Raw genomic sequence first — 57,671 nt, 5'->3', positions numbered from 1 at the left:
TCGGCACCGTCGCCCAGGGCGACCGGCCCAGCAGCAGCGCCCAGACCAACTCCACCACGGCGACGACCGCGGTCACGACCGCGACCGCCTGCGTTGCCCGTTACGAGGTGACCAACTCGTGGCCGGGCGGCTACCAGGTCGAGGTGACCGTGCGCAACACCAGCCCAGACGGCCTGACCGGCTGGACCATCACGTGGCAGCCCGCTGCGGGACACACCATCGGCAACCTCTGGAACGGCACCCTGACCCAGAACGCGACCGAGGTGACCGTCACCAACGCCGGCCACAACGCCGTGCTCGCTGCCGGGGGAGACACCTCGTTCGGGTTCGTCGCCGCCGGTCCCGAACCCGCTCGCCCAGCCGTGACCTGCTCCACCGCCACCTGAAACGCCGGCTCACCGGTCAACGGAGGCGAGGCGGCGGGGCTCCGGGAACGCGGCCACCAGGTAGGCGGGGTGATGAACGAGTACCGATATGCGGCTCGAGCTGCGGCTACGACTTTTCGAGCGGTACAGGACGCGGCTCGTGAAGAAATGGCACGTCGCGATAGCCCTGAAATCGGCATGTGAAAGCGCCGACTGAAAAGGGGGTGAAGCCGCTACCGACTTGAACCCCCACGTGTCCGAGCGGGGACTTGACTTCAGCGGTGATCGATCACATCGAGGTGGCCCCGCACGTCACGCGGGATCTGATCACGGGGTTCGCAGACAGGCTGCTCATCATCGACGAGCGACACCACACCCCACCGCGGCCCGATCACCCAATCGCAGAGCCATGTTGTGGTCCGTGAGTCGTCGGCGAGCACTAGGTGGACTGATCAACGAGTACGAACATGCAGCGGCGTGGCGTGACGCGCAGGTCAGGCTGCCGGGCCGGGTTCTGGGACCTCGCAGGCTGCCCCTGACCTGGGCGAATCACGTCCACGACCGGTTTGACGAACGAGATTCGCAACGAATAGCGTTTGTGCATGGCATCGGCGCGCGATCCGTTCCGCTCCTCCCATGTGGAGAACCGTCGCAACAGATCGGCGAAGCCGCGACGCGATTGTCGCGCAGGCGATCAACCGGGCTCCGGCGAGGAGAGGTTCGCCTGGTCAGTCGACGTCCTCGTCCGCGGTGTCGTTTCGCGTAGCACCACCGGCGGCTGAGCGGTGCAGGATGACGAGCGGCAGTGGCAGTTCCCGAGTGGGTGGCGCTGTCCGGATCGCAGATGTGATCGCGTGCTGAGGGACCGCTGTCGCTGACCGGACACGCGGTGGCGGTGCCGACTTCGTCCTAACGGAACTCGACTCAGAAATCGCTGGGTGCGCAAGGAAAATAGGCACTATCGCGCGTGAACGAACCAGGAGTGGCTGGGCCCACCGCGCCCGTTCCTGCACGTTCCGGTCACAGGGGAGGGACCGTGGTTGTCGAGTACCGGGTGCTCGGTCCGCTGGAGGTGGTGTTCGACGGCGCCGTCGTGCCGCTTCCGGCAGGGCGGAGCCGAGTGTTGCTCGCCACGTTGTTGTTGCGACCCAACCAGGTCGTCCCGATCGACGCGTTGGTGGACCGGCTCTGGGACGGCGAGCCGCCGACACCGGTACGGGCGCACAAGACGCTCCACATGGTGGTCATGCGGCTGCGCCAGGCACTCGGCGAGGCGGACTGCGTGCGCACTTCGACCGGCGGTTACCTCGCCGAGGTGGCAGCGGACGCGCTCGACCTGACCCGTTTCCGCCGGCTGGTCGCGGACGGGGACCTGGCCGCCGCCGTCCGGCTGTGGCGCGGGCCGATGCTCGTCGACGTGCGGTCCGACACCCTGCATCAGCACGACGTTCCGCTGGTGACCGAGGAGTGGCTGCACGCGCTGGAACGGAGGATCGCCGCCGACCTCGACACCGGCCGGGCCGCCGAGGTGGTGCCCGAGCTGCGCGGCCTCACCGCGCAGCACCCGTTCCGCGAGACGTTCTGGGGTCAGCTGGTGCTGGCGCTCGCGATGTCGGGGCAGCAGGAACGGGCGCTCGCCGCCTACCAGGAGATCCGGGCGCTGCTGGCCGACGAGCTCGGCGTCGACCCTGGTGACGACCTGCGGGCCGTGCACCAGCGCGTGCTCGCAGGTCCGGTGGCGGCGCGCGAGGCGGCGCCTGCGCGTGGGCCCGTGCCGCGTCAACTTCCGACGACCACGCTCCGGTTCATCGGGCGGTGCTCCGAGCTGCGCGATCTCACCAAGCTGGTAGGCGGTGACGGCCTGGTGGTCGCCGCGATCACCGGAACCGCGGGCGTAGGCAAGACTGCCCTGGCCGTGCACTGGGCGCGTGGGGTGGCGGACCGCTTCCCCGACGGGCAGCTCCACGTGAACTTGCGCGGCTTCGACCGGAACGGTGAACCCGTGGCGGCCGCCGACGTGCTCAGCAGGTTCCTCGAAGCGCTCGGCGTCGCGTCCGAACACGTCCCGGCCGACCTGGAGGCGAGAGCGGCGCTGTACCGCAGCCTGGTAGCGGACCGTCGCGTGCTCGTCCTGCTCGACAACGCCCGCGACGCCGACCAGGTCCGGCCGCTGCTGCCTGGTTCGGCACCGGCGCTGGTCCTGGTCACCAGCCGCAACCGGCTGACCGGCCTGGTCGTCCACGAGGACGCGCACGAGCTGGCACTCGACGTGCTCACCTCGGACGAGGCACACGCGCTGCTCGTCAGCAGGCTCGACGCGGACCGGGTGGGCGAGGCCGACGCGCTGATCAAGTTGTGTGGCGGGCTGCCGTTGGCCCTCGCGATCGTGGCGGCCCGTGCCGCGCAGGCGCCGAACCTGCCGTTGTCTGCGCTGGTAGCGGAGCTGGCAGACGAACGGACCCGGCTCGACTCGCTGGACACCGGGGACGCGGCCACCAGCGTGCGCACCGTCTTCCAGTGGTCCTACCAGCAGCTCAGCCCTGCGGCGGCGCGGTTGTTCCGGCTGCTCGGCGTGCATCCGGGCCCGGACGTCACCGTGCCCGCGGCGGCCAGCCTCGCCGGACAGCCGCTGGACGGGACGCGCGAGTGTCTGCGTGAGCTGGTGCGGGCAAGCCTGATGGTCGAGCACGCGGCAGGCCGGTTCACCTGTCACGACCTCTTGCGCGTCTACGCGGCCGGTCTCGCCGAGGCCGAGGAGTCCGCCGAGTCGCGGGCGGCGGCACTGGAACGGACGCTCGACCACCACCTGCACACCATGATCGGCATCGACTTGGCGCACGGCGAAGGCAAGTTCTTGCTGGACCTCGTGCTCGAACCGGCGACCGGCGTGCTTCCGGAGCGGCTTGTGGACCGGCCTGCGGCAGACCGCTGGTTCCGCGCCGAACGTCATGTGCTGAGAGCGATCATGGTGCGGGCGCAGCAGCAACAGCACCTGGACCGGTACGCCTGGCAGTTGCCGTGGTTCGCCGTAGAACTGATCGAGCGGATCGGCTCGTGGCAGGACTGGATCTGGGTACTCGAGGGCGCGATGGCACCCGTCACCCGGCTCGGTGACCCCGCGTGGGCCGCCCGTCTGCTCTTCGCCCAGTCGATCGCTCACGTCAGGCTGGGCCGGATCGAGGACGGCCTGGCCGGGTTCGGCCGCAGCGCCGGCCTGTACCAGGAGGGCGGCTCGGTCAGCGGTCAGGTGCGCGCGCTGAACGGGGTGGCATGGGCCTTGACGTTGCTGGGCCGCCCACGAGAGGCGCTGCGAGTGGCGAAGGACGCGTTGGCGCTGCAGCGCGCCGACGCGAGCGCGACCCCGGAGCGGGTCGGCATGGCGATGCACCAGGTCGCGTCGGCACTCTTCGCGCTGGGCGAGTACAGGGAGTCGCTCGAGTGTTGTGCCGAGTGGGAGGCGGTGGTCGGAACTGCGATCTCACCTGCCTGGATCGGATTGCTCATGCTGACCAAGGCCGAGTCCTACCTGGAACTCGGCGAGTACGACCGCGCGATCGAAAGCTGTCATCGTGCGATCGAGGGGCTCGAACGCATGGGCGGGTGGGAGAACATGGCCATCACGCACAGGCTGCTCGGCGACGCGCACCACCGCCTCTGCGATACCGATGAAGCACGGCGCTGGTGGACCAAGGCGTTGGAGGCCTATGAGTTCAACCAGCACTCGAACGCGGACAAGGTACGGGTCAAACTCGCTCAGCTGCCCTGAGAACCGGCGAGCGGTGCTGGTGGCCCCCAGAAACCTCTGTCACCACGTTCACCTGTGGCGGACAGTTCGACAGCGCTGCACGATCCTTTGTGGACGATGTCACCGTCACCGCTGGTGTGGAGTCAACCCGCTGCTACTCCTCCTTTTGCGTGATCGTGGTCAGCGACATGAGCCCTGACATCTTCAGGATCGGCGTGAGCAACGGGTTCGCGATCAGCTCTGCCCGCTCGGCGTGCGTGAACAGCACGCTCATCCCCGCGCTGTCGATGTACTGCACTTCACTGAGGTCGATGAGAAGCGGCCCGGTGGTGTCCGCGAAAGCGGCCGCGAAGGCCTCGGCGTTGCTCAGGTCGATCTCACCGACCGCCTTGATCGCGGTGCGGCCCTGCGGGTCGGCGGTCTTGGTCAACGTCAGCGGCGTCGTCATCGAGAATCCTCACGTGCATCGTCACGGTGGTGCCGGACGGATCGGGGACAATGGTCACTTCGTCCATCACCGTCCGCATGATCGCGGTGCCCCGGCCGCGGGTCGTCGCGGTGTCGGTGACCGGTGTCTTCCAGGTGCCGGTGTCGGCCACGGTCACGAGCAGCCCGGCGCCACTCGCCGTCTCCGCCCGGACCCGGACGTTCTTGCGCTTCGTCTCCAAATAAGCGTGTTCGATCGCGTTGGTGCACGCCTCGCCGACGGCCAGCAGGACACCTTGGGCGCGTTTCGCGGAGAGCCCGCATTGCCGCAACCAGGTGCGCAACGCGTGACGAGCCCCGCCGAGCTGGCCGGGCTCCGCGGGGAAGGTCATGTCCAGCGGCGCCGGATGCCGGTAGAGGAGCAGGGCCACGTCGTCGTCGTAGCCCTCCTCCGGGGAGAGAGCCGTCATGATCTGGTCGGCGAGGTCTTCCACCCCGCTCGCACGACCCGCCTGGACCGCGCGCGAGGCCTTGTCGATTCCCTCGGTCAGCGAACTGCTTCGGCGTTCGACGAGACCGTCGGTGTAGGTGAGCAGCGTGGAGTACGGCGGCAGGTCGGACTCGGCCTCCGTGCGCTGCACTCCCGGCTTGACCGCGAGCGGGATGGACCGGCCGCCTTCGAGCAGGTGCGTGGTGCCGTCGGAAAGCGCCAGGATCGCGGGCGGGTGTCCGGCGCTCGAGTAGACGAGGTGGCCGGTGGCAGGGTCGAGAACGCCGCAGAACACCGTGGTGCACAAGGCGCCGGGCACACCGGCGGCGAAGTGGTCGAGCGCCATCAGGGCTCGTGCGGGTCCGGTTTCCTGCAGCAGCAACGCACGGCAGGCGCTGCGCAACTGGCCCATCACCGCAGCGGCGGCGAGGCCGCGGCCGACGCAGTCCCCGACGACGATGCCGATGCGCTTGTCGGGCAACGGGAACGTGTCGTACCAGTCACCACCGACCTCGAGCGGCCGCGCAGCCGGCTCGTAGCGCACGGCGAACCCGCCGGGTAGGTGCGACGGGCCGAGGATGGCCCGTTGCAGCGCCAGCGCCGTCTCGCGCTGCTGGTCGATCTGGCGCGCCCGGGACAGGCCCTGCGTGAGATGACCCGCCAGCAATGACAGCAGCAGCTCGTCCTGCTCGGTGAAGTGGTGGTGCGAGGGGAGACGCAGCCACAGCACCATCGGACCGTCGGGGTGCTCGACGGTGACGGCCGTGCTGCCGTCCTCCAGCGACACAGGCGTCAGCGGACCGTGGCTCTGCAGCGCTTCGAGCGTCGAGCGCCGGCGTGCCGGCAGGTCGTCCCAGTCGAGGTCACCGGCGACGCGCGGCTCGTCGTGGCGTCCGAAGACGACGGCCAGCACCTGCTCGGCCCGCCACAGCGTCTCCAGGTGCTCGAGCGCTTCGGACAACGCCTCGGTGGCGCTGCTCGCACGAGACAACCGCACGCTGAGCTCCGCGAGCGCGGCCTCCCGCCGGCGCGCGTGGTGCTCCGCGGTGACGTCGCGGAAGGTGCCGACCGTCATCGTCCGGCCGCTGTCCGGGTCGCGGGCCGGGTTCATGAGGGCGCTGACCCACAGCCTCCTGCCGTCGCGATGGGTGACCGGAACGGTGTGGCTGCGCTGGTCCCGCCCGGACCGGGCGGCGAACGCGCCGGCGAACTGGCCGTACGCCTCGGGATCGGTCCGTTCGTCCGGCCACCACGGGTGCGGGACGGCGTAGGGCAGGTCCTCCGGCCCGTAGCCGAGGATGTCGGTGAACGCGCTGTTGACCTCGACGACGGTGCCGTCGTCGTCGCAGACGAAGAACGCCTCCTGCAGGGAGTCGATCAGCGCGTCGCGCCAGCGGGCGTGCCGGCCGCGCAGCCGGGACAGGTCGACGTTCGCCCGGACCCGGGCGAGGAGGTCCGCGGCGGCGAACGGCTTGACGAGGTAGTCGTCCGCGCCGGCCCGCAGCCCTTCACCGGACGCCTCCTGCCCCGCACGGGCGGACAGCAGCAGCACCGGCACGGCCATGGTGCGCGGGTCGGCGCGCAGGGCGGCGACTAGGGAGAGGCCGTCCATGCGCGGCATCATCACGTCGCTGACCACGAGGTCCGGCGGACGAGCGAGTGCCGTCTCCAACGCCACCTGGCCGTCGTTCACGGCGCGGACCTCGTACCCCGCCCTGAGCAGCAACCGGGTGAGGTACTCCCTCATGTCCGCGTTGTCGTCGGCGACCAGCACGGTGGCGGGCACCTGCGGTGCGGCGCCCGCGGTCGCGGTGGGCGCCAGGTCCTCGACGAGGCCGGGGTCGGGTAGCCACCGCAGTGCCTCCTGCACGTAGGGGGCGGCGATGTCCGAGACCGTCGGCGGCACGGCCTCCCGCGACACCGCCTCGGCCGGCAGGTGGTCCGTGCCGTGGGGCAGTTCGATGGTGAAGCTGGTGCCCTCTCCCTCGACGCTGTCGGCGCGGATGGTTCCGCCGTGCAGGTGGACCAGCTCCTGCACCAGCGCGAGCCCGATACCGCTGCCCTCCGTTGACCGTGACCAGCTGTTCTCGATGCGGTGGAAGCGTTCGAACAGCCTCGGGATCTCGTGCCGCGGCACACCGACCCCGGTGTCGCTGACCGTCACGACCGCCTTGCCGTCACCCTCTCGCACGGCGATGCCGACCGAGCCCTCGACGGTGAACTTGAGCGCGTTGCTCAGCAGGTTCAGCACGACCTTCTCCCACAGGCCGAGGTCGACGTGCACCGGTTCGGGCAAGGGGGAGCAGTCGATCTCGAAGTCCAGCCCCGCCCTCTCCACGGCCGAGCGGAAGACTCCGGCCAGCTCCGCGGTGACCGTCGCGAGCTCGACCGGCTGGAAGTGCGCCTGCATACGACCGGCTTCGAGCCGGGAGAAGTCCAGCAGGGTGTTGACCAGCCTGCCAAGACGCAGGCCGTTGCGGTGGATGACCTCCAGCTCCTGATCCACCTGGGGGTCCGCCCGGCCCAGCTCGTCCCGCAGGTCCTGCACCGGGCCCATGATGAGCGTGAGCGGGGTCCGGAACTCGTGGCTGATGTTGGAGAAGAACGCGGTCTTGGCGCGGTCCAGCTCTGCGAGCTCCTCGGCACGTCGTTGCTGAGCCCGGAAGTCGCGGGCTCCCGCAACACCGGAGGCGAGGTGGCTTGCCACGAGCTCGATGAACCCGCGGTAGCCGTCGTCGACGGGACGATGCCGGTTCAACGCCGCCACCAGAAACCCGTGAGGTGTGCCGCCTGCGCGCTGCAACGGCACCACCAGAGCACCGGTGGGAGGCTTGTCCCAGCTCCCACCGGGAAGGCCGGCCACGCCGTCGAGATCGACCACAACGGACTCACCGCGCCGAGCTGCCGCGACCGGCCACAGTGAAGTCGTGTCGGACAGCGACACGGTCGCCGGAGCCGCCGGATGATCGGTCGTGATACCGGTCGCGCCGGCGAGCCGCGCGTGGCCGTCGTCGTAGAGATAGGTCAGCGTGAACGGCAGGTCCCGCTTGTTGCCTTCGAGCTGCGCGCAGGCGAACGCCAGGACCTCGCGCTCCTCGCGCGCAACGCTGGGGTCCGAGCCCAGGTCGCGCAGCGTCGCCATCCGCCGCTCACCGATGACGCGCTCGGTCTCCTCGCTGACGACGCACAACATTCCCGCCACGACACCGTTCTCGTCGCGCAACGGGCTGTAGGAGAAGGTGTGGTAGCTCTCCTCCGGATACCCCGAGCGCTCCAGGAACAGGAGCAGCGCCTCGTCCCAGGTCGCCCGCCCTGTGGCGAGCACGCTGTCGACCCGAGGGCCGATGTCGTCCCAGATCTCAGCCCAGACCTGCGCCGCCGGCCGGCCGAGCGCCCACGGGTACTTGCGACCCAGTGTGTTCAGCCGATAGGCGTTGTTGCAGAAGAAAGTCAGCTCCGGTCCCCATGCCATCCACATCGAGAACCGCGACGACAGGAGGATGTTCACCGCCGTCTGGAGGCTCTGCGGCCAGGTGTCCGGCAGGCCGAGCGGGGTAGCAGCCCAGTCCACGGCAGCAAGGTCCTGGCCGATCTCTCTGCTTCCGGAGAACATGTCGGCGAGAGCTGGCCGGTCGCGTCCGTGTCTCCTGCCGTCAGAGCGCCCCACCGACCATCCCTTCGTCGCTCCTCGACAGAGTCACACCCTCCAGGGTGCACGTCATCGGCGAGTACCGCACAACCAGCGGGTCGCAAGCCATCGCCGACCTCGTGATCAGAGCGCTGATCAACAAGGTCGAGCGCGGTGGCGCCAGAAGCGTAACGGTGGCCGTCGATCCGCTGTGGGTCCTCGGTCGCCCACCGCGACGTTCTCGAGCACCTGGTCGGGGTCGACGATGAGCCGGTCACCGAGATGATCGTCGTACGGAGGTGGTGCGGGTAGCGCAGCCCTGCGCCTCGCGGCTCAAGTGCGCGTGCGGCAGCTCTTCGTGGTCGGTCGTCACGTGCACGACGCGCCGATTTTTCAGGTGAGCGCCACCACACGCTGACGAAGGAATGATGGTGCGGTTGCCGGGCGGGGCCATCGGGTACCTCCCACCGGTGATGACGTCGATCGTCGTCAGCAAGTCCGCCATACCGTCGGAACGCCTGTGAATCGCGGTGAACATGCCACTTGGCGCCGGGGTTCGTAATATCGATGAGAAGACAACGGTCGGGGAATCGCTAGTGAGGTATTTCAGTGACTTCGGGTGAGACAGCGTCGGTGGCCGACATGCAGACCAGCGACCATGATGGCGTGCTCGTCGTCGCCATCAGCGGTGAGCTGGACATGATCAGCGTGGACGGTGTGGGAACGGCCCTGTTCGAGCACCTGGCCAAGAAGCCGGACGGCTTGGTGGTGGAGTTGGTCGTGGACTTCATGGGCTCGTCTGCGTTGTCGATGCTGCTGGAGCTGTACGGGCGGGCGCAACGTGATGAGGTGGGGTTCGCCATTGTGGCCACGGCGGTGGCAGCGGCGCGTCCTTTGATGGCCAGCGCCCTGACTCAGGTGCTTCCGGTGGCCCAGTCGGTGGACGAGGCCGTGAAGTCGATCCGGAAGGAACGCGAGCAGGGTTAGCAGCAGTTCTTCCGCGCGGTCCCGGCGCGCTGGCCGGTTTCTCGCCGACGCTGGGATCGAGGTCGTGCTGGTCCCGCCACAGTGTCCGGACCAGCACGGTCCGAAACCCGCCGGAGATCACCACCGCCGGCTTCTTCGGCACGTCGACGACTCGATCGAAGATCAAGTGAACCGGCGCCTCGCCGCGGCTTGCCATCAGATCGCGGTGGCTCGGCTGGCCGATGAAGCCGTCCTCGAAGAGTTCACGGTGAAGCCGCTCCGTCCGTCCATCAGGTCCAGCAGCAGGCCGCTCTTCGAGAGAAACGCCTTACGACGACGGCGCCCCGACCTGAGGCTGCCTCACACGGTCCTGGATCCGATGGCCATCGCCACGATGATCTCACCGATCCAGGTGGCGGGTTCGGCACCGGGCTTTGCCACAGCTGTGACCGCCGCAAGGCCGGCGGGGCCGAGCCGGCTCACCCGTCAGCTTCTTCGGGAGAGCCGACTCCAGGTCACCGACTCCCATGCGACATCGTGACCACTCCCGCTGTCGCTCGGCGCGTCGTGGCTCAAGCTCGGAGGCGATCAGCTTTCGAGCCGCTCCGGGCGGCTGGAGGAAGCTGAGTTCAGGGGGCGCTGTCCGCCGGCGTCGCGAAACCGTCGAGCTGATCCGGCTTCGCGCCGGTCGGATCACTCCGCCGCGTCAGGACCGCCGGGCCGGCTCTCGCGGCGTTGCCGTGCCGTCCAGTCCGAGCTGTCCTGGCTGTAGCGGACCAGGAACCGCGCGAACTGGTCGCGCTCGGCGGCCGTCCACGCCGAGGTGATGAGCTCGAAGGTCTCGCGCTGCTCGGAGGCGAAGCGGCCGCGTTCGGCCTCGCCGGCCTCGGTGAGCTCCAGGACCGTGCGGCGGCCGTCTGCCTGGGAGACGGCTCGCCTCAGCAGACCGTCCGCGATGCACGCGGCCACGGTCCGGCTGGCGACGGGCTGGGCGACCCCCATCTCGGCGGCCACCCCGCCGACCGTCATCTCGCCAGGGCACTCGTGGACGAGGTTCAGCAGAAGGTTGCGGGTGAGGTCTCCGCGTCCACCGGAGGTTCGGCGGCGCAGCCGTGACAGCGCGGGCCCGACCTGGTCGAGCAGGTTCTCGCCCTTGCCTGCTCCATCACGTGGAGACGTGGTGCTCATCCGTCGACCTTAGCAACTACGAACCACATCACATCTACATGCCGTTGGGTATTCGCATACCTAAAGGTATATAGTTTGCCGCGAGAGCACGTCCACCACCCGACAAGGCAGGTCATGACCGCAACCACCATCACCGGAGCCAAGGTCTTCGACGGCGAGAAGATCCTCGGTGTCACCACCGTGACCATCGAGGACGGGAAGATCGTCCAAGTCGGGGGAGAGGTGCCCGCCGGAGCCGACGTGGTCGACGGGACCGGCGCGACTCTGCTGCCGGGCTTGATCGACGCGCACGTCCACAGCAGTCCGGGCTCCCTCGCGCTGGCGTTGCGCTTCGGGGTGACCACGGAACTGGAGATGCAGGGCACCAACACGCGCGCCCGGCGAGCCGGTACCGGTCACGACGACACGGTCGCGGACGTGCGCTCGGCGGGCTTCGGCCTCACCCCACCCGGCGGACACCCCAGCGAACTCTTCCCGCCGGGCTTCAACCCCGGCGGCGCCGCGGGACCGCCCAGCGGCGAACCGCCGTTCCAGCCGGACGCCACCAGCCCGGAGGGCGCCGCGGCATCCATCCCGAAGCTGCTCGCGCACGGCTCGGACTACATCAAGTTCATGATCGACGACGGCAGCGTCGAGGGACATCCGGGCCTGCCGATGATCGACCAGGCCACCCTGAACGCGGGTGCCGCCGAGGCCAGGAGGTACGGCGCACTCACCGTCGCCCACACGCTGACCATCGACGCCACCAGGATGGCCCTGGAGGCCGGAATCGACGGCTTGGCGCACCTGTTCGTCGAGCCCCACGACGACGAGATCATCTCCATGATCAAGGACGCCGGCATGTTCGTGGTCCCGTGCGCGGTCCTCAACGCCTCGCTGATGGGCATCACCGGCGACGAGCTCGCCGACGACCCGCGCGTCGCCTCTCGGTTGGACGAGGACTGGGACAAGACCCTGCGCTCCAGCTTCAACTGCTACCCGCGGGGCGACATCGAGGACGTCCTGACGACCATCAAGACGCTCAGCGACGCCGGCGTCGACATCCTGGTGGGCACCGACGCATCGGTTCCCCTGCCGTTCCTCGGCGGCCTCGCCCACGGCGCCAGCGTCCACCACGAACTGCAGTACCTGGTGAGGGCCGGACTCACCGCAGTGCAGGCCCTGCGCGCCGCGACGGCCACGACGGCCCGGCGTTTCGCGCTGGCCGACCGCGGCCGCATCGCCGAGGGCCTGCGCGCCGACCTCCTCCTCGTCGACGGAGACCCCACCACCACGATCTCGGACACCCTCAACACCCGTGCCGTGTGGCGTCGTGGAACTCGACTGAGTCCGGTCCTGTAGGTCCACGGCTACAGCCCCAAGACCCGCTGGAGCGCGCTCCAGAGGGCCGGACGGCAGGATCTCCGCCACCGTGACGCCGATGTCGTCCTTGATCCGGGTGACGATGGCTGCGGAGAAGACCTCGCCGTCCGTGTCGACGCGGATCGTGAGGCGATCCAGCCGGTCCACTGTGGACAACGCGGGCTGGAGGTGCGGCGCTGTGCGCGGTGAGGACGATCTCCTGCTGTACCTCGTCTTTGTCCAGCTGGGTGGCTGGCCGGTCCTGCTCGGCCGGTCGTCCGCGGCGAAGGACGTCGAGTTGTTGGTGTTGCGGCATGAGGTCGTGGTGTTGGGCCGTACTCATGGTCGTCCGCGGTTGGATTGGGCTGATCGTGCGGTGCTCGTCAAGCACGATCGTTGCCGGTTCCGTCTGCGTGCCATCCGAGGGGTCGGGAGTGTCCGGATCAGCTGTGCGCGACCTGACTCCAGAGGATCACGCAGCGAGATGCGCGCATCAGCTGGCCCCTCGCGCCGTGCAACACCACCTCGTCTCCGGCTCGGGTGATCACCGACTCGGCGACGGTGACCACCTCGCCGTCGTAGCGAGCCGGGTCCCGACCCCCATCCGCGCTCCGGCCCCCGTCACGCGCTGACCCACTGTCGACCGAAGAAGGCAGCTGCGACGAGGAAGGTGCGCCGCTCAACGGTCTAAGTCGACAGATTGTGGGGTGTTGGGCGGTTTTCAGCCACTACTCCGACAATCACCGTTCGGCCGCTCGCGGCCGGAAAAGGGAGGTGGTTGGTCAGGTAGAGGACACGGGACCCGGCCGTCCTGCCGGGCAGCGGCCTGTGACGGTGGGAGAGGGACATCTTCTGGTGGACTCCCATTCGTCCTGACGCCGCTGCGAACGCGACGTGCCCGGCAGGGACTGTGCCAACGTGGCGAGACAGAAAGAGCCGGTTACGTCGGAACATGACGCACATGCACTTGCCGGACACCCGTTGCGATCCGATTGGTGGACGTGCCGCCTGGCCGAGGGGGCGTGACGAGCGACTGGATCAGTTCGTGGAGCGGATGCCTTGTGGCGTGGCCGGTAGGAGGCAGGCGTAACTCAGCGGGAGCAGGCTCACAAATGTTCCGCCGGCTCCGGTGCAGATGCTGCGGGCCTCTTGGACGCGACGGTTGGCCGGCCTGAGAGGGTTGAACACGCAGATGTATCCCACCGGGTTGACGGTGAGGGTGAGCATGCCACCGGTCGCGATGCACAGCTGGGTTGCGTTTCCTGTGCCCGAGCCGGGGCCCGTTGTCGGCGGGGTGCTCGTGTTCTCGCAGCTGGCGTGGATGTCGGGGTCCGGTGCTGGTCCTTGGCAGGTGTCGACGCCGAGGCCACCGTCGAGGCTGTCCTGGCTGCCGTCACTGGAACCGCCGATGAGTGTGTCTGTGCCGGCGCTGCCGGAGATCGTGTCGATGCCCAGGCCACCGGCGAGGGTGTCATCGCCGGTGCCGCCGGTGATGGTGTCGTTGCCGTCGCCACCATTGATCGTGTCGTTGAGGTCTGAGCCGGTGATGGTGTCGTTGCCGCCGTTGCCGTTGATCGTCTTGGCGGGGTTCGTACCACCGCAGTCGATCGTGTCGTTGCCGGGGCTTCCGGTGACGACGGTGTCGGTCTGGGTCACGCCGGCGCTCACGACGCAGTTGACGGCGGCCTGGGCGGTCTGTGGGGCGACTACCCACAAGGCCGGCACCGCGAGAACTCCGGCCACCGTGGCGACGACCACTCGGCGGATCTGACTCTGTTGAATCCTCATGTCTTCATTTCCCGAACACAATCTGTCACAGCCACTGGCGCGGACGCGTTAGCGGAAAGGAATGCGCGAACGACGCAAGGGCGACCTTGTCAAAACTGGCTTCGCGTCGACTCGTGGATGCAAAAAAACCTCGGCTCGTGTTCTGCGTCCGCGATCATCGCGGAGCATGTCACGTGGCCGAGGTCCTGGGCAACGACACGCAATCTACACCTCTTCTCGCGGCAAGCGATACCGCAACCCCCCAAATGGTCCTCTTGTGCGGCATTAAACATCTTGTTCGCAACAAATCGAGGCTCAGAATCTGCCTTGAAGCATGGATTGTGTCAATTGCTGGAACCGATTACCGCGATCACGGCGCCAGTAGGTCACGTGGCGCTGCGGTCGCGGTACCTCATCCTTGTTCGGCTCGGGGGTGGGTTGGTTCTGCTCGGCCGATCCTCGGCGGCCAAGGACGTCGAGTTGTTGGTGTTGCGGCATGAGGCGGCGGTACTGGGCCGTGCTCATGGTCGTCCGCGGTTGGGCTGTGGCTGCGACAGCGTCGGTTGGTGTCGCCGGGCGCGGTGTTGCGGTGGCGAGGGCAATGGACCGGCATTGACGCCAGCAGTGAGCTGGCCTGCTCAGGTTGGTAGTACAGCTTTCCTGTGCTGCGGGCTCGAAGAGGCCGCGTGCAGGCTGAATTGGCCGTCATGATCATGTGAGGCCAGGGCGGCGCTGGGCGTCCGCGCTCACCGAGAATCTCGCTGCTCGTGAGACCAGATTCGCTTGATGCCTTGGATCCCGGCCGTGAGAAGGACGTCGAGATCCTCGCGCCACGCGGCCAACTCGCGGTCCTGCGCCGGTAACTCAGCGCCCACGTTGTCGGGCACACCATCGAGTTCCCTCTGCCGCGCCGCTTCGGCCGCCTCCTGTGCCGCATCCTCGCAGTCGCCCACTTCGCCGTGCCGATGCAGCAGGGCGGCGAGGACGTGCGGCGCCACACGTCCTCCAACACCCGTGCGCCTATTGGCCGGAACCGCCCGGCCACATCGCGGGCCGCAGCTCGACCGTCTCGCCAGGACCCGCGAACCGCGCCGCGATCTCCTCCGCGCGCACCTGGCCGTCCACGTCGATGAGGAAGAACCCGGCCAGGTGCTCCTTGGCCTCCGAGTACGGGCCGTCGGTGACCAGCGGCTTCCCGTCGGCCCAGCGGTAGAGCCGCGACGACTCCGGCGCTCCCAGCGCCTCGCCCCCGAGCAGCTCGCCGTTCTCCCGCAGTTGCGCGAGCATCGCCTCGAAGTCGGCGTTCAGCCGTTCCAGCTGCTCCTTCGACATGACCTGGTAGTCGTCCAGGTAGTCGGAGGTCGGGTGCCCCCACGGCTGCGGGTTGGAGTGAATCATGATCACGTACTTCACCGTCGGCTCCTCGGTCTTCGTCGTGGACGCAGCCAGTCGGCCCGTCCTCGTCCGAGACGTCGGAGCCGGACGCATCCCGTCTACAACTCCGCCGGAGATTTTCTAGCTCTGCTGCTACTTGAACATTCTTTGAACCGGACCTGAAGCACGCTGTCCCAGCATTCCACCCGAAGGACTCGCGACCCTGAGGATGGAGACACGCGTGCTGAACAAGCGCACCACGGCATTCGCGCTGTGCGTCGCGATGGTCGGCTCCCTGCTGAGCGCACTCCAGGCGTCGGCCGCCGCACCACCACAACCACCACCCGCGACCGAGCTCGCCGCAGACAAGTCCACTGTGGACCCGAAGAGGCGCGACGCCGTGCTGTCGCCGGGCTGGAGCACCTCCCAGGACCTCGCCTGGACCACGAGCGGTGACTCCACCGGCCTGCACCTGCTCGTCGCCGAGGCCGCCACCGGCTACACCTGGCGCACGGCGGCCACCCTCGGCGAGTCGTGGATCGACAGCGACCAGTGGATCGGCAACGCCTGCGTCACCGGCTCGGGCAAGCGCGCCGTGGTCGTCTACGCGCCCCGGCACTTCACCAACCGCGCCCACCTGTTCGACCGCGGCGCCTTCGCCGCCGTGGTGGACCTGACCAACGGTCACGTCACCAAGCTCGGCACCACCGTCTCGCTGGCCTACTACAACCCCGGCTGCGGCACGGGGGAGACCGCGGTGCTCACCCAGTCCGGCGTCGTGGACTTCGGTGTCACCAGGCTGAACACCGTCGACACGACTACCGGCGCTGTCGTGCGCGCCCAGGAGTTCAAGGGCGAGGTGACCTCCGCGATTCCCTTCGGGGACGGGATCGCCGCCGCACGGGGTTCCCGTGTCGTGGCCATCGACGCGGGTGGGGGAACCCGCGACCTGGCACCCGCGAGCGGTGTGCCCTTCCGGTTGCGCGCCGACGCCGAGGGCGGCGTGGTGTTCATGGACCGCGACGGTGACGACGGCCGGGTGCGCCGGGTCTCCGGCGGCAAGATCGCGGAACTCGCCCGCGGGGACTGGGCGGCGCTGCGCGTCACCGGTGGCGTCGGAGGCGAGGTGTTCGTCACGGGCAAGCCCGAGAAGGTCGGCGCGCTGCCCGCCTCCGTGCGCAGGATCGACGTGGAGGCCGACGCCGAGGTGTCCACGCTGGGCGGGATCGCGTTCGGCCACCGCGTTCCCCGGCCCGGCGACCGCACGAACCCCGACGAGGGCATGCGGCTGGCCGCGCGCGTTCCCGCTACGGGTCACGACGTCGAGTTCCGCGTCCACCCCGCCGCGCGGCAAAGTGCCGACGTGGCACAGGGTCTGGCCGACTCGCCCGCCGTGACCATGACGGGGCGAGCCGCCGCGGACCCGTCGAAGGATCCCGTCGACCACGACCGGCGCTGCTCGATCCAGCGCAACGACGTGAACCTCCAGGTTTACCAACCACACTGGAGCCAGGTCGAGTGGGCGGCGGAGCTCGCCGTGCAGAACAGGCTCACCACGACCCGGCCCGCCAACTGGAAGAACTCGGGCATGACCTCGTCGTGGTCGCCGCAGGTGATGTTCAAGCCCTACGACCTCGTGGGCGGCGGCCGGGTGCCCGCGCAGATCATGCTCGGCGTGCTGGCCCAGGAGTCGAACCTCTGGCAGGCGTCGTCCCTGGTCACCGAGGGCGTCACCGGCAACCCGCTGATCGGCAGCTACTACGGCGCGGAAGACGGCTGGACCATCAACTGGGCGACCGCCGACTGCGGGTACGGCGTCGCGCAGGTCACCGACGGCATGCGCAAGGCGGGCACGCCCGGTGCCGGGACCACCCTGCCCGCGGACCAGCAGCTGGCGGTCGCGGTCGACTACGCCACCAACATCGCCGCCGGTGTGCGCATCCTGCAGGACAAGTGGAACCAGACGAGGTCCATGGGAATCACCCTCAACGGCGGTGACCCCTCGAAGATCGAGAACTGGTTCGCCGCGCTGTGGGCCTACAACAGCGGCATCAACCCCCAGGCGAGCACCGGCAACACCACCGGGTGCACGCCCGGCCCCTCGTGCACCGACGCCGCGGGGAACTGGGGGCTGGGCTGGTCCAACAACCCCGCCAGGACGGACTACCCGCCGGACCGCGCGCCGTTCCTGGACCACGACAGCTACGAGGACGCCAAGAACCCGCAGTGGTGGCCCTACCCGGAGAAGGTCATCGGCTGGGCGGCGTTCCCCATCGTCAAGTACACCGGGGGTGACGGCTACGAGGCCGGTTACAAGCAGGCGTGGTGGACGACCGCGGAGCTGCGGACCGGTGCCAAGCCGCCGCTGAGCACTTTCTGCGTGTTGTCGGCCACCACCGGCAACCGCTGCAACCCCACCAACCCCACCAACCTCCAGACCAGCGCCGAGCCCTGCACCAGCGCCGACTTCCACTGCTGGTGGCACAGCGCCGCGCAGTGGAAGAACTGCACCGGGTCGAGCACGCCGTGCGGGAACGCGGCCGACGTGATCGCCGCGCCGGGCACCCCGGAACCACCTGACGCCGACGTCCCCGGCGCGTACACCGACGAGTCACGCCCGCGCCGCTCGCCCAACTGCACCACGGCGGGGCTGCCGGCGAACGCGCTCATCGTGGACGACGCGCCGACAGCACCCCTGCTGCGTGCGGGTTGCCAACGGCCGTGGACCAACTCGGGGAGCTTCGAGCTGTCCTTCCCCGCGCACACCGACGGCCTCTACCACTCCAAAGTGGACTTCCACCAGCTGGGCGCCGGCTTCGGCGGGCACTTCTGGTTCACCAGGACGCGCCCCTCGAGCTCGATCAGCCGCAACCAGTACGTCAGCGGGACGTGGACGCTGGGCCGGGCCCTGAACCAGTGGGCGCGCGTCATGGTGCACGTGCCCGACCACCAGGCGCACAGCCAGCAGGCCAAGTACACGATCAACCTCGGCAACGGCCAGGCCCGCACGAGGGCGATCCTGCAGAAGACCCGCTCCAACAAATGGGTGTCGCTGGGCGCTTTCCAGTTCGGCGGCACGCCGACGGTGTCGCTGAGCTCCATCACCCGTGACGGAGACGGCAGCCAGGCACTCGCGTTCGACGCCGTCGCCTTCCAGCCGCTGAGCGGGAAGCCCGCCGAGCAGATGGTGGTGATGGGCGACTCCTACACCTCCGGCGAGGGCGCCTCCACCAACGCGCTCACCGACTACTACCAGGAGACCGACGACGCGGGCTACACCGGTCCCGCCTACCGCAACGCCTGCCACCGTTCGGTGCACTCCTGGTCGCGGCAGGTGAAGCTACCGGGGCGGACGCTGTCGGTCGGCCAGCAGGCCGACTCGTGGGACCAGACCCTGGACTACCACTCCACAGCGTGTTCCGGCGCGCGCACCGACAACGTGCTGCCGTCCGCGACGGCCAACGCCTGGGGCCGTGCCGGTACCGGCAGCTACCGCGAACTGTCCCAGCTGGACCGCGGTTTCGTCGACGCCGACACCACCACGGTGGCGGTGGGCATCGGCGGCAACGACGCCCACTTCACCGACGTGCTGCGCAAGTGCAGCATCGAGTCACCGCACCCGTTGGACGACTGCCAGCACATGCAGATGGCCGGCGAGGACTGGGTCGGCGGCGGTGCACCGGTGGCGGTCACCCTGGGGAGCGCGGTCCGGCAGGTGATCAAGGAGCGCGTCAAGCCGTCGGTGGACACCCTGCTGAGGGAGATCAGGGTCGCCGCCCCGAACGCGCGGATCGTCGTGATGGGCTACCCGAGGCTGTTCCCGCCGGGTGGGCCACGAGACCCGGGCTGCGCCGTGTTCCCAGGGCTGAGCTCCTTCGACATGACCTTCATGAACAACATGGCCGACCTGCTCAACGACGCGCTGCACGAGCTCGTGACCCTCATGGTGCACGGGGACCGGCGCATCCTGTTCTCCGATCCCCGCGACGAGTTCGAGCTGGAGAACGCCTGCACGCACAACCCCGACCACCAGACCATCCACCAGGTGGTGGTGGACAAGACGCTGGGCGAGGACCCGAACGCGACGGTGTCGGCGCAGTCGTTCCACCCGAAGATCTCCGGTGCCCGCAACTACGCCGACGCGTTCGAGCACACCCAGCTCGTGAACACCGCTGGCGCGAAGATGCCCGCACCACCGGGCAAGGCGGTCGCCCTCGCGGTGCTGGACGACCTGAGGACCTATCCGGCGGGCAGTCCGACCGGGTACGACCGCACGCTGTTCCCGCACTGGCGCAAGGCGGTGGACGCCTGCGACGGCCGGGAGGTGTCGCTGCGCCGCGACGCCACCACCGTGACCCCCGCGGGCTCGTGCCCGGTGCTTTCCGGGTCGTGGACGAGCGCTTACGACGGGATGGTGCTGACCGACCCGTCGAAGGTCGCCATCGACCACGTGGTGCCGCTGGCGGACGCGTGGCGGTCCGGGGCCAGCAGCTGGACGCACGAGCGCAAGATCGTGTTCGCCAACGACGTCGAGCACTCGCAGCTGCTCGCGGTCTCGGGCACCAGCAACACCGCCAAGCTGGACCGGCCACCGGACGTGTGGCTGCCCAGGACGAGCTACCTGTGCGAGTACGCGCGGGCCTGGACCTACACCAAGAGCATCTACCACCTGAACGTGACGGACGCGGAGTACCAGACCCTCGCGGAGATCCTGGAGACCCGGTGCTGACCCGGTGACCGGCGTGCGGAGGGGGTGGGCCTGCCACCCCCTCCGCCGTCACGAGGCCGCGTGCAGGCGCACCAGGTCGTGGAAGGAGTAGCCGTCCGCGCCGTCGGCGACCAGCAGGTGCAGGTCCACCAGATCTTCCAGCAGCCGGTGCGCCCTGCGTGGGGGCACGTCGAGCAGGGCGGCGGCGGTGGCCGTGCCGAACCGGGCCGGAGCGCGCCTGGCCAACAGCGAGTGCTCACGCCGTGAGCGGACGTCCAGAGCAGCGCGGGAGGAGTCGAAAGCATGCAGCAGCCGCAGTTCCGCCACCACGTGCGCGGGGTCGGACAGCAGGGCCGCCAGGTCCGTCACCGTCCACAGGGGACGGTTGCGCAGCCGGTTCGCCGCGGTGCGCAGTGCGAGCGGGAGGCCGCCGCACACCGTCGTGACCTCTCCCACCCCGGTGGTGGCGGGCAGCGCGGCGGCGGCGCGGAACACCTCGGCGGACGCAGCAGGGGACAGCGGTTCCAGCGACAGCGGCACGGCGCGCCCGGCCGCGGTCAGTCGCTGCCTGCTGGTGAGCACCACCGCGCAGCCGGGACCACCCGGCAGCAGCGGCACCACCTGAGCATCGCCGGAGGCGTTGTCCAGCAGCAGGAGCACCCGTCTTCCGGCCACCAGGCTGCGCCACCTCGCGGCGGCGCTGTCGACGTCGTCGGGCACGTCGTGCACGCCGAACGAGCCCAGCAGGTGCCGCAGCGCGTCCAGCGGCGTCACCGGCGCCCTGCCGGAGGTGAAGCCGTGCAGGTCCAGGAACAGCTGTCCGTCGGGGAAGTGCGGGCGCAGGTGGTGCGCGACGTGCACCGACAGCGCCGTCTTGCCCACCCCGGCCATGCCGTCGACCGCGCACACCACCAGTTCACGGCGCGCAGCGGACGCGGTGCGCGTCAGTGCCGCCACCTCCGCGTCGCGGCCGGCCAGTCCGGTGAGGTCGGCGGGCAGTTGCGCGGGCACCGTGACGACGGTGTGCGGTGGTTGCTCGGTCTCGCCTCGCAGGATCGCCAGGTGCAGCCGCTCGACGTCGCCGGAGACGTCCAGCCCGTGCTCGCGGGCCAGCGACGCCCGTGCCTGCCGGTAGACCTCCAGCGCCTCGGGTGTCCGCCCGGCCCGGTGCAGCGCCAGCATCAGGTGCTCCACCAGGCGGGGCCGGTGCGGGTGAGCGCGGTGCAGGTCCAGCAGTTCGTCCACGGCGGTGGACAGGCCCAGTCGCCCGCACGCGTCCAGACGGTCCTCCACGGCACCCAGCCGGGCCTCCTCCAGACCGCTGGAGAGCACATCTCGCACCCCGTTGGTCGTGATGCCCGCGAGCGCGGGACCGCGCCACAGAGCCAACGCCTCGTCCAGCACGACCACTCGCCGCGCGTCGTCGGCGGTGCGCGCCCGCTGCAGCAGGTCCCGGAACCGGTGCGCGTCCACCCGCAGCGGGTCGCACCGCAGCGCGTAGCCGTCGCCCTCGCTGACCAGCCGCACCTCCTCGTCCGCGGCGTGCCTGCTCAGCGCCGAGCGCAGACCGCTGACGATCCCGTGCACCATGCGCCTCGCCGACCGCGGCGGACCTTCACGCCACACCACGTCCACGATGCGGTCGGTGGCCACCGCGGAGTTCGCCTCCAGCGCCAGCAACGCCAGCACGAACCGGTGCTTGCGCACCCCGACGTCCACCTCGGCTCCGCCGGATCTGGCCCCGACCGCTCCCAGCAGCACGATCTCCACCCGCAACACCCCCAGTGCTCCGATGCCGAACGCGGCGGCCCAGCATGGACACGGGGTGCGCCCACCGTGAAGGATGTTTGCGCTGACGTGGAAACATCCTGCTGGGGGGCACATGGCGTTGTTGCGCATCCACTTCACGATGCGGGACATGGGCAGGACGCGCCTCGCCGACGAAGGCGACCCGCTGTGGGAGGTGATGCACAGCGGCTTTCGGCTCAACTACCGGGACCGGGACCCCGCGTTCGTGCCGTGGAAGCGGTCGCTGCTGGCGAACGGGTCCGCCGACGTGCGCGCGGGCACGGCGCTGCTGGCGGTGCTGGCGCCGGAAGGCCCGTACTTCCCGGACTTCCTGACCCCACCGGAGGCCTCCCGCGGCCTGGAGGAGGGGCTGGAGGCGATGCTGTCGACCCCTCGCGGCAGGCTGCGCGCGGAACTGTCCCGCCTGGCGGAGCACTCACCGGTGCCGTCGCGGTTCCAGGCGCTGGCCGAGGGCAAGCCCGCCGTGCTGCGCGGTGTGGCCTCCGTGCTGCGGGCGTTCCACTCCGCGGTGGTCTCCCCGCACGACGGCGCGATCCGGTCCGCCGTCGCCGCCGATCGCGCCCGCCGTTCCCGCGTGCTGGCCGAGCAGGGCGTGGAGGGACTGCTCGCGACGTTGCCGTGGGCGCGCTGGGTGCCGCCGGTGCTGGAAGTCGAGTACGGGGTCGACCGGGACCTGCACCTGGACGGGCGTGGGCTGCTCCTGGTGCCGTCGTTCTTCTGCCAGCGGCGGCCGCTCTCGCTGGCCGATCCGGCCATGCCACCCGCGCTGATCTACCCGATCGACAACGCGCTGCGCTGGCAGAGCCTGGCCGCGAACCGCGCCGGCGGCCTCGAAGCCCTGATGGGGCCCACGCGAGCGGCCGCGCTGGCGGCGGTGGGGGAGCGCGCCGGCGCGACGACCACCCAACTGGCCAAGCGGCTCTCCACGTCGCCGGCCTCGGCCAGCCGCCACACCGCCGTGCTGCGCGCCGCAGGGCTGATCACGACCCACCGCGACGGCCCCGCGATGCTGCACACGTTGACACCGCTGGGAATCGCGCTGCTGGAGACCCCCAGGCCTACCCGGTAGTCCCGAGGCGGTCCGATACCGGACGCGTCTCCTTCACCCAGATCCCCCCGTGCCGGGTCCGTCGGACCTCGACCACGGGCGTTGCCGCGTGCCCTTCCGGAGAACGGTGTGCTCGGCGATTCGTGCTCAACCATGCCGGAAATCAGTGAACGGGAACAAGATCCTACAGTCCGAAGGGGACAGTTTTGCGAAGTGGAACGAGTGTGAGGACCGCTGTCACGAGAGTGCTGCTCGTGATCGTCATGGCGGTGGCGGGGATCGTCATCGGCGGCCAGGTGTCCGCCCAGGCCGCGTGCAACGGCGCGGGGTGCACGGGCCTCGACCCGCAGGCACAGGGGTGCGCGGCCACCGACCTGGGCGGCACGTACTACCTCGAGCCGTCCAGTCAGCGCTACAGCATGGTGGTGCGCACCAGCAGCGCCTGCAACGCGCGCTGGGCGCGGATGATCATCGACGTCAACCCGTGCTGCTTCGCACGTGAGCTCGCGGTCGAGACCCAGCGCCTCGTCGGCAGCACCTGGGTCGCGCTGGACTTCCGGACCGTGACCATCGGAGCGGGCCAGGTGGGGAACTTCTGGACGACCATGGTCGCCAACCGCTCTGACGACAGGGTCCGGGTCTGCAACCAGATCGGCACCGCCGGGTGGGTCTGCGGGGGCTGGGCCTCCTGATCTGGGCCCCGATGGTGGGCGTGGCTCCGGGCGACTTCGGTCCGCGCGGAGCCACGCCCTTCAGCCCATCCGTGCGAGCATCGACACTGCGGGAGCGGACTGGCCGACCGGAGTTCCCGTGCTTCTCGCTCGTGATGTTGCGCCGGCGCCTGGCAACCGAGGACCCTTCGAGGGGTCCTCGACGCATTCACGGCGAACTCGCACTCCAGGGCCGGAGCGACGGAGGCCCGGTTCTGGTCGCGGCTGGGCCGGCAGTGGTCGCTGCTCACCCGCCGAGCAGGGCGCCGGCCACGGCGCGGCCGGAGAGCCAGGCCGTCTGCACGCGCGGGCGGCCGAACGCGTCTCCGCACAGCCACACCTGGCCGTCCCTCGTGTACGGGGCGTCGGACGCCTTTTCGGGCTGGGCGTAGGTCCACCGGTGCACCTCGATGTGCGGCGTGGCGGTGATGCCGAGCAGTTCCCCTACGGCCGCGGCGAGGACTGGACCGGCTTCGGCGGGTGCGTCCAGGTGTTCGGAGGCCAGCTGGGCGGTGGAGTGGGCGACGAGGACCGGTGCGGCGTCGCCGCGGCGGTCACCGTCGTCGCACACGGTGGCGAGTACCGGGTGGTCGTTGACGAACGCGCCACGGAGTCCGCTCCACGAGCGGGCCGGGTAGGTGAGGACCGCGGCGATGACCGGCCGCCAGGTCTGGCAGGCCGCGGCGGAGGCGATCGCCGGTGGCGGGGACAGCTTCAGGGCCTGGGGGCCGGGCATGGCCAGCACCACCGCGTCCGCGTCCTGCGCGACGGATTCGATGGAGGCGACCGGGGTGGAGAGGCGGACGTCGAGTCCGTCGGCGAGGTCGGTGGCGAGGCTGCGTAGTCCGCCGGGTGCGGCCCAGCGCATGGGACCGCGTGTGTCCGTGCCCGCGGGGTAGACCCGCAGGGTGTCGGTCCAGGGACGGGCGAGGCCCCGCGCCTGCCAGGACTCGGTCTGCGCGGCGAACGCGGGGTCGTCGGCGACAAAGTAGGCGGCGCCGATGTCCGCGTATCGGCCGTTGATGCGCCGGCTGGCCAACCGCCCGCCCACGACACGGCCTCGGTCGAGGACACGTACTCGTGCCCCGCCTTCTGCCAGCGCACGTGCGCACGAGAGACCCGCCATACCTGCCCCGACCACGACGACGTCCACGAAAGACACATTAAGTGCCGCGCAGTCAGGTCACAGAACGACGGCGCCGCGTCGGCCATCGTCGAAGGCGGCGGTTTCTTCGCCGGCCCGGACGAGTCCCGGCCGGACGTGCAGCAGCTGGAGCAGGCACCGCCCGCATTGCTTCCGAGCTCGGCCTCGATCCGCCGCGGCGAGGCCGTCGATCGCCACTCGCAGTCATCTGCGCGGATGGAGACAGGTCGTGGGTCGGCGACGTTGACTGAGGATGCTCTTTGCTGTGCATATGCACAGCAAAGAGTCCGTGTCATGTCTCAGAGAGTGATGAACTGTTCACGGCGGACCGCAGCGGCCACGTCGGCGAAATGAGATTCAAGAACACGAGTTCCGATTTTTCGTGAACCACGTGGTGAGGTTCACGTGAGTTTTGTGGAGTTGCGGTCGCCGACGTCAAGTCAGGCGAATCGGCACAACAATGACAGGAAGTCTCAATGCGCGCCAGAATTTTGGCCGGTATCTTCACTGCGATCTTTCTCGGCTTTGCGGGGATGGCACCGATCGCGGCCGCGACGCTGCGTCCTTTGAGCTATTCGGGTGCATCGTGCTACTCCGACGCAAACGGTTATGAGCGCTGTTACCGCAGCTATGAGATCCCGCCGAACGCAACCGCGCTCGGCGCAGGACGCATCAGCGGCAAGGTATCGGCAAAAGTCGATTTTCCCAAGAGCATCGGATATCGAGGGATGACGTATCTCTCGGGTAGTGCCACGGGCTACACCACTAACGTTTGTGCATCGCCTCAGTTCAGCGCGCGTCACGAGTTCAAGGTCAACGGGGCCACCGGCTCGGTCTCATGGCAGGGGGCGGGTGTCAACGTCGGTGGCACCAACAACTCGACGGGCGCCATCGTGGTGGCCAGTCGCAACCAGAACTGGAACCTCTCGTTTCGGGCCGACTATCCCGCAAGCGTGACCCACAACTACACGATTTCTGTCACCTGCGGTGGTCAGACCGCCATCTCTGGCGGCTCCGAGGAGATACCCCTCTACTCGTGACCGATGTCAGTCGATACGTCTGATGCTCCAGCCGCGGTTTGTGGGTATCGCTGCGTCGGCTCGTGAGGCTCGGGCTGCGGACCCGATCGCTCAGTGCCGTGGTTCAGGGCGTTCGCATGTTCGCGGCTGATCAACAGAGTCCGTCAACCAGGTTTCGCTGAAAGAAGGGAACTGGTGTGAAGAAATCACCCAGATTCGTATTGCGTCGACTTTCGATCCTGTTGACCGCCGTGCTGGCTGTCTCGTCGGGTCTGATGCAGGGCTCAAGTGCAACGGCGTACGCGTCAAGCGTGAAGCCTGGCTGGGACGCCTATTTCAACACTCCCAACGCGAAAGCCATCAGTGGTGGCCATTTCTGCTGGGGAGATGCCTGCGGCAATCCCAACGCCTATCAGATCGCCGCCGTCTCCAATGTCAACTCCAACGAGTGCGTCGGCAATCCGGGTGGGCCTTGCTCCAATCAGTTCGACTGGCGCTATCAGAATGAATGGGTCGCGCATCTGTCCACGTACGGCGCCTACAAGTACCTCGGTTTGCAGAACACCATCCAGTCGGCTCCGCAGGGCGGTTCGCCTGCCGTTTGGCCGGCGCTGGACCAGATTGCCGGCATTCAGGTTCAGCTCAGGGGTCAATTCTGCGGGGGAAACGAGGCCTACGGTCGGGTGCCGAGCTACGTCCAGTTCGTCGATCCGGTCTACGGCAAAGGCGAGATCAACGTGGACCTGCTGTCGCACGTCGGTTCGGCGGCGCCTCGCGACAGGTTGACCATCGCGACGCCCGGCGGGTCCTGGACCACGGAAGCCGAGCTGATGCGTCGCGGCGGCAACAACAACCCTCCACGTGAGAAGGAGCGCGTGTTCCAGTTCCCGGGCAGGTGGAGCGTGCCGGCGAACGGAGCCTCGAACGACTGGCCGTGCCGGGGCGGGGCGGGTTCAGGTGGTCTCAGTTCCGCACCCTGGCTCGATTTCTACATCAACGTTCCTTTTCTGGTGAGCGAACTGCGCAACAGTGGAGTGATGATCTCGTCGAGCACTCAATTCACCGGCAGCATCCTCGGAGGGGCGGAGTTCTGGAGCACTGGTGCGTTCGGTGAGGTTGAAATCAAAAATTACCGCGTCTACATGCGCTGACCGCGGCGGTCGTGCTGAGCCCGTTCTGGTGTGCTGTGCGTGCCACTGCGCTCCAGGGTGTCGATCAAGGCCGGTTGAGGTGATCTGAGAACGACCACCTCTGGCCGTGGTGACCAACACCGTGTGGTCCTCGGCAGGGAGTTCTCGTTGCAAGACCTTGAGCGAGGTTCCCCACGGGAACGCTATGCGGACGAACCGGCGCCGCGGAACCGATCAGTGTGCTGCTGCGCCGTGCGGTCCTTGCCTCTCGCGGTGCGCCCGCGGGAGGCAAGGCGCTGTCGTCGGCGGGACTGGACGCCCTGCAGGCGTTGTGCCCAGCTGCGTCGGCGGCCTGCGGGACGGGTGCTCGTGGTCGGCGCCACGGCTCGTCGCCTGCCGAAGCCGACCAGCTCGTGACATGCGAGCCTCTACCGACGGCCGCACCAAGCTCGCCAGGTACGTCCACGACCACGGCCGCCAGACGTCATGCGGCGACACGACCCTCCTGCGGACCGTGTCGTTCATCGCGAGCTGGCCCCGTCCTCGGAACGCAGGTGCCTCGCCACCACGACGGGCGGCCACGAATCGGGGGTCAGCACGCCGAGGTGGTAGGCGCGGGCGGTGATCGCCCCGGCGTTGTTCGCGGGGCAGCGCAGCTTCCTGGCCAGCTGGCGCAGGTGGTAGTCGACGCCGCGGCGCGTCATGTCGAGGTGGGCGGCGATGTCGGTGAGGGCGCGGCCCTCTGCACGCAGGGCGAGGACAGCGGCCTCGGTCGGGGACAGCTGCAGCGTCGTGCGCGGTGTCTCCGGCGGTGCCAGGGGTTGTGCGATGCCGACGATGGTGTCGGCGCGGTCGGTCGGGTCGGTGACCCGGATGGCGGTGATGTCGACCGGCGTGCGCGCCTGGTCCGTCGCCCGCACGTACGTCTTGCGGAACCTCGCGGTGGTGGTGCGCCGCGCCATGATGTCCACGAGGGCGTTGTGCTCGGTGTCCTCCTGGCCCGCTTCGGAGAACTCGCGGACGTGGCGGTCGCGCAGCTGGGAGGCGCGCAGGCCGAGCAGTTCGCAGAAGGCGGGGTTCGCGTCGAGCACGACCCCGTCGAGGTCGGTGATCGCCATCGGTGTCGGATTGCGGTCGAAGAGGGTGCGGTAGCGGTCGCGCCAGCGGCCCAGCTCAGTGCGAACCTGGTGCAGCTCGGTCGTGTCGATCCAGATGCCGGCCAGCCCGGTCTGCCCGTCGGGCAACGGCAACGGGAACCGGTAGCCGGTGGCGCAGGCCTCGCCGTGTGAGCCGTCGTTGCGGATCCGGCGGGCGGTGCGGCCGCGCAGCGTGGCCTCGTCCTCCGCGAGGTTGCCGGTCGCGAGCTCCGGCGGGTCGAGGTCGCGGGTGGACATGCCGACCAGTTCGCCGAGGGTCGTGCGGTAGAACGCGAGGTACGTGGGGTTGGCCCAGACGTGCCTGCCTTCGGAGTCCTTGATGTAGGCGGCCGCGGGAACGTGCCGCATGAACGCCTCGAACCGGTCGTGCGCGACCGCGGCCGCCGACCGCGCCTGTTCGAGCTCGGTCACGTCGGTGAACACCCCGGCCAGCAGGCCCTCCTCGTCCGCGTCACCGCTCGGGAACAGTCGGAAGACCTGTCCTTTCTGGATCCTGCGCGTGCCGTCGACGACGTAGTCCCCGCGCACCTCGAGCGGCGTGTCCAGGCGCAGTGCCGTGTCGTCCTCGGCGTCGGAATCCCTGGTGTGCCAAGGGGCACCGAGCTCCTCCGCCGTGCGCCCGACGACGTCCTGCAGCGTCAGTCCGCCGAGATGCCGCAGGTGCAGTTCGTTGGCCCACACGTAGCGGTGGGCCTTGTCCTTGATCCACGCGCCGACCGGTGCGAGCCGCATGAACGCGTCGAACCGGGTGTGCTGCCCAGCGTCGCCCATCAGTCTTCCGACCCCTCCAGCCACCACTCCGTCGCTCTGCGTTCCCATCGTCCATTCCTGACGTGGTTCGCACACAACGGCAACGGCCGATCGGGGTGATCAAGAGTGCGGATGCACACTCGTGGGTGAGCGGCCCGCTACCGGCTCGAGGTGCAATGAGGGCCGCGACTGCGACCGCCGCAGCGTCAGCGACCGCGCCATCGGGACGGCACGTGACCTCACGAAGAGCACTCGATCGCACCGGGGTGCCGCACGCGATCGCCGTGCGGTCGCACGACCTGCACGACTACTGCTCGATGTTCGCGCTGTCCGCGGCCGACCTGCAGACAGGCCCGATCCTGGACGTCGGAGGAGCCGCCGGCACGTTCGGCGCGCAACTGCGGTCCCGGGGCGGCCAGGTCGTGGCCCTCGACCCGCTCTACGGTGTGCCCGGTGCGGTGCTGCTGGACGCGGTGCGCCGCACCGCGCGGCAGGAAGCGGCGAAAGCGTTGCGGCAGCCCGAGCTCTTCCGCCCCCTGATCGCGCGCGATCCCGAGAAGTTCTTCTCCACGTGGACGGACAACGCGCACTGGTTCGTCGTGGACTACCACCCGGAAGGGCGCAACTACCGGCTTCCGGACGACGGACTGGACGTGCCGGCGGGCCACTTCGCGCTGACCCTGGTCAACCACTTCGTGCACGCGAGGCCCGATGCCCCCGAAGGGGACGAGTTGGTGGAGTTCCTCCTCAGGCTCGTGCACGTCACGCACGGCGAAGTGAGGGTCTTCCCAGTGGTGGAAGGCGCCGAGCTCACTGCGCTCGTCGACGACCTGGCGCGGAGGAACGTCGCGGCGTCACTGGAGGAGTGCCGTCACCACCACCGGCGTGGAGCCGCCTGGATGCTGGTCGTCACCTCGTGACGCGAAGGAACGGGGTGCGGCGCCGTCCGGCACCGCACCCCGGCGTGAGGCGTGGGTCAGTTCTGCACGAAGTAGCACTTCATGCCGGTCGGCACGCCGATCCAGCCGTTGCCGACCACGACGTCGTTCGCGCCACCGCCCCCGACGGCCCTGTTGCGCACGAGGTACTCGTACTTCGAGTACTCGGGCACGCCCCACACCCGGCCACCGCGGGCACCGACCGTCGCCGTGCACCCGTTGGTGATCGCGATGCTCTTCGAGAGGCTGGCGTCCACGCCGAAGGTCGTCTGCAGCGAGTCCTTGATCAGGGTCACGTTGACGCTGGCGTTGACGCCGGCGGTCACGGTGTAGGTGCGGTTGTAGCCGCACGTGATCGTGCCCGCTCCGACCGCGGAGGCGGAACACAGCGGCGACGCGCCCGGAACCGTGTAGAACCCGACGAACTTCTTGTTGGACACGTAGCAGCCGAACGGCGCGCACAGGTCGGAACTCGCGCTCGCCGCCGCCTGCGGTGACTGAGGTGCCTGTGGTGCGGCCGACGACGGCGCGGCACCGAGCACTGCGGAGGCGAGCGCCACCAGCACGACGGGGACGAGGCGCAAGGAGAATTTCATGAGGACTCCCGAGTTGGGTCTGTTCTCGCGGACCGGCTCGACACCTGCTCGTGCCGGTAGTTCGAATCCTCGGGTTCGTGCTGGTCCGTCCGGCATCGGCCAGAACAGGAATCTCGCCACCAGGTTCCGCACCGCGCGCATGGATGCCGCGCACGGACCGTCCGGCACACCGCAGCTGACCCTGCCTGCGGACAACCCCGGTACTTACCTCGTCACCGCCCGCTTCCCGCGTCCGGTCAACGACCACGGCGTGACGCGGGTTCTCCTTCTCCTCGGCAGAGGTGAGACCGGCTCCGGCGTACAAACAGATCAACGGTCCCATCACGTTCTACGCCGAGGTGTGCTGAACGACGGGAAGGGCGGGGCCACGACGTGACCCCGCCCTTCCCGTGTGCTGTCAGGCGATTCCGGTGCTGGTGCGGCCGTCGGTGAACACCTGGGCGTAGTGGACCCGTGAGCACGCGCCGGACGTGCACGTCCAGCTGTTCAGCTGGAAGTACGCGACAGCCGAATAGTCGAAGGTGGCGTTCTGGCCGATCGACCAGGTGTACGCCGTGTCCCTCACCGTCGCCGTGCGCACGCCGTAGTCGACGAGCCTCCCGTCCTCGTAGCCCACGAGGAACCGCTGCGCCAGCACGGTGCCCGCGGCGCAGTCGTTGGCGGTGAACGCGTTGTTCGCCGTCGTGGACGCTTCCACCTGCCCGGGCCTTGCGGAGGACGAGTTCCAGGCGACGAGCGTCTGGTACGCCTCCGGGCACGCGGCGCTGTGCACGGTCTGGGTGGCGATGTCGTTGTACTGCCCGGCGTTCGCGGTACCCGCGAGGCCGAGTGCGCTCAGGGCGGTCGTCAGCAGGACCGCGCCGACTCGGATCGACCTTCTCACGTGGACTCCTCTGAAAGGGGACGAGATCGGTCCGACTGTGCCGAGTGGACGGCCACGCGGTCTCTGCACGCTTGGCGGATCGTGTCGTGCCACTTGCGCGACTTGCGGATCCCCGAAGCCGGACCGAGGTGGTTCCGTTGGGGCACATCGTATTCGTGGAAATGAACCCCAGGAGGTGGCTCGTGGTGCTGTCGAGGGCAGTCCCGGTGATCTTGGCGGTTGGTGCGGTCTGCGCCCCCGCCGTCGCGTCGGCGAGCGAATGGCCGACGCTCGACCCGCAACCACCCGCGTGCACCACCCCGCCGCCGGCCAGCGGTGACTGGTGCACGTGGTTCAACTCGCAGAACCCGTCCGGCCAGGTCCGCGACGGCCGCCACTACCCGGCGGGCTCCTACTGGAACCAGGAGACCTGCGACGCGGTCGTCCGCGAGAAGGTGGTCGTGGGAGGGCCGTGGGACAAGGGTTTCTGCGGCACGACCACCGTCACCGGCAGCCAGTACCACCGGTACTACAACGTCTACCTCCGGTCCCGGTGATCCGCTCCCGGCGCCTCGCCTAGCGCTGGGAGTTCAGCAGGGCGAGGTAGGCGGGGTTGGTCGCGGCCCGCCGTCGATACCACCGGCGGGCCGCGGCGAGCACGACCGACGCCGCCTCGGGTCGCAGCCGTTCCGGCTTCCACGCGAGGAAGATCCGCCGGGTAGGGCCGGCCTCCAGCGGCTTCAACAGGAACTCGCCCCTGGGGTCGATGGTGGGCGAACTGAGGGAGAGGGCCTTGCCGTGGGAGAGCAAAGCGCCGACGGTCGACGGGTCCTCGGCGACGTGGCGCACGTCGGGGACGAATCCCGCGGCGGAGCACATCTCCGCAAGCATCTCGTGAAGCGGGCCGCGTCCAGCGGAGATCCACTTCTCCCGCGAGAGATCCGTCGGAGCAACTGAAGTACGCGTGGCGAGCCGGTGCCCGAGCGGAAGCGCGAGCCACACGGGCTCCCGCACGAGGTCTTGCACAGCGAGACCCTCCAAGGAGGAGGGAGTGTCGGCGGACTGTGAGGCCGTCGCGTAGCAGAGTGCCGCGTGCACCTCGTCCCGTGCGAGCTGGTGCAGCGCGAGTTCCGGTGGGAGTGTGGCCACGTGCCACTCGACCTGTGAGGACTCCGCCTCCAGCTCCTCCATGAGATGGCCCACCGAGTGGGAGTAGCTGGCTAGGTGAACCTCGGCAGGCAACGGTCGCGTGCAGGCGGCGACGCCGCGCAGCGCGTTGTCCTCCATCTGCGCGACCCACTTCAGCAGCGTCCGGCCCTCCGCGGTGAGCCAGACCTCCCTGCGGGTACGGCCGAACAACGCGGTTCCCAGCTGCCGTTCGAGCCGTTGGACCTGCCGCGTCACCGTGGACTGGGAGGTGTGCAACTCCTCTGCTGCTCTGGTGAAGTTGCCGGTCCTGGCCACGGCGAGGAACGCTCTGAGATCGTCCCACGCCGGCACCGCGCCCGAACCTGTCTCGTGGACGACCCGCAACGCGGTCATGGCCCGCCCTTCCCCTGTGCGCACGCCGGCCCCCAGCATGTGATCACGAGCGGAGGCCGCGTGACGTGGTGTCGTGGTGTGCGGATGCACTGTGGTGCGGGGCGGCGTCGAACCGCGAAGTGAACAGTGCCGAGGAGAGCAGACGCACCCCTCGGGTCGTGAGCGGGTGCACCCCGCACATCTCCTCGATCTTCTTGAGGCGGTAGTCCAGCGTCGCGCGGTGCACGTGCATGGCCGCTGAGGCAGCCGTCCTGTCGAGGTCGTGTCGGTAGAGCGTCTCCAGGGTGGTCAAGAGGTCCGGGCCGCCTGACAGCGCGGTCAGCAGGCTGGACAGGTGCCGCCTCGCCGTCTCGTCGCGGGACAGCGCCCGCTCCACGAGCACGTCGTCGAGGGCGCAGCCACCGTGCTGCTCCGCGGCGGCGGCCAGCACGGCAGTGGTGCGCGCCTCGGCCACCGCGGCGGGAATCCCGCTCGGCGAACGGGGGAGGAGGGACACGCCCGCGCTCACCGGCGAACCGAGGCCGGCGGTGAGATCGCCGATGAGCGCGTCCACGGTGGTGCGCGGTGGCGAGCCGGAGAGCAGCACCACCAGGTTGCGGCCGTCCGACGAGCTCAGCACGTCCTCCTGCTCGCACATCAGGTCTGAGAGCACGAGGTCGGGAGGGGCGAGCAGGTAGACGACCACGTACGTGCCAGCGACCGCGATCCCCGCCTGTCTCGCGGTGGCGGGACAGATCTGCCCGCCCTCCACCAACGCGGTCGTGAGCCGTGACCTGGCCGTGCGCCACGAAACCTGTGACGAGCTCGCACGGGCCAGGGCGTGCCGAGCAGTGCGGGTGACGACCGACTCGAGCGCGGCGCACCACGCTCCGACCTCACGCAGACGCGGCTGGTCGTCCGGTGCGGCCCGGTCCCACAGGTGGTGCAGGACGGCGTGCAAAGCCGCCCGCAGAACCGCGGTGGTGCCTCCGACATCGTTTCCCGCCAGTGCCGAGGCCACGAAGTGGTCGACGAGAGGTGTGGTCTCCTCTGTCCGGGGAGGACCGGCGACCTGCTGCAACCTGGCGGACACGCAACGGGCGACGTGCTGCAGCACCAGGTCGTGCGGTTGGGACGTGTGTCCGTTGTGGACGTTAAGGGCTTCTCTCAGCAGGGCGAACAAATCCCCGTGCCCTGCTGTCCCGCTCGCTGTGACCGGTGTCCGCATGGTGTCGCCCCCGTTCCCGCTGCCGCAGTTCGTGCACTCCCAAGCTAGGGGCAGCCGAGGTCCGGGCAGAAATGCGGATAAGCAGGCATGACGCCTGGTCATGCACACGTGAATCACCGACCGGGAGCGTTGCCTCCCAATGCCGCCTCCGCTGGTCGGGTGGTGTGCGGATGCACCGTTGCTCTCCCTTGCCCGCACTCGCGGTCACCGGGAACGTCGGCTGTGACCACGCCGAGTCACCGCGTCGCGGGGGCGTTCGACACCAGGAGTGGACATGCCCGGACCAAGCTGTCTCCCCGACCACGCACTGCCTGACGCCTCCACTTCGGCGCAGGTGATCACCACGACCGCTGGAGTGCTGGTGGCGGTCAGCGCGTCGTTCAGCGATCTGGTCGGCACACCGGGCAGAGCGCTGCTCGGGCGGTCCTGGTACGACTTCCTGTCCGCCCGCGACGCCGCCCGCGACAGGGCGTGTGCGCGCTGCCTGGCACGTTCCGGAGACGTCGAGCGGTTCTCGGTCGACATCTCGCGGGCGTCGTGCGGCAGCGTGCTGTCGGCCGAGATCACTCTCGTGCGCGTGTGGGCCGAAGCACGGCGGACGACCTGGCACGTGCGATCGGTGCGAGGCCGCCCGGTCCTGCCGGCGGTGCGCGAGGTGTCGGCGGTGCGGAGGAGGATCGTCGAGCTGATCGCCTCGGGGAGGACGAACCACCAGATCGCCGGAGCGCTCGGCGTGAGCAGGCAGGCGGTCGAGTACCACGTCACGCGCTTGCTCCGGTCGACCGGCACGAGCGACCGCGCCCACCTCACGTCCTTCGCCTACCACCACGGGTGGCTGAAGACCGCGGACTGGCCACCCGTGACCGCCTGAGGGTCAGCCTGCGAGCCGCCGCCGGCCTCGCGCCCGCGCCACCGTCAACGCGGTCGAGAACAGCAACACCCCGCGGGTGGACGCGGGGCAGACACCGGTGAGCCGGCGGACCCGTTGCAGCCGGTACTCGAGCGTGCTGCGGTGCACGCCCAACGCCTGCGCGGCCCTGGTGCGGCTCAGATCGTGGTCGTACAGGGCCTCCAACGACTCCACCAGGTGAGCCCCCGCGGCGTGGAGGCGTGTCACCAAGGCGGCGACCCGTGCGTACACCTCGGTGTCGGAGGCCACCGACTCCTCCACCACGACGTCGAACCCGGTCACCACCCCGGCCAGCCCACCCGCGCGACCGAGCGAGGCGAACGCGGCGGCCCGCCGCACCGCGTCCGGCAGGTCCTCCGACCGGACCGGCCCGGTCAGCCCGACGACGACCGGGTGCGCGTTCGCGGCGGTGCGACGAGCCGACTGCTCCTCGTCTGGGCCGGTGCAGGCGGGGAGGACGCACCACACGTCCTCGTGCGGGGTGATCAGGTGGCCCGGCTCGGCCAGGTGTCGGGCGACCTGCGCGTCAGCGGTGACGGTGACCACCCACCGGCGGGGGAGCGGTGTACCGAGCACCTCTGCGACGGCGTGAGCGGTGCCGGGGTCAACGAGCAGAGCCTGCGCCCAGAGTCCTCGTTCCGCAGTGCCGTGCTCTCCCGCCTGTCGCAGCAGGAGCAGCAGCACCGAGGACCGCAGCTGCGCGCACCGTTCGGCCACCTGTTCGGACCGTGCCGCCGCACGGGCGAGATCGCCAGTCGGGGACGCCGGCCACACATCCCTCTGCACGAGCAGTTCCAGCCTCCGCACGGCGAGGAGTGCTTGCTGGAGTGAGGAACACCCGGTGTGGGCGCGGTTGGCGATCGTCCGGCTGAACGTGTGCAGCTTGCGCTGCCACCGCCGTTCCGACGCCTCGGGCGGGCCGCTGTCATCGCGCAGCGCGAACGCCAGCAGCCTCGCCGGGATGGTGCTGCTGTGCTGCATGCGTGCCGACCTCCTTGAACGCCAACGAGTTGAGCGCCACGCTAAGCGCCCGCCGGTTCGGCGTGGTCGCCGTTCGTTAGGGGATTCCGAGGTGCGTCGCGCGGCACCTCCATCCGCGACGGGCGGAAAGCCGTCCCCGATTGCCGCGTTCCGCTCAGCGTCCTGCCGGTCGTGCTCTGCGACCGTTGCGCTGCAGGCAAAGGACATCGGCGAACCAGGAGCGGACCATGACGAGGACGAAGATCGGGGCGGTCGCCACGGCGGGAGCGGTCGCGCTCCTGTGCTTCACCGGCGCACCCGCACAGGCAGCGAGCTCCATCCAGTTCGGACAGGTCCACGACGTGGCGGCCAAACCGGAGTTCTACGCCGGAGCGACGTTCTCGATCGGCTCGGGCTACTACAGCTGGTCGTGGTGGGCGGACGGACGAGCCGTGGGACCCACCTACGCCGGCAACTGCGCTGTCGCGAGCTGTTCGGTCCAGGCCCCGACCCACCAGGCCTACGAGCGGATCATCAACTACGGCGCCACCCTCAAGAAGTTCACGATCCGGGTGGTCGGCACCACCCCGGCGAACATCCAGCTCGCGGTTCAGTGACGCGCGACCTGTCGGAGGATGCGGGGGCTCTCGTGCCGGGAGAGGGGAGCGAGAGCCCCCGCGGCGGCGGACAAGACATCCCGATGACGCGGTGGTGGGAGCCGCCGGGGTTGTTGCCGCGGGCCAAGTTTCGCTGCGACGACGCGACACGTCGGCTTGTGTTGGTGTGCATCCGCACACCAACAGTTCCCGAAGCTCAGTCACTGTCGTGGATGCTCTCGTTGTGAAGCACGCACCACGGCCGCGATGGCGGCACCCGATGGTCTGCTGATGTCAGGCCATGTCGTGGTGGTCGGGTACGGCGCGATGGCGGTGGATGCGCTGCGGCACCTCTGCTCGTCCGACGCGACGGACGATCTCGTGGTGCTGGACGTGGACGCGTTCGCGTTGACCGCCGCCCTCGCCAACGGCGCCAAGGCGTTGCGCGGAGACGGGCGGGACCCCGGCGACCTGCGGCGTGCTGGGGTCCCGTCCGCGGCGCGCGTGATCATCGCCGCGCCGGACGACGACGGGTTGCTCACCGCGATCGCCGTGCGCAGCCTCACCGAGTCCGTCGCGGTGACCGCGGTGATCCGGCAGGCGTCCCGGCGGGACCAGTTCCTGCGGGCAGGGGTGGACGAGGTGCTGGTGAAGCTGCCCTGGGCGGACTGAACCGAACTGTCTGCGACGGCTTCGTCCTGGGCGGGCGACGGTCCGCGTTACTGCGGCGGACCTCAACTGGCGCCACATGTCGACACGATGCGCTCCACGATCGCGAACTCGCGTGGGGCGTGCTCGACCCCCTTGCAGAACCGATGCGCCGCGGACTTGCTCAGGTGAACCTTTCGCCCGATGCCCTCATAGATCAGACCGCTGGTCACCTCGAGCTGTTCGAGGTGGCGGTGAGATCTCGCGGTCGGGTGCCGTCAGCCATGACCCTTCTGTCTCAGCAGGCGCGTCTCACGGCAACCACCGGTTCAGGCAAGCACGTTCGGCGGCGACACGCTGGAACGGCAACTATCCGGGATAGTTGATCTAGCAGGGCTGAGAAGAGTCAAGTAGCGCCGTCACGGTGATGACGGAACATCGTCGGCACCAGTCGTGGGCGCCGCGCACGGCACTGCGGTAGCTCCTCCAGCCGGCTCAGCCCTGGCGGTGACGGGGCCAGACGACCACGTAGTTGGAGTAGGACCTGTACGCACCGCCGGCGATGTCGCCGCGGTCGTTGATCTTCGCTGCCCAGGCGCGTTCATGGTCGACAGGTGTCGGCAACGGGGTGGGACGGCCCGCCCGGTCCCAGCGAACAGCGGCAGTGTTGGCGTCCTGTGACCGGACGTAGTCCCCGACGACGACCCCGTGGCCGTTCACGTCGGCAGCGGACGCTGACGCATCACCTGATGGGGGCAACAGATCGACCACACGGCCGCGCCCGTAATCCCACCGTTGCGCACCACCCGCGTACAGACGCCCGATCACCGAACCACCGCGGTCGGCGATGGCCAGTGCCTGGGCCTCCTCCGCCAGCGGGGTGAGCCGCCCTGCCCGGTCCCAGCGCACGGCGAGCTCACGGTGGGTGTTGCCGTACACCATGCCGACGGCTGTGCCGTCGTCGGCGAGCCCGACCACCTCGTCGCGGTCACCGCCCAGGTTGGCCAGAACCGTCGCGTGTCCGGCGCGATCCCAGCGGACCGCGCGGTTCGCGCCGGTCGAGTCGAAGTACGTGCCGATCGCCTCGCCGTGCCGGTTGAGCGCCAACCCGATGACGCTCCGCGCGCCGGGCGGCGCATCCAGCATCGTCAAGCGACCCGCCGAGTCCCACAGGACGGCGGTGCTGCCGTCGACCTGGGTCTCGTTGGGGGACGACACCCCGATGACCGTGCCCGCGTCGTTCACGTCATAGGCGATGGACTGGACGTCACCCGCCAGGACGCCGAGGTCGTGGACACCGCCCTGCGAGTCCCAGCGCACGGCACGGACATACCCGTCGGGGCGTTGGGAATACCCCACGACGTCGCCGTGCCGGTTGATCGCGTGCGCGTCGTGGAAGCGACCACCCAGGCCGTCGAGTTCGGTGAGTTCGCCCGCGAGGTTCCACCGCAGTGCGCGGGCCGGCGCGAGCGACTGCGGCAGCGCGGCGCTGCCGATGACGATCCCGTCATCGTTGATGCCCTTCAACCACGTTTGTTGGAATCCTGGTGGTGGGAGCAGCACGATCGGCTGTGAGGCTTGTTCGGCGAAAGCCGCGGTGGGCGGGATCGAGGCGATCAACCAGCCTGTCGCGGCGATGGACAACGCGGTGCGAATCGTTCTCTTCACGTTCACCCTCCTCGTACCTGTGAAATCCGAGTGTCCGGTCGGTGTAGGTCAGGCTCCACAGGCGTAGGACGCACTCGTTCAGGTCCAAAGGTCCCTACGGCCGCGTCCTGCTGCGTGATCGTGCGCTCGGGAAAGAACTTTTGAGCCGCCGAGAGACTCGTACGGCTGGTGCGGATGATCTGGCCGGTGGCGGCGGAGTCGGGCGTCCGGCGGCGAGACACGCAGTGGACCAGCACGGTGCCGGTCAGTGCCTGGCGATGACCCCGCACGGTGACTCCACATCGGACGAGACCACAGGATCATCACGGTCGACACTCAGGTCCGTGGGGATCGGGACGGCGCGTCCCGCAGCCGAGAAGATCGAGCTCGGCCTGTAGGGCCTCGGTGAGCACGAGCAGGTCGGGCACGTGGTCGGGATCGGCGACCACGGTGATGGTGAACGCGTCGACGTAGGACAAAGCCGCGAACGCCACCGTCACGTTGCCGGTGGTGGCCGACAACGGGATGAGGCCGACGATCTGCGCGCCGCCCAGGTGCAAGGGCTGATCAGGTCCGTGCACGTTGGTCACGAAGGTGTTCACCAGGTGTTGGTGGTTCATGAACCAGTCGGCTGTCCCGAGCGACTTCAGCGTCCGGAAGATCGCCGTTGCCGACGTGACCGTCTTCTTGTGCGAGCGGGTGATGGCGGCGATCCGCGTCAGACGTGACCAGCGGTCGCCGCCGATCGGTAGCGCGACGGGCATGACGCCGGTGCTGTTGCCGAGGTGGACGGCGGTGGTCGATCGGCGCGTTGACACGGGAATCGAGACGACCAGCTCTGTGACGTGGTCGCCGCGGCCTTCCAGCACCGTGCCCAGTGCACCCGTGACGGCGGTGAGCAGGGCGTCGTTGACCGTGCCCCCGCAGCGGTGTGCGGCTGCGTGGAGCCGGGACACGCTGGTCCGTGCGATGGTCCACTGCCGTCGCGGGCCTGTCGGTTTGTTCAGGGAACAGCGCGAACCGGGTGACGGCCACCGCAACCCGGCGACCGGGTTGCGCCCAGGCGGCGTCAGCCGGGACGCCCAGGCGTCCTTCGCGAGTTCACGGAACGAAGGCGCGACGGCGGGAAACGGCACGACCTCGGAATGAGGTGCCCCGTCTACGAGGCTCGCCAGCACGGCGAGGCCGCCGATGCCGTCGGACAACACGTGGTGAAAGACCAGGATCAGAGCCGCCTTGTCCTCCGCCAGCCCGGTGGCCAGTGTCGCCGACCAGAGCGGTGACGAACGCGGCAGCGGGCGAATCACCAGCGAGGAGGCGATGTCCAGCAGCGCCGCCTCGTCGCCAGGAGCTGGGGACACCGTGCGATGCACGTGCCTGGCGATGTCGAACCCGGCGTCGTCGACCCAGACGGGGCGGCCACATCCGAACGGTGCCCACACGAGACGCCGGCGGAGCCGAGGGACTGCTCGGACGCGGTCCGCGAGCAGGGTCTCGACGTCGCCAGGATCCCGTTCCAGCACGACTACCGCGCCGACCTGCATGTCCGAGGCCAGCGACATCATGTCGCCGGGGCTTGTCCGGTCGATCATCGGAGGTTCCGTTCGGCTCGTTCTTTGATGCCGCGCAACATCTTCTGCTCCATGACCAGGCTTCCCGGCTCCATCACGAACTGGTTGAACCACCGGGCGGGCAACGACGCGTCAGGGACGGCGATGCGGTTGCGGCTGATCAGCCTGGTCCCGCCGGCGGTCTCGTGCAGCACGAACGCCCAGACCCACCGGCCGTCGTCGGAGCGCAGCACCAGAGCGTGATCGGGTTCGAGAATCTCCACCAGCAGCTCGGGGCCGCCTTCCCCGACCGGCAGGACGTCACCGACGTGCAGGTCCTGGTACTGCGGGAGGATCTCGTCGGCGCTGTGCATGTTCAGGCCGAACAGGTTCTCGATCCAGTCGTAGGTGTAGGCACCACCGCGCCCGCTGCCCATCTGCACCAGCCACGGCCAGATGCGGCGGGGAGGTGTCTCGACGGTGATCGCACGGGTGGTCAGCAGGTCCGGTCGGCGCAGCAGGTCGTCACCGGGCAACGTGGCCCGGGCCTCGTCGTCGGTCGCGCCCCAAGTCAGGCACCACTCGCGCCACAGCAGCGGATACGACGCCACCGCTGCGGCGGTGGCGCCCAGTGCGAGTCCCGCGATGTTGGTCGTCTTCATGGCTTCTACGGTGCTTCGGCCTGTGCAGCTCGCTCAGAGCCGTAGGACCCGACCTGCCGAGGTAGTCCGCCCGGCAGCGGATGTGTCCCCATGACGCCGAACAGGGCTCTGAACGCTAGATTGGCGGCGTGACCGAAGGCCTGTGGCTGCGGTCCCGTTCGACGTGTTCCTCCGCCAGCTGGTCGGCGAGCTGTTCCTGACGCTCTTCACCGCGGTAGCTCGCGAGAACCCTCATGGTGATCGCGTGCGCCGATGCGAGGAGGAGCAGCACGATGCCGAGCTTGGTGACGAGCTGCTGCAGCTGGCCGTCGACCGGCACGTCGACGGTGGAGATCAGGGCGACGAGTCCGAGGACGATCAGCACGAACAGCGTGGTGGTGAGCCAGCCGGCGGCGATGCTCGTGCCGCGCCTGGCGAGGTAGTGGCGCCCGCTGATGGTGATGATCGCCGCGTCGGCGATGACCAGCAGCGTGCTGATGGTCAGGAAGGCGATGTAGCTGTCCGTGTTCATGTCAGCTCCGGTCTGAGGAGACGGGTGAGGGCGGAGCCGGTGATCGCCGCCATCGTGGCCGCCATCACCAGACCTCCGAGTGCTCCGATCAGGGCGATCAGCACAACAGGCTGACCCGGTTGCCAGAGGGGAGTGGTGAACGCCGTGAACACGACCAGGCCCGCGGCCCACGCCACCGCGTTGGCACCCACCCACAGGTGCGCTCTGGCGGCGTGATGGCGCAGGACCAGCCATTGACCTGTGCCCATCGACAGCAACACGCCGGTGCCTGCGATCGAGAAGAGCGCGAGCTGTGCGGGGAACGCCAGGGCGCCGATGCGCTCGATGTTGCCGACGGCGAGCAGTGCGACGGACCAGGCGAATCCAGCCGTGAGCGCGGTGACGCCGATCCACCGGGACGCGCTGAGGCCGGGGAACGTGCGGCGCAGGACGAGACACTGCGCCGCACCGAGAACCGCGCCCTCCACGGTGCCGGCGAAGATGAGCACCAGTGCCGACGAGGTCAGCGCGCCGGTCAGAGCCGGAGCGAGGAAGCCGAGGAACTCCCCGGCGGTCACCCTGGCGAACCAGGTCCTCCAGACCTCGCGTGTCGTCAGCGTCGTGCCCACACCTCAACGTTGCGCCCTCTGCGGCGTCAGGCGCAGGGACGAAGGTCCTCAGCTCGCGAGTGCTCCTTGCCGTGGTGGACGAGGACGTTTCCTCACAGAGTGGTGGCATGACGCGCATCGTGATCGCAGGAGCCGGGCTCAGCGGGCTGAGTCTCGCGGCACACCTCGCCGTGATGGACCACCGGCACCCGGTGGTCGTGGTCGATGACGGCCGCGATCCGTTGAACACCAGGGCATGGGCTTCGTGGAGCGATCGGGCCGGCCTGCTGGACGCCGCGGCCTGCCGGTGGTTCGACAAGATCCGGGTGCACGTGAACGGCGCCACGAAAGTGCTGCGCCTCGGCCGTTACCGGTACCGGGTGGTGCGTGGCGCGGACCTGGCCGCGGTCGCGCGGAGGTTCACCGGTCCGTTGCGGCATTTCACCTTTCTCGAAGGACACGTGGATCGGATCGAGGACGACGGCGTGGTGGTGGACGGGCGGCACCTGCGGGCACGGTGGGTCTTCGACAGCGTGCTCGGACCGGCGGAGGAGCCGACGGCGGACGCGCTCCTGGCGTTCCGCGGATGGCGTGTGCGGACCGAACGGGCCGCCTTCGACGCGGAGATGCCGACGCTGTTCGACTTCCGGACGCCGCAGGCGCGCGGCGCGAGTTTCGTGTACGTACTGCCGGACGACACCCATCATGCTCTCGTCGAACACACGTCGTTCCTGGCGCCGGACGCGGCGACAGATCAGGCGGCGCAACGACAAGCTCTCGCCGAGTACCTCGCCGAGGTCGTCGGCGCCGGGAGGTACGAGATCGAACGGGAGGAACACGCGGTGCTTCCGCTGCGAGCCGGGCAGACCAGGCGGGTGAACGGCAACGTGCTCACGATCGGCGCCAAGGGCGGGTTGCTCAAGGCGTCCACGGGGTTCGCGTTCCAGCGCGTGCAGCGGGACAGCGCCGCCATCGCGGAGTCGTTGCACCGCAACGGCCACCCGTTCGCGTTGCCGACGGAGCCGGCGAGGTTCCGGATGTTCGACGGCGTGTTGCTGGACGTGGTGACGAAGGCCCCCGCCCAGCTGGAGCGGGCGTTCGGTGCGTTGTTCCGCTACGGCACCGCGGAGCCCGCGCTGCGGTTCCTCGACGAGGCCACGACACCGTCACAGGAATGGCGGTTGTTCGCCGGGATGCCGGCGGCGACGTATCTGGCCGCCGCACGGCACCGGCTGCTCAGCTCCTGATCTCGCGGCGTTCGAACGCCGCCGCCGCGCCTGCCACGAGCAGGGCGGTGAGCACGAGCAGGCCGATCAGTCCCAGCCAGTTCGGGTCGCCCGTCAGCGCCTCGTTCACGCCGGCGTGGTGGAACGGGGACAACACCCGCCACGGCCGCAGTCCGGTGGCGAGCGCGGACAGGGCGTCCAGCAGATACGTGAACAGTGCCAGGCCCACGGCCACGCCGATCGCCAGACCACGTCGTCCGGTCAGCGCGCCGACGAGCAGGGCGACGGCACCGAACGGAAGCGCCACCACCGCGCTGGCCAGCACCGCCGCCAGCAGGTCCTGCCACGGCACGCCCAGGCCCGCGACGGCGCTGCCGACGACGAGCACGACGGCGAACGCACCGGTGACGACGGCGACCGCGGTGAGCACGGCGGCGGCCTTGTCCAGCACGAGACGGGTGCGGGAGATCGGGTTGGCCAGCAACAGGTCCATCGTGTGGCTCTGCTCCTCGGCCGCGGTGGCCCTGGCGGCCTGCCCGATCGCGATGCCGAGCAGCACGAGCGGTGCGAGGAAGCCGAACACCTCGCCCTGGAGGTATCCGACGCCGCTGGCCAGGGACTGCTGGACGTTGAACAGCGCCTTGAACGCCTCCGGGTAGGAGTCGAGCAGCTTCTCGAAGTCCCCGGCCGCGTCGCGGACGGCGGGGTAGACCGCGAGCTGCAGCAACACGCTCGCCACCAGCGCGACACCCCAGCCGATGATGCCAGACTGGTTGTCGCGCAGGGACTTCGCCATCAGTTCAGCCTTCATCGCCGTGCTCCTCGGTGTAGTGCACGAAGATGTCCTCGAGGTCGGGCTCGTGGCTGGTCACGTTGAGCAACGGGAACCGGGCAGCGGTGCGGACGAGCTCTCCGACGGCGCCGGTGACGCGGCATCTGACCTCGGTTCCGTCGGCCCGCACGGCCTTCACTCCGGGGATCCCGCTGAACGACGCCGCCGCGACCTCCTCGGCGAAGGTGAACGTCAGCTCCCGCACCGCGTTCGCCTTCAGCGAGGCGACGGTGTCCTCGACGACCAGGCTGCCCGCGAGCAGGATGCCGACCCGGTCCGCCACGTGCTCCACCTCGGACAGCACGTGCGAGGAGAACAACACCGTGCCGCCGCCGTCGGTGTACTCGCGCAGGTACGCGTGGAACTCCCGTTGCGCGAGCGGGTCGAGGCCGGACGCGGGTTCGTCGAGGATCACCAGGTCGGGGTGGTGCGCGAAGGCCTGCACGAGTCCGAGCTTCTGCCGGTTGCCCTTGGAGAGCTCGTCCGTGCGGCGGTCCAGGTCCAGGTCGAGGCGCTTCGCGAGCGTCGTCGCCTCGCCGAGGTCCGCGTGGTCGCGCAACGCTCCGCAGAACCGCAGGTAGTCGGCGCCGGTGAGACGGTCGTAGAGCACCAGTTCTCCCGGCAGGTAACCGATGCGGCCGCGCAGCCGGGGCGACATCGACTCACCGAACAGCGTGATGCCGCCGCGCGTCGGCCTGATGACGTCGATGAGCAGGCGCAGGGTGGTGGTCTTGCCGGCGCCGTTCGGCCCGAGCAACCCGTAGACCTCACCCTGGCGCACTTCCAGGTTCAGGTCGTGCAGGGCCGTGGTCCTGCCGTAGCGCTTGGTGAGCTGACTGGTGCTGACGACGTTCATCGCGGACCTCCGGTCTCGGCGGAGTGCTTGACGGTGCGCAGGACCGCGCGGCTGATGACGCCGATGAACGGTGTGCTGATCCGCCAGTAGCGGCGGAAGCTGAGCCACGCGTGCGGGTCCGTGAGCACGACCCGCGTCTCCGCGGTGACGAGCGAGCGCCGCTCGCCGTACGGGAGGACCGAGATCGAGCAGACGACCTTGGCGTAACCGGGTTCGGCGAAGTCGGTGAAGTCGCGTGCCTCCACGGGGACCCACTTCACGACCGGCTGCCACACCTTGCCGATCGCTCCGAAGACGATCTCCTGACCGGGCTGCTCGCCCAGCACGACCCAGTCGGAGCCCGTCGCGAGGTCGTTGATGGTCAGGCGGGTCCGCCGCCGGGGCGTCCGGCGGTCGCGCTCGCGCCAGGCTTCGGGCAGCTCGCGCAACCGCACCGCGGCCGTGACCAGGAACCCGTGCAGTTCGGTCAGGTCCAGGTCGTGCACGGCCTGGAACGCCGTCGCGGGATCGGCCTCGACGACAACGTGGTCGGTACGGCCGAACTCACACCGAGGTGCGAACCGGTCGACGAGGAGCGGGGACGGAAGGGGTGCCACGGCGTTCCTCCTGTACGGGTCGGTGCACCACGAGAACGGGGCACGGCGCGTGGTGCAACGCCGCCCTGGTCACCGCTCCGCAGGCGCGGGTCTCACCGGGACCGACGACGAGCAGGTCGCTGTCGGTGCAGCGGCTGATGGCCTCGTGCGGTTGCCGCCGCACGAGCACGGCGGTGTGCGGGAACCCGCCCAGGAACGCGGCGGACTTGGCGAGCACCCAGCTGTGGTCCTCGTCGAGGTCCTCGCGCAGCACGGGCGGCGGAGCGGCGTTCAGCAGCCGCAGCACGGCTCCGCGCCGCAGGGCGAAGTCCGCGGCGGCCGCGAGCACGAGCTCGTCGTCCTGGCCGCCGCTCACCAGCGCGGTGACGCGGCCGTGCTCGCCGCGCAGCGCGGCAGCCGTGCCGCGCACGACCACCGTGTCGCAGAAGGTCGCGCAGACCGAGGGGAGGACGTGCTTGCCGAGCCCGAGCGGTGAGCCGGTGCGGTGCTGGTAGCCCAGGACGACGAGCTGGGCGTGGAAGTGGTCCTGCGGCCGATGGGCCTCCACCTCGGCGTCGACCAGTTCTGCGTGCGCACGGGCCCAACGCGCGGCTGCCTCGTCCCAAGGGGAGCCGTCTGCGATCACCACGACAGGTTCCATGTCCTCACGGTCGCTCGCGGCGGGCGGCGTGCCCAGGGCGCAAAGCAGGCCGCTGCCCCGGGACGAAGGTCCTGCTCAGGCAGGGTCGCGCGCCGCTGGGAACGGAGCAGGGAGGAAGGGACCGTGTGGTCGGCGAGTACGAGGAGGCTGAGGATGAGCACGCTGACGTTCCTCGGTGGCGCTGGCACGGTCACCGGCAGCAAGTACCTGTTCGACACGGGCGGTTCGCAGGTCCTGGTCGACTGCGGGCTGTTCCAAGGCCTCGCGCCGCTGCGACGGCGGAACTGGAAGCAGCCACCGCTCGACCTCGACCGCCTGGACGCCGTCGTGCTCACCCACGCCCACCTCGACCACTGCGGCTACCTGCCGGTGCTGGTGCGCAACGGGTGGCGCGGACCGGTGTTCACCACCGAGGGCACCGCGGACCTGGCCGCGATCGTGCTGGCCGACAGTGCCCACCTGATGGTGGAGGAGGCCCGTCAGGCCAACGAGGCGGGGTGGACCAAGCACCGGCCCGCGCTACCGCTCTACGACGCGGACGACGCCGACCGCGCCTCCCGGCTGTTCCGGCCGATCGACTTCGGGACGGTCCGCGCCGTGGCCGACGGCGTCGACCTGGAGTTCGGCCGCGCCGGACACATCCTCGGATCGGCGTGGGCCCACCTCACGTTCGGCGACCGCAGCGCGGTCGTGAGCGGTGACCTGGGCAGGCCGGCCCACCGGGTGCTGCTGCCACCGCAACCGAGGCCCGCGTGCGACACGTTGCTGATCGAGTCGACCTACGGCGACCGCCGGCACGACGACGCCGCGGCGACCGCGCTGTTCGCGAACACCATCCGCCGCACGGCCGCACGGGGTGGCAGCGTGCTGATCCCCGCGTTCGCGGTGGACCGGACCGAGGTGATCCTCGTCGAACTGGCCAAACTCGTGTCTGCGGGCGAGATCCCGGACCTGCCGGTGCTCGTCGACAGCCCGATGGCGCTCGCGTCGCTGCGGGTCTACCGGCAGGCGGTGGCGAAGAGGTGGGCGGAGATCCGTCCCGAACTGCTGGACGGCGACGACGCGTTCGACCCCGGCCGGCTCGCGGAGCTGCACACCGCGACCCAGTCGATGCAGGCCAACAACCCGAGGACCCCGTCGATCATCATCTCGGCCTCCGGCATGGCCACCGGCGGGCGGGTGCTGCACCACCTGAAGTCGATGCTGCCCGACAGCCGGCACACGATCGTCGTCGTCGGGTACGCGGCAGCCGGCACACGGGCGCGGCAGCTGGCCAGCGGCGCCCGCGAGATCAAGATCCACGGCCGTTACGTGCCGGTGAAGGCCGAGGTGCGGGTGCTGGACGCGTTCAGCGCCCACGCCGACGCGGACGAACTGCTGACGTGGGCGGCCACCGGCCCGGCACCGGGCACGGCGTACGTGGTGCACGGCGAACCGGCGGGGGCCGAAACGCTGGCCCAGCGCCTGGAATCCGAGCACGGCTGGATCGCCGTGGTCCCGCGTGACGGCGAACAGGTTCTGGTGTGATCGGCTCAGTTCACCGAGGGGGACGGCTCCAGCAGCAGTTCGGTGACCGGGAACCGCGGTGTGGCGGGAACGGGAGAGCTGAAACCGATGCGCAGCACGGTCTGCGGGACCAGCACCCCGCCGAGCTCCCGGCGGAGCTCCTCGCGCACGCTGCGCACCTCGATCGGCTGGGAGAGGAACGAAGCGGACAGCCCGAGGGTGGTCGCGGTGAGCAGCACCCGCTGCATTGCCTGTCCGGCCTGCAGTTCGCCCAGCGGTCCGTTGTAGTGCGAGCAGACGACGAGCACCAGCGGATTGGACTCGTAGTCCTTGCCGGGCAGGCGATCGTGCTCCTGGCCGGGGTCGAAGTCGCGGAACGCCCACTCGTCCTGCGCCTGCGGGCGGACTCCCGCGGAGGCGGGCGGCACACCGTCGTGGGCACCTGGCCGGTGACCGGTGAGGGACCGGAGTTCCACCTGGACGTCCTGGTCTTCCAGCTGGATCTGGTGGGCGCGCCGCACGAGGTGCTTCAGCCGGGCGACGTCCCCGCGGGTGGCGACGACGTGCAGCCACGAGCGTTCCAGCTCGGCTGCCCGCACCAGCGCGTGCCGCTGGCGTCCGTCCACCCCGGACTCGAAGAACGGGCGGCGGTTGGTCCGGCGTGCGGGAACGGCGCGCAGCAGGGCACGACTCTCGTCGTCCGGCCGGAACACGCCACCCCGGCGGATCGTGGCGAGCGCACCCGGTGCGGCCTGACCAGGCAGGAGGGTGACCAGCGGGCGAACCCCGAGCCCTTGCAACGCCATGCGGAGGTTGAAGAGCGCCGCACCACAGGACAGTCGCAGCTCCCGCGCGTCCGGATCGGTCGCGGGGAGACGGCGTCCCATGTCCGCGTGCAGTTCTATGCGGTCTGGCAGCAGACGGAACCGCCACGGCTGGCTGTTGTGCACCGACGGCGCGAGCGACGCGGCCTCGAGAACGGTCCGCACCTGGTCAGGGGCCAGCCCCAGCGCCGAGGACACCTCGGTCATGCCTTCACCTCATGTGTATCCGGAAGATCGTGGTGCGATCCACCCTCACTCCTGGGGGGCCACGATCACACGGCCGAAGGTCCCGAGCTGCCAGGGACCGCCTGGTGTTGTGACAACGACTGCGGCAAGGTGTGATCCATGACTGGTTCAGGAGAGAGCCGGGCACGCAGCCTGCTCGGTGGTTTGCGCCTGGACGAACTGCTCGACGAGATGCGGGAACGGCTGGCCGAGATCGGCTCCACACGCGACAAGATGCAGGGACTGCTCGACGCGGTCCTGGCCGTCGGCGCGGGACTGGAGCTCGACTCGACGCTGCAGCGCATCGTGCAGGCCGCTGTCGAGCTCGTGGGCGCGCGGTACGGCGCGCTGGGAGTGCTGGGACAGCGGGACAACCTCTCGCAGTTCGTCTACGTGGGCATCGATCCCGAGACCCGCTCGAAGATGGGCCATCTCCCCGAGGGCAAGGGGCTGCTGGGGTTGCTCATCAAGGAACCGAGGGCGATCAGGCTGCACGACATCGCCGAGCACGCGGCGTCGGTGGGTTTCCCGGCGAACCACCCGCCGATGCACAGCTTCCTCGGTGTGCCGGTCCGGGTGCGCGACGAGATCTTCGGCAACCTGTACATGACCGAGAAGAACAACGGCGAGGACTTCACCGCCGACGACGAGGTGGTGCTGGAGGCGCTCGCGGCGGCGGCCGGTGTGGCGATCGAGAACGCGCGTCTGTTCGAGCGGTCCCGGATGCGCGAGCGGTGGCTGGAAGCGACCGCGGAGATCAACTCGCAACTGCTGGGCGGTGCCTCGGGAGACGACGCGCTGAACCTGATCGCCCAGCGCTCGGTGGAGCTGACGTCGGGTTGCAGTGCGATGGTGCTGCTCACCGAGGGAACCGACCGGCTGCGGCCCGCCGCCCAGGCCGGTGCCGCGCTGGCGGACGGGGCGATCGACCCGCGCGGGACCCTGCTGGCCGAGGTGCTGGAGACCGGGGCACCCGCGCTCGCCGAGGAGGTCGAAGGGCTCTTCGGTTCCGGCGGCACCGAACTGGGAGCCTGCGTGATCGTGCCGATGCGCGCCGGTGCGGCGGTGGCCGGCCTGCTGGTGTGCGTGCGGGAGAAGGGCACCACGCCGTTCAACGCTGACCTCATGCCGTTGCTGGCGTCGCTGGCGGACCAGGCCGTGGTGGCGCTGGAGTTCGCCGAGAACCAGAAGGCGCGCCGGCTCGTCGACGTGCTGGCGGACCGCGACCGCATCGCCCGCGACCTGCACGACCACGTCATCCAGCGGCTCTTCGCCACCGGCATGAGCCTGCAGGGCTCGCTGACCTGGGTGAACCACCCCGAGGCCCGCAAGCGGGTGCAGAAGGCCGTGAACCAGCTCGACCAGACGGTGCTGGAGATCCGGACGTCGATCTTCGACCTGCAGGCGGACATGGGCGACACGGGTCTGCGCCGCAGGTTGCTGGACATCGTCGCCGAGCTCACCGAGGGTGCCGCGCTGACGCCCGCCGTGCGGATGAGCGGCACGATCGACAACCTGGTGCCCGACCACATCGGCGAGCACGCCGAGGCCGTGGTCCGCGAAATGGTCAGCAACGCGTTGCGGCACTCCCACGCCACCGACCTCACGCTCACCGTCGAGGCGGGGGACGCGCTGGTCATCTCCATGGTGGACAACGGAGTCGGCATGCCGCCGCACGTCGCCCGCAGCGGGCTGCGCAACCTGGAGCAGCGCGCCGAGGGGTACGGCGGGACGTGTGCCGTCGCGGACGAACCCGGCGGCGGCACACGGGTGACCTGGCAGGTCCCTCTGGACTAGGGCCTGTGCCGGAGTTCGGTCCGCGACAGCCGGGCCTGAGGCCGCACCACCTCGAGCGCGACTCCCGTCGAACCGGGCTTCGGCACAGGCTCCAGCCGCGGCAGGCGTGCCGGAGGGCCCTAGCCGTCCTCGCGCGGCTCGGGCGGCGCGGCGAGCTTGGACGCGAGCACGGCGGCCTGCGTGCGGCGTTCCAGGCCGAGCTTGGCGAGCAGGTGGGACACGTAGTTCTTGACGGTCTTCTCCGCCAGGAACATCTTGTCTGCGATCTGCCGGTTGGTCAGGCCCTCGCCGATCAGGTCCAGCACCGTGCGCTCCTGCTCGGTGAGGGAGCGCACCGGGTCGCCCTGCTCGCGTTCGCGCCGGATCCGGTTCAGCAGCGCGGCGGTCGAGCGCGCGTCGAGCAGGGACTGCCCGGCCGCGACCGTCTTCACGGCGTTGGTGAGGTCGCTTCCCACGATGCGCTTGAGCACGAACCCCGACGCACCGGCCATGATCGCGTCGAACAGCGCCTCGTCGTCGGTGAACGACGTCAGCATCAGGCACTTGAGGTCCGGCAGCCGGGACATCAGCTCACGGCACAGCTCGATGCCGTTGCCGTCGGGCAGCCGCACGTCGAGCACGGCCACGTCCGGTGCCACCGCCGGCACCCTGGTGAGCGCCTCGGTGACCGAAGAAGCCTCACCGACGACCTCGAGGTCCTCGGAGGCGCTGAGAAGTTCCCTGATCCCGACGCGGACCACCTCGTGGTCGTCCACCAGGAACACACGCGATACCACCGCTGACCACCCTTCGCCCGCCGACAACACAATGGACGATCCCCTGGCCGCGGGGGCGTACACAGGGTCCAAAGACTCTGATCAACGAGTGCTCAGGGTCTTCCGCACGCGGTCGAACTCCTCGGTGTCGATCTCGCCCCTGGCCAGCCGCTCCTCCAGGATACGCAGCGCGGAGCCACGCCGGCCCGCCTCCGCGGTCCTGCGCAGCACCAGGACGCCCGCCACTGCGAGCGTGCTCCAAAAGATGATCATGCCCAGTGACATCATGACGATCCCGCCCCAGCTCATCGGGGCGCCGCCGTAGTACCACATCATGTCCGCCTCACTCGCTGCGCCGTGCGGGTGTCCCGGTGACGCCCTCGATGTCGTTCGCGGCCGTGTCGAGCAGCCGGTGCGCGAGGTCGGCCAGGGCGCGGGACGCGGCGAGCTCGTCGCCGATCTCCGGCACGTCCTGGTCCGCCGGGTTGAGCCGGGCCGTGCCGACACCGACCAGGTGCGTCGGGTCCTGCGTGTGCAGGCGCGCCTCGGCCCTGGTACGGCCCTCGTGCTCGTCGATGAGCAGCTCGACGCTCCACTTCTTGGCGGTGCTCATGAAAACCTCCTCGTCCGGGGCTTACAGGGTGTGGCGGCGCAGGTGTCCAGGCCGAGAGTCCAAGGGCCCGCGCCGGGTGAGCCGGTGCGCCCTGTCGAGGACCGGGCCGCGGGCGGGATGGTCGGGGCATGAGGTGGAACCCGGGAGAGGCAGCGGCGATCGTCGAGGCGGCGCGCAAGGCGCCGGTGTACAGCGCGGGCAGGCCGTGGGTGCTGGAGATGCACGGCCGGTCGGTCTTCCTGTACGAGGTGCCGCACAGGTCGTTGCGCGACCCGCTGGGCATGGACCGGCTGCTCACGTGCGGGGCCGCCCTGGAGCACGTGGTGCTCGCGGTCAGGGCCTCCGGCTGGCACGCGAAGGTCGTGTTCCCGCTCGACCACGCCAGCCGCGAGCTGCTCGCGGTCGTCAAGGCCGACCGCCGTCAGCCTCCCGGAGAGGAGGAACTCGGGCAGCACCGGGCGATCCGGCTGCCTGACGGCACCGGCGACGGCGACGCGCGGGACCTGGTGACGGCGAACCACTGGGCGGGCACCGAACTGCACCGCGTCGCCGACGACACGCTGGTCGTCGTCACGGTGGGGGACGCGCGCCCTGACCACGTGCGCGGTGGGGCGGCACTGCAGGCGGCGGTGCTGGCGGCCCGGTCGGCGGGCACGAGGGTCCGGCCGGTGGTCCACCTCATGCACCGCCAGACGTGGCGGGCCGGCCTGATCGAGAAGCACGAGCTCGCCGGATTCCCTCAGGCCGTGCTGCACGTGGGTGCCAAGGACCCGGACGGGGCGGGACCAACGACCGCGTCCTCGGGCGCGGCGCGTTCCTAGCGTCGGAAGCGGAAGGGAGAACGCCATGCGCGCTCGCGAGATCATGACCAGCCCGGCGATCACGGTGAAGCCGGAGGTGCCCGTGCGCGGGGCCGCGGCGTTGCTCGTGTCGCACGGGTTCACCGCGCTGCCGGTCGTCGACGACGACAAACGGCTCATCGGCATCGTGACCGAGGCCGACCTGCTGCGCAACGGCTACGGCGACGAGACGGGCTCGTCCCGCGTGGGCGACGTGATGACCACTCCGGCGGTGGGGATGGACGGTGACGCCCAGGTGCCGGTGCTGGCGCGCGCGATGGTCGACGACCACGTCCGCTGTTTCCCGATCGTGGACGGCGCACAGGTCGTCGGCGTCGTGACGCGGCGGGACCTCGTCCGGGCGCTCGCCAGGACGGACACGACCGTGCAGGCGGAGGTCCAGCGGGTGCTGGACATCTACGGCGGTAGTCGCAAGTGGACGGTCGTCCTCCGCGACGGCGAGGCGACGATCGGCGCCGAGAACGCCGACGAGGAGACCAGGAACGTTCTCGCGGCACTCGCCAAGTCGATCCACGGCGTGTTGCGGGTGCGCGTGCTGACAGGAGGAAAGTGATGAAGGGACCCGCCGCTCCGGTCGTGGTCGGCGTCGACGGCTCGTCCTCGGCACTGGCCGCGGTGAAGTGGGCCGCCACCGAGTGCGCCCGTCACCGCGCGCCGCTGAGACTGGTGCACGGATACGTCCTGCCGGCCCCCGGCTACACCGGGATCGTGATCACGAGCACCGAGATCCGCCGTGCGATCGAGGAGCAGTCCGACGCCTGGCTCACCGAAGCCGCCGCGGCCGCTCGCTCCGCGGCGCCGGACGTCGAGGTGACCACCGAGCGCGTGTGCGAGAACGGGACCGCGCTGCTGATCGGCGAGTCCCGCGAGGCCCGGCTGATGGTGCTCGGTTCGCAGGGACTCGGGACCGTCACGGGACTGCTGGTCGGCTCGACCGCCCTCGCTCTCGCGTCCCACGGCGAGTGCCCGCTCGTCGTCGTGCGCGGCACCGGGGTGCCGGGTGGTCCTGTCGTGGTCGGCGTCGACGGTTCCCCGACGAGCGAGGCGGCACTGGCCTTCGCCTTCGAGGCGGCCTCGGTGCGCGGCGCTCCGCTGACCGCGGTGACGTGCTGGCAGGACTTCATGGTGGAAAGCGCCTACACCGCGTCGCGGTTCACCGTGGACTGGGGCCAGGTCGAGGAGGACGAACGCAGGGTGCTCGCCGAGCGTCTCGCCGGGTGGCAGGAGAAGTACCCGGACGTCCCGGTCACCCGAGTCGTCCTGCGTGATCGGCCGGTGCGCGCGCTGATGCGGTACGGGTCCGAGGCACAGCTCGTGGTGGTGGGCAGCCGCGGGCACGGCGGTTTCGCCGGCATGCTGCTCGGGTCGACGAGTCAGGCGCTCGCGTACAACGCGCCGTGCCCGCTGGCGATCGTGAGGCCGGTGTCGTGAAGGCGAAGGCGGGTGACTGGCTGGTCGTCGAGGGGCCTGTCGTGGACCACGGCGGACGGCGCGGGCAGATCGTGCGGCTGCGGCACGAGGACGGCAGCCCGCCGTACGTGGTGCGGTGGCTGGACAACGGCCACGAGTCTCTGGTCTTCCCCGGCCCGGATGCGCACGTCGTCACGGCCGAAGACGAGGCCGCACGCCTGAACGTGGGCTGAGGCGTGGGTACCGCCGTCGCGCTCGGCCACCTCGCGACGGCGCTCGCGATCGGCCTGCTGCTCGGGGTGGAGCGCGAGCACGACAACGCGCGCGACTCCACCAGGCCGGCGGGTTCGCGCACGTTCCCGCTGATCGCGCTGGCCGGTGCGATCAGCGCCGCGCTGTCCCCGGTCGCGCTGGGCGTGGCGCTCGGCGCGGTGGCCGCGCTGGTCATCGCCTGGTACCTGCGCACCACCGAACCCGGTGCCACGACCGAGATCGCCGCCGTCGCGACGTTCCTGCTCGGCGCGCTCGCGTGGTCACGACCAGAGCTCGCGGTGCCTGCCGGCGTGGCGGCCGCGGCCCTGCTGGCGGCGAAACGGCCGTTGCACCGGTTCGCGCGCAAGGTGATCAGCGACCAGGACGTGCGGGACGCGATGATCCTCTTCGTCGTCGCGTTCGTCGTGCTGCCGTTGCTGCCCAACCGTCCGCTCGGCCCGTACGGCGTGCTGAACCCCGCCCGGGTGTGGTGGCTGGTCATCGCGGTCACGGTCATCGGCTGGGCGGGGTACGTCGCGGCCAGGGCGTTCGGTGAACGCTGGGGCCTGCTGGTCGCCGGGTTCGCCGGCGGGTTCGTCTCCGGCTCGGCGACGACGGCGGTGATGGCCCGCAGGTACCGGGTCGTCGGCGCGGCCGCGTTTCCCGGAGCCGTGGCGGTCAACCTCGCCACGCTCGCGCAGATCCTCGCGGTGACCGCCGTCGCGAGCCCGCAGGTCGCGCTGAGCCTGCTGCCCGCGGTCGGCGCGGGCGTCGCGGTGCTGCTGGCCGAGGTCGCGTGGCTGGTGTGGCGCACGAAACCCGCGGACGTGGCGAATGACGAACCCGTGGTCAGCAGACCCATGTCGCTCAGGGCCGCACTGTCCCTCGCGGCGGTCCTGGTGCTGTTCCTCGTGGCCACCCGTGCCGCGGCGGAGTGGCTCGGTGGCGGGGGAGTGGTGGCCGCGAGTGCCCTCGGTGGCCTCGCGGACGCGCACGCCGCGGCGATCGCGGCCGCTTCCCTCGCGCCGCGGTCGATCCCCGTGCACACGGCCGTGCTGGCGTGCGGCGCCGCGCTGGCCACGAACACCGTCGTGAAGCTGGTCCTCGCCACCGTCACGGGCGGTCCGCGTTTCGCGCTGCGGCTGGGCGCGTGGCTGGCGCCGGTCGTCGTCGCCGTGGCTCTCGGGATGGCCTGGTAGGACGAAGGTCCCGGACGCCGGAGGACCCCGGGCACTCACCCGCGACACGGCGGACCGCGAGGCTGAAGTACATGAGAGAGAACGAATCCCGGCCCATCGTGGTCGGCGTGGACGGGTCTCCTGCCGCCCTGGAGGCGCTGAGGTGGGCCGTCGCCGAAGCCCGGTTGCGCGGCTGCCGCGTCGAAGCGGTCTCCGCGTGGCACATGGACTACGGCATGGCCATCGGGTCGATGGCCGCCGAGATCGCCCTGCAGCTGTCACCGGAGAACAGGCGCGCGGCGCAGCAGGAGGTGCTGGACGGAGCCGTCGAGCCGTTCAAGGACGTCGAGATCCTGCGGCTGCTCGTCGAGGGCGACCCGAGGACCGCGCTCGTCAGGGCGGCGCAGGACGCGGAACTGCTCGTGGTGGGCAGTCGCGGGCACGGGCCGATCGTCGAGGCGATCATCGGCTCGGTCAGCTCCTACTGCGTGCACCACGCGCCGTGCCCGGTGGTCGTGGTCCGCGCGCCGAAGCCCGTCGAGACCGAGGCCGTGCCCGAACAGCGGACCGCCGCTCCAGCCGCACCGCTCACCCCCGGCCCCCTGCTCTGACCGCTCGCGGATCTCCGCCGAGGAAGGATCGACATGACCTCGTCACAGGCTCCCGTCCGGGCACTGCTCGCGGACGGAACGGCCGTCACGGTCCGCGAACTGGGGCCTGCCGACGTGTCGGCGCTGCTGGACCTGCACCGGTCGTTGCCGGTCGAGGACAGGTACCTGAGGTTCTTCAGCACCTCGACGCACCAGCTCGAGGACTTCGTGCAGCGCATGGTGTCCCCGGACGAACCCGGCCACGTCGTGATGGGCGCGCTGCGGGGTGACCGGCTGCTGGGCGCGGCGAGCTACGTCCTGATGGCCGACGCCGACTGCGCGGAGGTCGCGCTGGTCGTGTCGCACGCCGAGCAGACGCACGGCATCGGCACCTTGTTGCTGGAGCACCTGGTCTCCCTGGCCCGCGGACGGGGCGTGCGCCGGTTCACGGCCGAGGTCCTCGCCATGAACTTCCGGATGCTGCGGGTCTTCACCGACATGGGTCTGGTGTGGACGGTCGTGCCCGACGGCGACGTCGTGCACGTCGACCTGGGCCTGGAGGCCTGCGACCGCTATCTCGACGCGGTGGCCGAACGCGAGGCCGTCGCCGACGTCGCGAGTCTCACGCACGTGCTGCGTCCGGGGTCGATCGCCGTGGTGGGCGCGGGCAGGTCGGCCGACTCGGTCGGCCACGTCGTGCTGCGCAACCTGGTCGAGGGGAACTTCACCGGCGACCTGTACGCCGTCAACCCGCACGCGAAGTCCGTCGCCGGCGTCGACTGCTACCCCTCGGTGACCGCGCTGCCCGAACCACCGGACCTCGCGGTGCTGTGCGTCCCGGCCAAGGCCGTGCCCAGCGTCGCCGAGGAGTGCGGACGCCGGGGAGTGCGGGCCGTGGTCGTCATCTCGTCCGGCGTGGACGCCGGCGAACTGGCGAAAGTCGTGCGCACCTACGACATGAGGCTGGTCGGCCCGAACTGCCTGGGCGTCTCGACGACCGCGCCCGCCGTCCGGATGAACGCCACCTTCGCCGCCCACAGCACGCTCGCGGGCGACATCGGGCTGGTCACGCAGTCCGGCGGCATCGCCATCGGCGTGCAGGAGGAGCTGCGACGCCTGGGACTCGGGCTGTCGAGCCTGGTGTCGACCGGCGACAAGCTCGACGTCAGCGGCAACGACCTGCTGATGTGGTGGGAACACGACCAGGACACCCGGTTCGTGGTGCTGTACCTCGAGTCCTTCGGCAACGCGCGCAAGTTCGCCCGCCTGGCCCGGCGCGTCGCCCGCGAGAAGCCGGTGCTCGCGATCCGGTCCGCCACCAGCGAGGCCGGGCAGCGCGCCGCCGCATCCCACACGGCCTCGGCCGCGACGCCGTCGGTCACCAGGGACGCGCTGTTCCGCCAGGCCGGCGTGATCGCGGTGGACGGCGTGCCGGAGCTCGTCGACGTGCTGATGGCCCTGAGCTGGCAACCGCTGCCGGCAGGCCGTTCCGTCGCCGTGGTGAGCAACGCCGGCGGTCTCGGCGTCCTG

Annotated in this window: 51 protein-coding genes (2 of these 51 only partly in view); 24 read left to right on the top strand and 27 right to left on the bottom strand. The window is 69.9% G+C overall.

Features of this window, described 5'->3' with window-relative positions; translation table 11 throughout:
- Together ACWF7A_RS06535 and ACWF7A_RS06530 are read left to right on the top strand one after the other, a co-directional pair.
- Positions 1-386 carry the 3' portion of a protein kinase domain-containing protein gene (locus ACWF7A_RS06535; protein ID WP_452249405.1) on the top strand. The gene continues 928 nt to the left of window position 1, outside the view, so the window shows 386 of its 1,314 coding nt (coding positions 929-1,314); its start codon lies off the left edge, out of view; it ends in the stop codon at positions 384-386.
- 1,015 nt (positions 387-1,401) lie between these two features.
- A complete protein-coding gene (locus ACWF7A_RS06530; RefSeq protein WP_452249404.1) occupies positions 1,402-4,131 on the top strand; it encodes a BTAD domain-containing putative transcriptional regulator in 2,730 nt (909 codons plus the stop codon).
- Positions 4,132-4,264: 133 nt separating this feature from the next.
- Here the strand turns inward: ACWF7A_RS06530 and ACWF7A_RS06525 are convergent, their stop codons facing one another.
- Positions 4,265-4,558, bottom strand: coding sequence for an STAS domain-containing protein (locus tag ACWF7A_RS06525; RefSeq protein ID WP_452249403.1), 294 nt, complete (start codon positions 4,556-4,558; stop codon positions 4,265-4,267).
- Complete coding sequence (locus ACWF7A_RS06520; RefSeq protein WP_452249402.1) at positions 4,488-8,597, bottom strand: SpoIIE family protein phosphatase; 4,110 nt, start codon at positions 8,595-8,597, stop codon at positions 4,488-4,490. Before ACWF7A_RS06520 ends, ACWF7A_RS06525 begins: the two co-directional genes overlap by 71 nt.
- Before the next feature lie 699 nt (positions 8,598-9,296).
- Between ACWF7A_RS06520 and ACWF7A_RS06515 the strand changes: the two genes are divergently transcribed.
- A complete protein-coding gene (locus tag ACWF7A_RS06515; RefSeq protein ID WP_452249566.1) occupies positions 9,297-9,641 on the top strand; it encodes an STAS domain-containing protein in 345 nt (114 codons plus the stop codon).
- 672 nt (positions 9,642-10,313) lie between these two features.
- Here the strand turns inward: ACWF7A_RS06515 and ACWF7A_RS06510 are convergent.
- On the bottom strand, positions 10,314-10,808 hold the full coding sequence (locus ACWF7A_RS06510; protein WP_452249401.1) for a MarR family winged helix-turn-helix transcriptional regulator: 495 nt from the start codon (positions 10,806-10,808) through the stop codon (positions 10,314-10,316).
- Positions 10,809-10,922: 114 nt separating this feature from the next.
- Between ACWF7A_RS06510 and ACWF7A_RS06505 the strand changes: the two genes are divergently transcribed.
- Positions 10,923-12,149, top strand: a complete 1,227-nt coding sequence (locus ACWF7A_RS06505; protein WP_452249400.1) for an amidohydrolase family protein — start codon at positions 10,923-10,925, stop codon at positions 12,147-12,149.
- Positions 12,150-13,187: 1,038 nt separating this feature from the next.
- On the opposite strand, the gene ACWF7A_RS06500 is transcribed toward ACWF7A_RS06505, so the two are convergent.
- From ACWF7A_RS06500 to ACWF7A_RS06490, 3 genes are all read right to left on the bottom strand, one after another.
- Entirely contained in the window at positions 13,188-13,907 is a 720-nt protein-coding gene (locus ACWF7A_RS06500; protein WP_452249399.1) for a calcium-binding protein, read from the bottom strand.
- 755 nt (positions 13,908-14,662) lie between these two features.
- The gene (locus tag ACWF7A_RS06495; protein ID WP_452249398.1) at positions 14,663-14,914 is read right to left on the bottom strand and encodes a hypothetical protein; all 252 of its coding nucleotides are present in this window, start codon (positions 14,912-14,914) and stop codon (positions 14,663-14,665) included.
- Between the two features lie 22 nt (positions 14,915-14,936).
- Positions 14,937-15,329, bottom strand: coding sequence for a YciI family protein (locus ACWF7A_RS06490; protein WP_452249397.1), 393 nt, complete (start codon positions 15,327-15,329; stop codon positions 14,937-14,939).
- Between the two features lie 202 nt (positions 15,330-15,531).
- Here ACWF7A_RS06490 and ACWF7A_RS06485 point away from each other — a divergent pair, with 202 nt between their 5' ends.
- Positions 15,532-20,019, top strand: coding sequence for a golvesin C-terminal-like domain-containing protein (locus ACWF7A_RS06485; RefSeq protein ID WP_452249396.1), 4,488 nt, complete (start codon positions 15,532-15,534; stop codon positions 20,017-20,019).
- Between the two features lie 48 nt (positions 20,020-20,067).
- Here ACWF7A_RS06485 and ACWF7A_RS06480 read toward each other — a convergent pair whose 3' ends face one another.
- Positions 20,068-21,768, bottom strand: a complete 1,701-nt coding sequence (locus ACWF7A_RS06480; RefSeq protein ID WP_452249395.1) for a BTAD domain-containing putative transcriptional regulator — start codon at positions 21,766-21,768, stop codon at positions 20,068-20,070.
- Positions 21,769-21,880: 112 nt separating this feature from the next.
- Between ACWF7A_RS06480 and ACWF7A_RS06475 the strand changes: the two genes are divergently transcribed.
- The gene (locus ACWF7A_RS06475) at positions 21,881-22,876 is read left to right on the top strand and encodes an ArsR/SmtB family transcription factor (protein WP_452249394.1); all 996 of its coding nucleotides are present in this window, start codon (positions 21,881-21,883) and stop codon (positions 22,874-22,876) included.
- A gap of 203 nt (positions 22,877-23,079) precedes the next feature.
- Positions 23,080-23,547: a hypothetical protein gene (locus ACWF7A_RS06470; protein ID WP_452249393.1), complete on the top strand. Its 468-nt coding sequence runs from the start codon at positions 23,080-23,082 to the stop codon at positions 23,545-23,547.
- 265 nt (positions 23,548-23,812) lie between these two features.
- Here the strand turns inward: ACWF7A_RS06470 and ACWF7A_RS06465 are convergent, their stop codons facing one another.
- Entirely contained in the window at positions 23,813-24,718 is a 906-nt protein-coding gene (locus tag ACWF7A_RS06465; protein ID WP_452249392.1) for an NAD(P)/FAD-dependent oxidoreductase, read from the bottom strand.
- A gap of 467 nt (positions 24,719-25,185) precedes the next feature.
- Here ACWF7A_RS06465 and ACWF7A_RS06460 point away from each other — a divergent pair, with 467 nt between their 5' ends.
- Positions 25,186-25,749 carry a hypothetical protein gene (locus ACWF7A_RS06460; RefSeq protein WP_452249391.1) on the top strand — a complete coding sequence of 188 codons (564 nt, stop codon included), beginning with the start codon at positions 25,186-25,188 and terminating at the stop codon, positions 25,747-25,749.
- A 176-nt stretch (positions 25,750-25,925) separates the two neighbouring features.
- Entirely contained in the window at positions 25,926-26,879 is a 954-nt protein-coding gene (locus ACWF7A_RS06455; protein ID WP_452249390.1) for a hypothetical protein, read from the top strand.
- 500 nt (positions 26,880-27,379) lie between these two features.
- Here the strand turns inward: ACWF7A_RS06455 and ACWF7A_RS06450 are convergent, their stop codons facing one another.
- Complete coding sequence (locus tag ACWF7A_RS06450; RefSeq protein ID WP_452249389.1) at positions 27,380-28,786, bottom strand: PAS domain-containing protein; 1,407 nt, start codon at positions 28,784-28,786, stop codon at positions 27,380-27,382.
- Between the two features lie 212 nt (positions 28,787-28,998).
- On the opposite strand from ACWF7A_RS06450, the gene ACWF7A_RS06445 reads away from it, so the two are divergent.
- Positions 28,999-29,685, top strand: coding sequence for a hypothetical protein (locus tag ACWF7A_RS06445; protein WP_452249388.1), 687 nt, complete (start codon positions 28,999-29,001; stop codon positions 29,683-29,685).
- A 56-nt stretch (positions 29,686-29,741) separates the two neighbouring features.
- On the opposite strand, the gene ACWF7A_RS06440 is transcribed toward ACWF7A_RS06445, so the two are convergent.
- Both ACWF7A_RS06440 and ACWF7A_RS06435 read right to left on the bottom strand, forming a co-directional pair.
- On the bottom strand, positions 29,742-30,299 hold the full coding sequence (locus ACWF7A_RS06440; protein ID WP_452249387.1) for a hypothetical protein: 558 nt from the start codon (positions 30,297-30,299) through the stop codon (positions 29,742-29,744).
- A 397-nt stretch (positions 30,300-30,696) separates the two neighbouring features.
- Positions 30,697-31,182, bottom strand: a complete 486-nt coding sequence (locus ACWF7A_RS06435) for a hypothetical protein (RefSeq protein ID WP_452249386.1) — start codon at positions 31,180-31,182, stop codon at positions 30,697-30,699.
- 206 nt (positions 31,183-31,388) lie between these two features.
- Between ACWF7A_RS06435 and ACWF7A_RS06430 the strand changes: the two genes are divergently transcribed.
- On the top strand, positions 31,389-31,718 hold the full coding sequence (locus ACWF7A_RS06430; protein ID WP_452249385.1) for a hypothetical protein: 330 nt from the start codon (positions 31,389-31,391) through the stop codon (positions 31,716-31,718).
- A gap of 19 nt (positions 31,719-31,737) precedes the next feature.
- Here ACWF7A_RS06430 and ACWF7A_RS06425 read toward each other — a convergent pair whose 3' ends face one another.
- Both ACWF7A_RS06425 and ACWF7A_RS06420 read right to left on the bottom strand, forming a co-directional pair.
- Positions 31,738-32,703 (bottom strand): LysR family transcriptional regulator, encoded by a 966-nt coding sequence (locus tag ACWF7A_RS06425; protein ID WP_452249384.1) that lies wholly within the window; start codon positions 32,701-32,703, stop codon positions 31,738-31,740.
- A 43-nt stretch (positions 32,704-32,746) separates the two neighbouring features.
- Positions 32,747-33,775 (bottom strand): PucR family transcriptional regulator, encoded by a 1,029-nt coding sequence (locus tag ACWF7A_RS06420; protein WP_452249383.1) that lies wholly within the window; start codon positions 33,773-33,775, stop codon positions 32,747-32,749.
- Between the two features lie 409 nt (positions 33,776-34,184).
- On the opposite strand from ACWF7A_RS06420, the gene ACWF7A_RS06415 reads away from it, so the two are divergent.
- The gene (locus ACWF7A_RS06415) at positions 34,185-34,781 is read left to right on the top strand and encodes a LuxR C-terminal-related transcriptional regulator (protein WP_452249382.1); all 597 of its coding nucleotides are present in this window, start codon (positions 34,185-34,187) and stop codon (positions 34,779-34,781) included.
- A 3-nt stretch (positions 34,782-34,784) separates the two neighbouring features.
- On the opposite strand, the gene ACWF7A_RS06410 is transcribed toward ACWF7A_RS06415, so the two are convergent.
- On the bottom strand, positions 34,785-35,801 hold the full coding sequence (locus ACWF7A_RS06410) for a PucR family transcriptional regulator (RefSeq protein ID WP_452249381.1): 1,017 nt from the start codon (positions 35,799-35,801) through the stop codon (positions 34,785-34,787).
- Positions 35,802-36,028: 227 nt separating this feature from the next.
- On the opposite strand from ACWF7A_RS06410, the gene ACWF7A_RS06405 reads away from it, so the two are divergent.
- A complete protein-coding gene (locus tag ACWF7A_RS06405) occupies positions 36,029-36,397 on the top strand; it encodes a hypothetical protein (RefSeq protein ID WP_452249380.1) in 369 nt (122 codons plus the stop codon).
- Between the two features lie 270 nt (positions 36,398-36,667).
- A complete protein-coding gene (locus ACWF7A_RS06400) occupies positions 36,668-37,048 on the top strand; it encodes an NAD-binding protein (RefSeq protein WP_452249379.1) in 381 nt (126 codons plus the stop codon).
- Positions 37,049-37,519: 471 nt separating this feature from the next.
- On the opposite strand, the gene ACWF7A_RS06395 is transcribed toward ACWF7A_RS06400, so the two are convergent.
- The 5 genes from ACWF7A_RS06395 to ACWF7A_RS06375 form a co-directional block, all read right to left on the bottom strand.
- A complete protein-coding gene (locus ACWF7A_RS06395; protein ID WP_452249378.1) occupies positions 37,520-38,692 on the bottom strand; it encodes a hypothetical protein in 1,173 nt (390 codons plus the stop codon).
- 302 nt (positions 38,693-38,994) lie between these two features.
- On the bottom strand, positions 38,995-40,263 hold the full coding sequence (locus tag ACWF7A_RS06390) for a wax ester/triacylglycerol synthase domain-containing protein (RefSeq protein ID WP_452249377.1): 1,269 nt from the start codon (positions 40,261-40,263) through the stop codon (positions 38,995-38,997).
- Entirely contained in the window at positions 40,260-40,883 is a 624-nt protein-coding gene (locus ACWF7A_RS06385; protein ID WP_452249376.1) for an SRPBCC family protein, read from the bottom strand. The genes ACWF7A_RS06390 and ACWF7A_RS06385 overlap by 4 nt, the downstream gene beginning before the upstream one ends.
- A gap of 115 nt (positions 40,884-40,998) precedes the next feature.
- Positions 40,999-41,394: a hypothetical protein gene (locus ACWF7A_RS06380; RefSeq protein ID WP_452249375.1), complete on the bottom strand. Its 396-nt coding sequence runs from the start codon at positions 41,392-41,394 to the stop codon at positions 40,999-41,001.
- A complete protein-coding gene (locus tag ACWF7A_RS06375) occupies positions 41,391-42,002 on the bottom strand; it encodes a hypothetical protein (RefSeq protein WP_452249374.1) in 612 nt (203 codons plus the stop codon). Before ACWF7A_RS06375 ends, ACWF7A_RS06380 begins: the two co-directional genes overlap by 4 nt.
- 107 nt (positions 42,003-42,109) lie before the next feature.
- On the opposite strand from ACWF7A_RS06375, the gene ACWF7A_RS06370 reads away from it, so the two are divergent.
- Complete coding sequence (locus tag ACWF7A_RS06370; RefSeq protein ID WP_452249373.1) at positions 42,110-43,228, top strand: lycopene cyclase family protein; 1,119 nt, start codon at positions 42,110-42,112, stop codon at positions 43,226-43,228.
- Here the strand turns inward: ACWF7A_RS06370 and ACWF7A_RS06365 are convergent.
- The 4 genes from ACWF7A_RS06365 to ACWF7A_RS06350 are packed head-to-tail and all read right to left on the bottom strand — an operon-like array spanning position 43,218 to position 46,131.
- Positions 43,218-44,018 carry an ABC transporter permease subunit gene (locus tag ACWF7A_RS06365; protein ID WP_452249372.1) on the bottom strand — a complete coding sequence of 267 codons (801 nt, stop codon included), beginning with the start codon at positions 44,016-44,018 and terminating at the stop codon, positions 43,218-43,220. The two genes, ACWF7A_RS06370 and ACWF7A_RS06365, sit on opposite strands and share 11 nt — an antisense overlap.
- On the bottom strand, positions 44,008-44,895 hold the full coding sequence (locus ACWF7A_RS06360) for an ABC transporter ATP-binding protein (RefSeq protein WP_452249371.1): 888 nt from the start codon (positions 44,893-44,895) through the stop codon (positions 44,008-44,010). Before ACWF7A_RS06360 ends, ACWF7A_RS06365 begins: the two co-directional genes overlap by 11 nt.
- Complete coding sequence (locus tag ACWF7A_RS06355; protein ID WP_452249370.1) at positions 44,892-45,491, bottom strand: hypothetical protein; 600 nt, start codon at positions 45,489-45,491, stop codon at positions 44,892-44,894. The genes ACWF7A_RS06360 and ACWF7A_RS06355 overlap by 4 nt, the downstream gene beginning before the upstream one ends.
- Positions 45,439-46,131, bottom strand: a complete 693-nt coding sequence (locus ACWF7A_RS06350) for a universal stress protein (protein ID WP_452249369.1) — start codon at positions 46,129-46,131, stop codon at positions 45,439-45,441. The genes ACWF7A_RS06355 and ACWF7A_RS06350 overlap by 53 nt, the downstream gene beginning before the upstream one ends.
- Positions 46,132-46,284: 153 nt before the next feature.
- Between ACWF7A_RS06350 and ACWF7A_RS06345 the strand changes: the two genes are divergently transcribed.
- Entirely contained in the window at positions 46,285-47,658 is a 1,374-nt protein-coding gene (locus ACWF7A_RS06345; RefSeq protein WP_452249368.1) for an MBL fold metallo-hydrolase RNA specificity domain-containing protein, read from the top strand.
- Positions 47,659-47,663: 5 nt separating this feature from the next.
- Here ACWF7A_RS06345 and ACWF7A_RS06340 read toward each other — a convergent pair whose 3' ends face one another.
- Positions 47,664-48,668 carry an Acg family FMN-binding oxidoreductase gene (locus ACWF7A_RS06340; protein ID WP_452249367.1) on the bottom strand — a complete coding sequence of 335 codons (1,005 nt, stop codon included), beginning with the start codon at positions 48,666-48,668 and terminating at the stop codon, positions 47,664-47,666.
- 138 nt (positions 48,669-48,806) lie between these two features.
- Here ACWF7A_RS06340 and ACWF7A_RS06335 point away from each other — a divergent pair, with 138 nt between their 5' ends.
- A complete protein-coding gene (locus tag ACWF7A_RS06335) occupies positions 48,807-50,483 on the top strand; it encodes a GAF domain-containing sensor histidine kinase (protein WP_452249366.1) in 1,677 nt (558 codons plus the stop codon).
- 119 nt (positions 50,484-50,602) lie between these two features.
- On the opposite strand, the gene ACWF7A_RS06330 is transcribed toward ACWF7A_RS06335, so the two are convergent.
- The 3 genes from ACWF7A_RS06330 to ACWF7A_RS06320 all read right to left on the bottom strand — a co-directional run bounded on the left by ACWF7A_RS06330 (position 50,603) and on the right by ACWF7A_RS06320 (position 51,851).
- Positions 50,603-51,259, bottom strand: coding sequence for a response regulator (locus ACWF7A_RS06330; RefSeq protein WP_452249365.1), 657 nt, complete (start codon positions 51,257-51,259; stop codon positions 50,603-50,605).
- 81 nt (positions 51,260-51,340) lie between these two features.
- Positions 51,341-51,574: an SHOCT domain-containing protein gene (locus tag ACWF7A_RS06325; RefSeq protein WP_452249364.1), complete on the bottom strand. Its 234-nt coding sequence runs from the start codon at positions 51,572-51,574 to the stop codon at positions 51,341-51,343.
- Positions 51,575-51,581: 7 nt separating this feature from the next.
- Entirely contained in the window at positions 51,582-51,851 is a 270-nt protein-coding gene (locus tag ACWF7A_RS06320; RefSeq protein ID WP_452249363.1) for a DUF1876 domain-containing protein, read from the bottom strand.
- 128 nt (positions 51,852-51,979) lie between these two features.
- Here ACWF7A_RS06320 and ACWF7A_RS06315 point away from each other — a divergent pair, with 128 nt between their 5' ends.
- The 7 genes from ACWF7A_RS06315 to ACWF7A_RS06285 form a co-directional block, all read left to right on the top strand.
- Positions 51,980-52,672 carry a hypothetical protein gene (locus ACWF7A_RS06315; RefSeq protein ID WP_452249362.1) on the top strand — a complete coding sequence of 231 codons (693 nt, stop codon included), beginning with the start codon at positions 51,980-51,982 and terminating at the stop codon, positions 52,670-52,672.
- A 25-nt stretch (positions 52,673-52,697) separates the two neighbouring features.
- A complete protein-coding gene (locus ACWF7A_RS06310) occupies positions 52,698-53,264 on the top strand; it encodes a CBS domain-containing protein (protein ID WP_452249361.1) in 567 nt (188 codons plus the stop codon).
- A complete protein-coding gene (locus tag ACWF7A_RS06305) occupies positions 53,264-54,142 on the top strand; it encodes a universal stress protein (RefSeq protein ID WP_452249360.1) in 879 nt (292 codons plus the stop codon). The genes ACWF7A_RS06310 and ACWF7A_RS06305 overlap by 1 nt, the downstream gene beginning before the upstream one ends.
- The gene (locus ACWF7A_RS06300) at positions 54,139-54,354 is read left to right on the top strand and encodes a DUF1918 domain-containing protein (RefSeq protein ID WP_452249359.1); all 216 of its coding nucleotides are present in this window, start codon (positions 54,139-54,141) and stop codon (positions 54,352-54,354) included. The genes ACWF7A_RS06305 and ACWF7A_RS06300 overlap by 4 nt, the downstream gene beginning before the upstream one ends.
- 3 nt (positions 54,355-54,357) lie before the next feature.
- Positions 54,358-55,572, top strand: coding sequence for an MgtC/SapB family protein (locus ACWF7A_RS06295; RefSeq protein ID WP_452249358.1), 1,215 nt, complete (start codon positions 54,358-54,360; stop codon positions 55,570-55,572).
- A gap of 71 nt (positions 55,573-55,643) precedes the next feature.
- The gene (locus ACWF7A_RS06290) at positions 55,644-56,162 is read left to right on the top strand and encodes a universal stress protein (RefSeq protein ID WP_452249357.1); all 519 of its coding nucleotides are present in this window, start codon (positions 55,644-55,646) and stop codon (positions 56,160-56,162) included.
- A gap of 33 nt (positions 56,163-56,195) precedes the next feature.
- On the top strand, positions 56,196-57,671 hold the 5' portion of the coding sequence (locus ACWF7A_RS06285) for a bifunctional acetate--CoA ligase family protein/GNAT family N-acetyltransferase (protein ID WP_452249356.1). Its footprint extends 1,119 nt past the window's final position; the window shows 1,476 of its 2,595 coding nt (coding positions 1-1,476); the start codon lies at positions 56,196-56,198; its stop codon lies off the right edge, out of view.

It is taken from the genome of Lentzea sp. NPDC055074, from assembly GCF_053608005.1.
This window is presented reverse-complemented; position numbering and strand designations above follow the sequence as displayed.

Coding starts and splice junctions, on each gene's coding strand:
- ACWF7A_RS06525 (WP_452249403.1), bottom strand. CDS start 4,558: ATGACGACGCCGCTGACGTTGACCAAGACCGCCGACCCGCAGGGCCGC.
- ACWF7A_RS06515 (WP_452249566.1), top strand. CDS start 9,297: ATGCAGACCAGCGACCATGATGGCGTGCTCGTCGTCGCCATCAGCGGT.
- ACWF7A_RS06510 (WP_452249401.1), bottom strand. CDS start 10,808: ATGAGCACCACGTCTCCACGTGATGGAGCAGGCAAGGGCGAGAACCTG.
- ACWF7A_RS06505 (WP_452249400.1), top strand. CDS start 10,923: ATGACCGCAACCACCATCACCGGAGCCAAGGTCTTCGACGGCGAGAAG.
- ACWF7A_RS06475 (WP_452249394.1), top strand. CDS start 21,881: ATGGCGTTGTTGCGCATCCACTTCACGATGCGGGACATGGGCAGGACG.
- ACWF7A_RS06460 (WP_452249391.1), top strand. CDS start 25,186: ATGCGCGCCAGAATTTTGGCCGGTATCTTCACTGCGATCTTTCTCGGC.
- ACWF7A_RS06450 (WP_452249389.1), bottom strand. CDS start 28,786: ATGGGCGACGCTGGGCAGCACACCCGGTTCGACGCGTTCATGCGGCTC.
- ACWF7A_RS06440 (WP_452249387.1), bottom strand. CDS start 30,299: ATGAAATTCTCCTTGCGCCTCGTCCCCGTCGTGCTGGTGGCGCTCGCC.
- ACWF7A_RS06425 (WP_452249384.1), bottom strand. CDS start 32,703: ATGACCGCGTTGCGGGTCGTCCACGAGACAGGTTCGGGCGCGGTGCCG.
- ACWF7A_RS06415 (WP_452249382.1), top strand. CDS start 34,185: ATGCCCGGACCAAGCTGTCTCCCCGACCACGCACTGCCTGACGCCTCC.
- ACWF7A_RS06410 (WP_452249381.1), bottom strand. CDS start 35,801: ATGCAGCACAGCAGCACCATCCCGGCGAGGCTGCTGGCGTTCGCGCTG.
- ACWF7A_RS06405 (WP_452249380.1), top strand. CDS start 36,029: ATGACGAGGACGAAGATCGGGGCGGTCGCCACGGCGGGAGCGGTCGCG.
- ACWF7A_RS06400 (WP_452249379.1), top strand. CDS start 36,668: ATGTCAGGCCATGTCGTGGTGGTCGGGTACGGCGCGATGGCGGTGGAT.
- ACWF7A_RS06390 (WP_452249377.1), bottom strand. CDS start 40,263: ATGATCGACCGGACAAGCCCCGGCGACATGATGTCGCTGGCCTCGGAC.
- ACWF7A_RS06385 (WP_452249376.1), bottom strand. CDS start 40,883: ATGAAGACGACCAACATCGCGGGACTCGCACTGGGCGCCACCGCCGCA.
- ACWF7A_RS06380 (WP_452249375.1), bottom strand. CDS start 41,394: ATGAACACGGACAGCTACATCGCCTTCCTGACCATCAGCACGCTGCTG.
- ACWF7A_RS06370 (WP_452249373.1), top strand. CDS start 42,110: ATGACGCGCATCGTGATCGCAGGAGCCGGGCTCAGCGGGCTGAGTCTC.
- ACWF7A_RS06365 (WP_452249372.1), bottom strand. CDS start 44,018: ATGAAGGCTGAACTGATGGCGAAGTCCCTGCGCGACAACCAGTCTGGC.
- ACWF7A_RS06360 (WP_452249371.1), bottom strand. CDS start 44,895: ATGAACGTCGTCAGCACCAGTCAGCTCACCAAGCGCTACGGCAGGACC.
- ACWF7A_RS06350 (WP_452249369.1), bottom strand. CDS start 46,131: ATGGAACCTGTCGTGGTGATCGCAGACGGCTCCCCTTGGGACGAGGCA.
- ACWF7A_RS06345 (WP_452249368.1), top strand. CDS start 46,285: ATGAGCACGCTGACGTTCCTCGGTGGCGCTGGCACGGTCACCGGCAGC.
- ACWF7A_RS06340 (WP_452249367.1), bottom strand. CDS start 48,668: ATGACCGAGGTGTCCTCGGCGCTGGGGCTGGCCCCTGACCAGGTGCGG.
- ACWF7A_RS06335 (WP_452249366.1), top strand. CDS start 48,807: ATGACTGGTTCAGGAGAGAGCCGGGCACGCAGCCTGCTCGGTGGTTTG.
- ACWF7A_RS06325 (WP_452249364.1), bottom strand. CDS start 51,574: ATGATGTGGTACTACGGCGGCGCCCCGATGAGCTGGGGCGGGATCGTC.
- ACWF7A_RS06320 (WP_452249363.1), bottom strand. CDS start 51,851: ATGAGCACCGCCAAGAAGTGGAGCGTCGAGCTGCTCATCGACGAGCAC.
- ACWF7A_RS06315 (WP_452249362.1), top strand. CDS start 51,980: ATGAGGTGGAACCCGGGAGAGGCAGCGGCGATCGTCGAGGCGGCGCGC.
- ACWF7A_RS06310 (WP_452249361.1), top strand. CDS start 52,698: ATGCGCGCTCGCGAGATCATGACCAGCCCGGCGATCACGGTGAAGCCG.
- ACWF7A_RS06305 (WP_452249360.1), top strand. CDS start 53,264: ATGAAGGGACCCGCCGCTCCGGTCGTGGTCGGCGTCGACGGCTCGTCC.
- ACWF7A_RS06290 (WP_452249357.1), top strand. CDS start 55,644: ATGAGAGAGAACGAATCCCGGCCCATCGTGGTCGGCGTGGACGGGTCT.